This window comes from Bacillus sp. AY3-1, assembly GCF_008368785.1.
In the GTDB taxonomy this organism is placed as follows: domain Bacteria; phylum Bacillota; class Bacilli; order Bacillales; family Bacillaceae_G; genus Bacillus_A; species Bacillus_A wiedmannii.
Map to the genome: position 1 here is coordinate 1,102 of NZ_QORZ01000035.1, position 47,218 is coordinate 48,319.

Sequence of the window (47,218 nt, forward strand, 5' to 3'; positions counted from 1 at the left end):
GTTCTTCACTGAACGTTTTAAATCCTCCTGAACCTAACGTAATTCCCATATATAATAAAGAAAGAGGGAGACGTAAACGTCTCCCTCTTTCTTTATTATATATTACGCCTTATGACACTCTGGACAAACGCCATAAATTTCTAAGCGATGACTATTAATAACGAAGCCTGTCGTTTTCGCAGCTTCCTCTTCAAGCTGTTCCAAACCTCCATAAGGAAAATCAACAATCTTACCACATTTTTCGCAAATCACATGATAATGTTGACTTGTAACATAATCAAATCTACTTGAAGCGTCTCCATAAGTTAATTCCTTTACAAGTCCAACCTCTTTAAATACACGTAAGTTATTATAGACAGTTGCAACACTCATATTTGGAAACTTACCTTCTAATGCTTTATAAATGTCATCCGCTGTTGGGTGCGTCATAGATTCCACAAGGTACTCTAAAATAGCATGACGCTGTGGAGTAATGCGTACACCCGTATTTTTCAGCATTTCTAGCGCTTCTTTTAATTCTTCTTTGACCACCGTCATGCACCCCGATTCTATACGGATTATTATTTTATAATTCTTATAAAGAGTGTACTCCTTTTCTTATAAATCGTCAATATTTCTACTATAAGTATGTGGTTTATTTTTGTATATAGCCTTATTCTTATGTATCTTTCCCCATTTTCTATACATTTACATAGAAAAAAAGTGCGACATAATCGCACTTGGAATACTATCATCTGAGGAGGTATGCCCTACACTTCACTTTATGTAAGACGATAAAATATGTATAGACACTCGCCTTACTTCTATATATTTTATCTCCACAATGGATTTACTTTATATAAGAAAGAACATCTTCAGTATGTCCTTTCACTTTCACTTTACGCCACTCTTTTACAAGCTCACCGTCTTTATTAATAAGGAATGTAGAGCGCTCGATTCCCATATACTCTTTTCCAAAGTTCTTTTTCAATTTCCAAACGTCGTATAATTCCGCTACCTTATGATCTTCATCTACTAAAAGTACAAATGGAAGCTCATGCTTCTCAATGAATTTCAGATGTCTGTTCGCTGAATCAGGACTTACACCAAGAATAACTGTATCTTTCTCTTGAAATAATCCATACGCATCGCGAAAATCACATGCTTCAGTTGTACACCCTGGAGTCATATCTTTCGGATAAAAATATAGCACTACGTTTTTACCACGAAAATCAGCTAAGCGAACTTGTTCCCCGTTACTTCCCTCTAATGTAAATTCTGGAGCCATTTCTCCTACTGTGATCATTGTTATCACTCCTACTCTTTTCTTTTACTATATCAAATGCTATCTTATTTTTCATTGTCTATTACAGACCTCATTACAAAAGCAAACGGTAATGTATATCCAATTAGCGCTTCTGCAATCGCAATCCATCTCCCTATTCCAATCGGAGCTATATCACCGTACCCAACGGACAATAAAGTAACCGCGCTAAAATATAAGCAAATTTCTACAAGTTGAAAAGATTGGGCATGCAAGCTTTCTCCATCTTCTTTCAAAACTGCAAAACCCATTTCTTCTAATACAACATAACTTAACCCAAACGCAATCAATACCGTTGTATAAATTAAAAATAAGGAGGCTAAATTATAAAGCGAAAAGAAACGCCTAGAATCTGAATATGAACTCCATAACAATTGGACACTTCTCAAAATAGCAATTGCTGCAATTAATAGAATAAATCCCCATAACATGTCCTCCACCTCATTTTATATGTATGAGACGGCCATTGGATTTATCCCTTAGAAACAAACAAGCTTCTATAATTAATTCCCAGCACCACGGTACCTTTTTACCCCTTGATTCCAAAGAGTAATTGCAATCGTAAAACAGATAACACCAACGAATGGTGTTGCAAATGCATAGCTATTCCACTCTGTTTTTCTTAAAAAGTATGCTGCTGGATACACTCCGACAAACGCAAATGGTAAAACAAACGTTAAAATGAAGCGAATCACACGGTTATAAATGTTAACAGGATAGCGACCATAGTTACCTATGTTATACATTAGCGGCATAATTGAACTTTTCGCATCCGACCAAAAACCAAGGCTCGCAAGCGTAACAAATATCCCTCCGTATACAAGTGCTCCTCCTCCTACCATCAGTAAGAATAAGAAGAAATCGTACCAGTAAAAAGATAATTGCAGCTCCACTGCTGCATATCCCATTACAATTATTCCTGTAATCGCTCCAATTAAAGATTCAAGTTCCATTCTTTCTAATATAATTTGAAATAAACTATGAATCGGTCTCGTTAATATACGATCCATTTCTCCTTTAATAATGTAACGATCATTAAAGTCCCATATGTTAAAGAAAGCTGAGAATATGGCAAACGGTACTAAAAAGAAACCATAAATAAAGATTACTTCTTCTCTACTCCAGCCCTTTAATGCTTGTGTATGCCCAAACACAACGAGAATAAAGATTAAATTAACAGCCTGTAGTGCTAAATCAGAAAGTAATCCAACGATAAAATCGCCCCGATACTCCAATTTTGTTTTTATATATTGGCTTGCATATTGCAAAAATAGGTTTATATATATCATCTCATCATCCCCCTTGTACAATTAGACGTTTTCTCGCCGTTCTCCACATGAGTACAATTGGAATAATAAGTACAATTGCCCAAATTACTTGGAATAATAATGCCTCATACAATTTACTTCCTTGTATACCTTCTGAAAAAATCATACTCGGAATATAACTAATAGCCTGAAACGGTAAAAATACCATTGCTTTTTGGGCCCATAACGGATAAAAACTAATTGGTAATAATAGACCTGAAAATAAATCAATAACAACACGTTTTGCATACATAATTCCACTATTATTAAATAGGAAGAACGTGAGCATTCCCGTCATTAAATTAATTTGTGTATTAATAATAAAACTAAATATTAAAGATAAGAAGAAATATAACCACGTTTGAAAATTCGTTGTAATTTGCAATGAAAATAATAAGGTAACGATAACCATACCTGGAATTGAAAAGAAAGCAAAACGAAATATTCCTTCACCAAGACCTTGCATCACTTTCATGCCTAAATAGTTATATGGACGAATGAGTTCTACTGCTACACGTCCTTCTTGAATCTCCATCGCAATTTCCCTGTCTATATTATTAAAATAAAAGGCACGTGCCATCCACGCAATTGCGATATAAGTAGTCATTTGCGAAATAGATAAACTTTCAATATTCTCTTTTCCACTATAAATTGCTTGCCATAAAAAATAATACGCACCGATATTAATTGTATAAATTAAAATCCCGCTATAATAGTTTGTACGATACGCAAGCATCATTAAAAAGCGAATCCGAATCATTTCAATGTACTTACCCATGTTTAATACCTTCTTCATAAATGTTACGAATAATTTCCTCTGTAGACACTTCGTTAATTTTTAAATCTTTAATTTGAAAGGCTTGTACTACTTTAGAAATAAGCATTGAAATGATAACTTCTTCATTCGGTATTTTTGCAACCCACGCGTTTTCCTCTTTCGCTTTCGACCAAACGACATGACTATCTGGCATAACCATTGATAAAGCCTGATAGGAAACTGGTGCAATAAATTGAAAATGTATTTCCTTCTCTGCTCCCCACTGCGTACGAAGATTATTTAAAGAACCGTCATACATAATATTTCCTTCATCCAGCATGATAACGCGCTCACATAAAGCTTCAATATCAGTAATATCATGGGTTGTTAATAAAATTGTTGTTTTGTAACGTTCATTCATTTCTTTTAAAAATTCACGTATTTTTAATTTCACAAGAACATCCAATCCAATTGTTGGTTCATCTAAAAATAATAACGGCGGATTATGAATTAATGCTGCCGCTAATTCACAACGCATCCTTTGACCTAGAGATAACTTTCGAACTGGCTTATCTAATAAAGGACCAATATCTAACGTTTCAATCACGTGTTCCATATGCTCTTTATACTGAGCATCTGATACACCGTACACTTTTTTTAATAAACGAAAAGATTCTTGTACAGCAATATCCCACCAAAGTTGTGAGCGTTGACCGAAAACAACACCAATTGTTCTTACGAATTCTTCTCTCTGCTTATGCGGGTTCATCCCATTTACTAAAATTTCTCCTGATGTCGGAGTCAAAATCCCCGTAAGCATTTTAATAGTTGTTGATTTACCAGCACCGTTCTCACCGATATATCCAACCATTTCACCTTGTTTCACATTAAAAGATACATCATTTACTGCTGGTACTATTTTATAATTACGATTTAATAAATCGCGAAAAGCACCCTTTAATCCCGGACGACTTGAATAGGCTGTAAACTCTTTACGTAACCCTTGTACCTCAATTACCGATTTCATAATCGGACCCCCTTCCTAAATGTCACAACGAATAGTTTACCCAACTGCCTTCTCTATCACAAACAATACGTCTTTTCGAAAAACATGTTAGAATAATACATAGATTTTTGTAAGGAGATGAATTGTAGTGAAATTCACAAAATCAGAAGCATTACATAAAGAAGCTTTAGAACATATCGTTGGCGGCGTTAATAGTCCTTCTCGTTCTTTTAAAGCAGTTGGCGGCGGCGCTCCTGTTGCTATGGAACGTGGAAAAGGTGCTTATTTCTGGGATGTAGACGGAAATAAATATATCGATTATTTAGCAGCATACGGTCCTATTATTACCGGACATGCTCACCCGCACATTACAAAAGCAATTACAACAGCTGCTGAAAATGGTGTACTTTACGGAACACCAACAGCACTAGAAGTAAAATTTGCAAAAATGTTAAAAGAAGCAATGCCTGCATTAGATAAAGTCCGCTTCGTAAACTCTGGTACTGAATCAGTAATGACAACAATTCGTGTCGCTCGTGCTTACACAGGCCGCACAAAAATTATGAAATTTGCTGGTTGTTACCACGGTCATTCTGATCTAGTACTTGTAGCAGCTGGATCTGGCCCTTCTACGCTAGGAACTCCTGACTCAGCCGGTGTACCACAAAGTATCGCTCAAGAAGTTATTACCGTTCCATTTAATAATGTAGAAACCTTAAAAGAAGCTTTAGATAAATGGGGACACGAAGTAGCAGCTATCCTTGTAGAACCGATTGTTGGAAACTTCGGTATTGTAGAGCCAAAACCTGGCTTCCTTGAGAAAGTGAATGAACTTGTTCACGAAGCTGGTGCACTAGTAATTTATGATGAAGTTATTACTGCTTTCCGCTTCATGTACGGTGGTGCTCAAGACTTACTTGGCGTAACACCAGACTTAACAGCGCTTGGTAAAGTTATCGGCGGCGGACTTCCGATCGGTGCTTATGGTGGTAAGAAAGAAATTATGGAACAAGTTGCCCCGCTCGGACCTGCATATCAAGCTGGTACAATGGCAGGAAATCCTGCTTCTATGGCATCCGGTATCGCTTGTCTAGAAGTTCTTCAACAAGAAGGTCTTTATGAGAAATTAGATGAACTTGGTGCGATGCTTGAAAAGGGAATTTTAGAGCAAGCTGCAAAACATAATATCGATATTACATTAAACCGACTAAAAGGTGCTTTAACTGTATACTTCACAACAAATACAATTGAAGATTACGATGCAGCACAAGATACAGACGGTGAAATGTTCGGTAAATTCTTCAAGCTTATGCTTCAAGAAGGAGTTAACTTAGCACCTTCTAAATACGAGGCATGGTTCTTAACGACAGAACATACAAAAGAAGATATTGAATATACAATTGAAGCTGTAGGCAGAGCATTCGCTGCTTTAGCGGATAATAAATAATCCCGCCATTAAAAGGAAAAAAGAAAGCACATCTTTCTTTTTTCCTTTTTTCTATTTCATAAATCCCTCATTAATAGTATAATTATTCATAATTATCTGTTTAAATTTCTTTTATATCCTTACTACCTTTGTATACAAGGCTGCTCACGCCTTAAATAGTAAGATTATTCAAACTTCAATAAGAGGGGGGATTGACGGATGCTCAATAAAACAAATACATGGACACCGTCTTTATTTCGAGATTATAAAAATGCAGAACATGATGCGTGTGGAATCGTTTCCGTTATGGAGAAACGAAAAGTTGCCACGAAAGAAAACATTGATCTTTGCATACAATCACTTGTCAAAATGAATCATCGAGCTGGTTTCATTAATGGTGAAGGAGATGGTATCGGAATTCACATTGATGTCCCAAAAGCACTTTGGAATGAAAAGCTGAAAAATAACGGATACAATCCAACGATTGTGGATCATCCCCACTTTATCGTTGGACATTTTTTTCTAAACAAAAACGCAAATATCGTTAATTTAAAAAATCATATTCGTACGCAATTAAATAACGAAAGTTTTACTATTATTTTTGAAAGTGATGATGTAATAAATTCCGATGCACTCGGTCCACTTGGTAAACAGGAAGAACCTTTATTTTGGCAAGTTGCTCTTATCGCAGAAAATAAAGTTGAAAATGTTGAGCAAACATTATTTTCAGTAACGATAAAAATAGAGGAAAACGAAGCGATTCATGTTGCTTCATTAAGTCGTGACCATGTTGTATATAAAGTTCTAGGCGCTGGGGATACACTTGTTGCCTATTACAATGATTTACAACATCCACTTATCGCTTCAACTATGACACTAGGACATAACCGCTATTCTACTAATACATTATCTAATTTTTTTCGTGTACAACCATTTAGCATTCTCGGACATAATGGTGAAATTAACACAATTGCAAAATTACGTGATCAAGCTGACATGATTCATGTTCCACTTACTGCTGGGGGCAGTGACTCCCAAGATTTAAACCGCACCTTAGAAACTCTACTTGTTCAATACGACTACAGTTTATTTGAAGCAATGGATATACTATTCCCACCAATTATTAATGAAATGAAACTATATGAACCGCATTTACAAGATTTATATACGTATATACGTGAAGCTTGGGGCCATTTTGCGCAAGGTCCAGCTGGTATTATTTCACGTTATAAAGATGAGGCTGTTTTCAGCGTTGATTCCCTTGGACTACGACCAGTATGGAAAGTAGAGACAGCGAGTTCTTACGTTTTCTCTTCTGAACCTGGAGTTGTATCACCAACTGAATATGTAGCAGAACCAAAACCACTCGCTCCTGGAGAAAAAGTCGGTCTAAAGTGGAATGAACAAGATGAACTTGTACTCTACGAATACGATGACTACCAAACTCAAGTATATAACCGTTTTAAAAAGCGAGTTGATACTAAAGATTATCATTTAAACTTATCTATCCCTGAAACGAAAGAAATCCCAGGATTATGTGATTCTATACAAGTCGAAACGAAACAATACGTTGCTTTTGGATGGGACCGAGAACATATTCAGCTTCTTGAACAGATGGCAACAAAAGGCGTTGAGCCAATTCGCTCACTTGGGCATGACTCACCACTTGCAGCACTCGATACTGATAGACGAAATATCGCTGATTTCATTAAGGAAAGTGTAGCCGTTGTTACAAATCCAGCAATCGATCGTGATCGAGAGGTCGAGCACTTCTCCACACGAACAATACTTGGAGAGCGCCCAAGTTTATTAAGCGGAGCTAAACGGCCATTTGTAGTTGAGATGCTTTCCCCCATTATTTTAGAAGGAAGTGTAGCACAATCTATTACAGAGGAATTACACACAATTACGTACGAACAACTTATACAGCTATTCAATACTCATAGCTCTATCGCTACAATCTCTGCTACATTCAGTCCGACAGAAACTTTACAATGCGCCTTAAATCGAATTAGTTCTGAAGCGATAAAGGCCGTGAACGATGGAGCTTCCCTACTATTAATAGACGATGCCAACGCTCATCTAAATGAACAGTTATGGATTGATCCGCATTTAGTTACCGCTAAAGTACATCAAGTATTAAGCGAAAATAAATTACGCCGAAACTGCTCTCTCGTTATACGTTCTGGTGCCCTTCGCTCTTTACATGATATCGTCACACTGTATGGATTAGGAGCAGATGGTATGAATCCATATTTATTATTTGCAACCGTAAATGATGGAACAAAAACGCCAATTACGAATTTGTATAATGCTCTTAATAAAGGACTAGAAAAAGTCATTTCAACAATTGGAATTCATGAATTACGTGGTTACGGTCGCCTCTATTCTTCTATCGGATTACATGAGGAAATCGCAAATATATTACAAATTACGAATTTCTTCGGTTCAAATGATTTAGCTTTTTCGCTTGAATCACTTGCTGAAGATGCACAATTGCGAGCGGATGATTATAACAATCCTAAAGTTAGAATGCGAAAATCTTTTCATATATTCCCGCGAATTTGGAAAGCAATCGGCGATGTCGCAAAAGGAAATTCTTATGATGATTACCGTGACAAATTAAGTGAGTTAGAAGAAAATAATCCAATCGCGATTAGACATCTTGTTCAAACGAAAGAAACAAAACATGTCGTTCCGGCCGAAGAAGTATCCATCAGCATTCAAAATCATGATTTACCATTTATTATTAGTTCCATGTCATTCGGTTCTCAAAATGAAATTGCCTTTCGTGCATATGCAGAAGCGGCCGATCAGCTAAATATGATTAGCTTGAACGGTGAAGGCGGCGAAATTAAAGATATGATTGGAAAATATCCACATACACGTGGACAACAAGTTGCATCTGGGCGATTTGGTGTAAACGCCGAACTACTAAATTCATCAAACTTAATTGAAATAAAAATTGGGCAAGGCGCAAAGCCTGGTGAAGGCGGACATTTGCCTGGTTCAAAAGTAACAGCAAAAATCGCTGAAGCGCGTAATGCTACAATTGGCTCTGATTTAATTTCACCTTCTAACAACCATGATATTTATTCCATTGAAGATTTAGCTCAAATGATTACAGAAATTAAAACGGCTAATCAACTTGCGAAAGTAGCTGTAAAGGTCCCTGTTGTCCCTAACATTGGAACAATTGCTGTCGGTATCGCAAAGGCTGGTGCTGACTTTATTAACATTAGCGGATTTGATGGTGGTACAGGTGCCGCACGTATTCACGCATTGCAACATGTAGGCCTTCCTGTAGAAATTGGTGTGAAAGCCGCTCACAATGCTTTATTAGAAGCAAATATGAGACAAAAGGTAGAAATTTGGGCTGACGGTGGTATTCGAAGTGTTAATGATGCCTTGAAAATCATGCTCCTTGGGGCAAACCGTATTGGATTTGGTACATTATCCATGATTGCAATCGGCTGTACAACTTGCCGCGGATGTCATCTAGATACTTGTCACGTTGGAATTGCAACACAAATTGATTCTGAAGCTCAGGCGAAAGAACACGGATTACGCCGCTTCGTCCCGCGCGAATTAGAAAGCGCCGTTGCTGGATTATTACATTTATTCACCACTTTTGGCGTAGAACTAAAACGATTAACAGGAAATCTTGGTTATACAAATTTACAAGAAATTGTCGGACATTCCGATTTATTAGAACAAGTTCGAGGCGAAAATTTATTAGACTTATGTAATTTACTACAAACGATAGAACACCCATCTGTTACAAAAACAGAATACGTACCGGAAAAACAATTTGAAACAGTTCATTCCCCTCATTCAAAGGAATTAATAGGCGTTGGCGTAGAGCAACGCGTTATGGGTGGTCTAGAATCTTGCTATCGCGTTCGTAGTAAATTATATGAAGACACGAAGCTTGAACCACTTACATTAAAGTATACGAATGGCTCTATTCCTGGAAATGGATTAGGTGCTTATAATAGTGAGAACTTATTTATACACGTAAATGGCGGTGCACAAGATGGTATTGGTAAAACCTCCTTTGGTGGTGGTATTTATATAACGAAAGCAAAAGGAAAAGACGGCATATATTATAACGGTTCTGTCGGAAAAGGTTTTGGGTACGGTGCACAAAAAGGAGCGCTATACGTTCAAGGTAACGCTGATGCTCGCGCTGGCATTCGCCTCTCTGGAGCAGACATGATAATTGGAGGGCGAATGACAAAGCCACTCCGTGAAAAAGAGCAAGGGAATATAGGTGTATACTCTAATATTAAAGGTTTCGCTTTTGAATATATGACAAATGGGCGAGCGCTTGTTTTAGGGGATCCTGGTCCATGGATTTGTGCTGGTATGACTGGTGGTGTTGTTTATTTACGTCATGATTCAAGCTCGGGTTTAACAGAACACGCCTTAAAAAGAAGAATCGCAAAAGGGGCAAATGTTACATTACAACCAATTAGTAAAAACGGCGTGCAAGATGTGACTGAGTTATTGGTAGACTACATTCGTGTATTAAATGAACATGAGCAATACGAGGAAGTTGCTGTATTAACACCGTTACTCGATGATATGCAGCAACAGTTTTTTGAAATTATCCCGAAAAAAGAGCAGGCTGATCCATCTATCTCCACAGAGTGATATACCAACTTTTCATTTTCAAGAAAAAATTGACGAAGTACACTTCTCATAGTAATCTATAGTAACAATTTGAAACCTGCTGAAATTCAGCAGGTTTTTTCACTAAAAATTGATGTTTAAAAAGAATTAGGAAAAAGTATAAAATGAATCTTAATTTCTTATTAACGTCACTAAAATATCACTTGCTAACATATTGTAATGAATGTATAGTATCATGTTGTACATTCATTATGACAAGAGAAAGGATCTTATTAAGGGTATGAAACTTGGTGCTCGCATTTTAAAAACGGGTATTGCCATCACATTAGCTTTATTTGCTTGTATTTTACTTCAATTACCGAGTCCAGTATTCGCGGGAATCTCAGCTATATTCGCTGTTCAACCGTCTGTATACCGCTCGTATTTAACAGCTCTTGAGCAAATTCAAGCAAACGTCATTGGTGCCGTATTCGCTATCGTATTTGCTACTGCTTTTGGACATAATCCTTTTATTATTGGATTAACATGTATATTAGTAATTGCGCTTACGTTACAATTACGATTAGAAAACACAATATCAATTGCTTTAGTAACAGTTATCGCCATTATGGAGTATCAGGGCGACGATTTCTTTAGTTTTGCCTTACTTCGCTTTGCGACGATTATGATTGGAATTATTGCGGCTTCACTTGTAAATTTAGTGTTTATGCCGCCAAAATACGAAACAAAACTATATCATCGTATCGTTGATAATACAGAAGAAATTGTAAAATGGATTCGAATGAATAGCAGGCAAGCTTCTGATTTTACAACGCTAAAAACTGATATTGATCGTATGAAAGAAAAGATGATCAAACTAAACCATTACTATTTGCTGTATAAAGAAGAAAGAAGCTACACGAAAAAAGTAAAGTTCGCAAAAATTCGTAAGCTCGTTTTATTCAGACAAATGTTAGCGACGACAAGCCGTGCTCTAAGTACGTTAAAATCATTACATCGTACTGAAAATGAACTGCGCTATATGCCAGAAGAATTTCAGGAATCTATCCAAAACGAACTTGACTCATTAACCCATTACCATGAACAAGTTTTATTAAAATTTATTGGTAAAGCAAAAAAACAACAATCCGTTGAAATGCTTGATGAAGTTGAAACAGGTAAACAAGAATTAATTGATATCTTTATGGATTATCAAAACAAGGACGATGAGGAAGCGTATAAAACATGGCTACACCTTTTCCCTCTTATTTCTGCCATTATTAACTATAGTGAAGAAGTAGAGCATTTAGATTTACTTGTGGATAGCTTCTACACATACCATAAACCAGAAGCAGAACTCCAAATCGAAGATAAAAAAGAAGACGAATAAAGAAAACAGCTCCTTTTACGCTAAAGGAGCTGTTTCTGTTATATGTTGAAGTTGATATAAATTGTAATAAAACCCTCTTTTTTTCATTAACTCTTCATGAGAACCTGTTTCTTTAATTTCACCATCTTCAATGTAAATAATCGTATCCACATGTGTAATCGTCGCCAATCGATGTGCGATTACGATCGTCGTCCGATCAGCAGCTAGCGTCTGAAGCGCCTGCTGAATATACCGTTCATTTTCTAAATCTAAAGCGGAAGTCGCCTCATCTAATATAAGTAACGATGGATTCTTTAGAAACACTCTTGCAATCGCTACACGTTGCCTTTGCCCACCAGATAACTTCACACCGCGTTCCCCAACGACAGTATCATAGCCATCAGGTAACTCTATAATAAAATCATGGATTTGCGCAGCTTTAGCAGCTGCAATCACTTCTTCCTCTGTAGCTTTCGGGTTTCCATATAAAATATTTGCCCCGATTGTATCACTAAATAACAAATTATCTTGCAGTACAATTCCAATATGACTACGTAAATTTCTCATATCATACTTTCTAACATCTATCCCATCTACATAAACTGCACCTGAAGAAACATCATAGAAACGTGGGATTAAGCTAGCAAGAGATGACTTCCCTCCCCCACTTGCTCCTACAAGTGCTACCTTCTCTCCTGGCAACATAGTTAACGAAAGGTTATGTAATATCTCTTTTTCATCCGAATTGTAACGAAAAGATACATTATCAAATATCACTTCACCATTTAATTTTGTCGTTTGTACCGCACTTGGCACATTGACAATATCGTATTTTTCATCTAACAATTCAAACACTCGATCCATCGATGCGAAAGACTGTGTTAATGTTGTAGAGGAATTGACAAGGCGGCGAAGCGGACTATACAAACTATCCATATATCCAACAAAGGCAACCATAGTCCCTAATGTTAACTGCCCCTGAATTACTTCATATGCTGCAAAACCGATCACCAGTAACGGGCCTAAATCGGTTAACGTATTCACTACCGAAAATGTCCTTGCAGTCCAACTCGTATGCGTTAATGCTTTCGTCAAAAATTCATTATTTCTTTTTTCAAATTGCTTACCCTCATACTCTTCTAATGCAAAGCTACGTGTCACTTGCATCCCTTGAATACGTTCATGTAAATACCCTTGCATCGTTGCTAAAGCTTGCGAACGCTCTTTCGTTAATTTTCGAAGACGCCCGAAAAAATATTTCACTGCCACTACATAAATAGGTAAAATTAATAACGCAACAAATGTTAATTTTATATTCATAGAAAACATAACAATAATAGCAATAGCAATCGTTGCCGTATCTAGCCAAACATTCATCAAACCAGTAATTACAAAATCCTTCGTTTGTTCTACATCATGGATTACACGTGAAATAAGCTCCCCTGTTTTTGTATTCGAATAATAGCGTAAACTCAACTTTTGTAAATGACCAAAAATATGTTTTCGTAAATCATATAGTATTGTATTTGCGATACGCTGCGCGAAATATTGACGATAATATTCAATTGGCGGTCTTACTACTGCAAAAATAAAAAAAGCAATCCCAACGGCTGTTACTAATTGGGATGTTTTATCTTGAAGTGACCCTCCGCCTTGAATTACATCATCGATAATATATTTTAATAACCACGGCATAATAAGCGGGATGCCGAATTTAACTAGACCAATCATAATCGTAATAGCAATAAGCCATCGATACGGTTTAACAAATTGCAAATATCTTTTTATACCTTGCACATAATCCCCCCTCTAATAGGACAAACCTGCCGGGAAATCCCCTGCAGGTTTGTTTTAATTTCTGTACATTAAATATCTTTCATACCACATATCTACAAAATCTGGCGCGAATGGCCCTTTTCTTTGATGAATCCATTGTGTTAATTGTGCTACATTTCGTTTTAAAATAGTATCAATAACAGGTGGATACTGCATAATTTGACTATGCTTTTCATACTCATCTTCATCTAAAAGCGTATATGTCATATCTGGATATACTTTAATATCTAAATCATAATCAATGTACTTTAATGCTTCAGAATCATATGCAAAAGGTGAGCCTAAATTACAATAATAATATACTCCCTCTTCCCTTAGCATCCCAATCACATTAAACCAATAATTTGCATGAAAATAACAAATTGCTGGTTCACGAGTAATCCATGTTCGGCCATCTGATTCTGTCACTACTGTACGATCATTTGCTCCGATCACAAGGCTCTGTGTCCCTTTTAAAATTGTTGTCTCTTCCCACATTCTATGAATGGAGCCATTATGTTTATAACTATGTATTTGTACTTTTTCTCCTTCTTTGGGAAATCCCATATATGCTCCCTTCTTTCAACTGCAAATGCCCTTTGAGCTGCATTCACTTTTTTTCTATTATAACTTTTTTGTCGAAATTTTAAAACTAAAGCGACAAGACTCTATTTTTCACACTGAATACTATATCCCTAATCTTCTTAGGAGACGGGGCCTTCGCTGAATGATTTACAAACGAGGAAATAGAAATAGAAAAAGCCCTTCCTTATTTTTATCTAAAGAAGGACCTTTCACCGGAAGGTAACAACATGCCTTACCCTAAATTCGAAATCATTTTTTCAGTTTCAAAAGATTGAATCACACTATTTGTTTGCTCTTCAAATTTCTCATGTAACAGTTTTAACGCTAATTCTGTTCTATATATTTCTTGGCGGATAAAATGTAATTCCTTTTTATCGCACGTATCCTTTTCGCTCATTTCAATTTGCTGATACTTCTCTAGATGAGCTTGTAACTTTAACAACTCATCCATCGTTTCCAATTGCTCTCCTACCAACTTATCAAAATCGTTCATTACTTACCCCCTTTTGGACTTATTTATCAGTTATTATTCCTCATTACATATTTCTCATCTTTACCTTCCTTCTCCTTTGACTACATTTGTTGACTTATTAGAAGTTATGTCGTTCACTTTATTTTCATTACTATGACCCAGGCACAAAGAAAACACTTCTCCCGAATTAGAGAAGTGTTTTTCTTTCATTACTGATTTGAACTAGAAGATTGTGATTGTTTTGCAGCTGATTGTGCATTTTGTTTTTTCACAGCATGCACATCTGTTTCAGTTGCGAATTCTGTACCATAACTAGCGTTTGCACTTTGTGCACCAGAAGCTTGTGCTTTCTTTGCTTCTGATTGTGCATTTGCTTGTTTTACTGCTTGTACATTTGTTTCAGTCGCGAACTCTGTACCATAACTAGCATTTGTACTTTGAATGCTAGCACCAGAAGTTGCCTTGTTATAACTTTGTTGTTTTTTACTCATCTTTCTCACCTCCACAACCAATAATGTAACCAATTCACTTAGAAGTTATCCGTGATTTTCTTTTTTTAATCTCCGTATATATCTCTTATCACTCATTCAAACTATAGGAAATGGAGGTGGAAATATGTATATAGGACGCGACATGACTGAACTAACGATGGTTTCAAAAAATGAGTGGAAAGAAGATGAATTAGCTTATTTTCATCACTCATTACAACAGATTTTGCCGTATTTAAATGCAGAAGGTCAAAGTATCTATAAAGAAATTGTAGTAGAAATTGAATCAAGAGGTGGTTTACAACAAGGTGAAGCTAATTGGACTCATGGGACAAAAATTTCTTACGATTAAAAAAGTGTTCCCAATCTAGGGAACACTTTTTTAATTTATTGCATTGTAATTTTCTCAACGCAATTCTCATAAATCGTACGATGCGATTTCGAGAATGGTAACTGCTCAAATGCTTCTTTCGATACAAATTTCAATGTATCTGTTTCAACAATATCACCAGTTACTTTTCCGTAAAATACGAATATATCCCAAGTGCGATGTGTAAATGTATGTTGTACATTCATTGCGTATTCTTCAATAGAAATCGAGAGCTCAAATTTTTCTTTCATATAATCTGTAAGCTGCTCTTTCTGATTCCGAATCCCTTCCCCAAGTTCAGCATTTGGAAACTCCCACATGTTAGCTAATAACCCGGTACTTGGACGTTTATTAATGACGTAACGACCATCTTCTGTTTGAAGTACCCCTGCAACAATCGGTACCATTGTAGGAGCCTTCGCTTTACTTTTTACTGGTAACTCCTTTTGAACACCTTCAGCATATCCTCGGCAATGTTCACGTACAGGACAAAGTAAGCAAGATGGATTTTTTGGAATACAAATTAGTGCACCTAATTCCATCAAACCTTGATTAAAATAAGATGGATTTTCAGCCGAAATAATTTCACGTACAATCTCTTCAAACACTTTTCTAGTTTTCGGTTTTGCAATGTCATCCCATACTGATAAAATGCGAGATAATACACGCATAACATTTCCGTCAACTGCCGGCTCTGGTATACCATATGCGATACTTAAAATAGCACCTTTTGTATAGGGGCCAACTCCTTTTAATTTTTCAATTTTCTTTACATCACTTGGTACTATCCCGCCGTATACTTCTTTCACTTCTTTTACAGCCGCATGTAAATTTCGTGCTCTAGAATAATATCCTAAACCTTCCCATGCTTTTAACACTTCTTCATCACCAGCATTTGCCAAAGCTTCTAGAGTAGGAAACTTCCCCATAAAATTCGCGTAATATGGTTTTACAGCTTCTACCCTTGTTTGCTGCAACATAATTTCCGAAACCCAGACGCGGTATGGATCTTTATTTTTACGCCACGGTAAGTCGCGTTGCTCTTTTTCAAACCAACCAATTAAATCATTTTGAAACTGCTCTATGTTAAAATTATTTAATATTTCAAGTGTCAAACTTGATCCCCCTCATTTTTTTGCATATAAGTACTATTATAAAGATTTTAGGAAAAAATTTAAGTAAGATGACATAGGCAATAGAAGGCAAAGGACTTGAGGTATCGAATAAAAAGAGTTACATTAATAAAAAACGGAGGTGGATTTCTATGGACACAGCCACTCACCTTGTTATGGGCGTTACTCTAGGCAGTTTGGCAACGTTAGATCCAGCCATAGCACAAAGTGATATTGGGCCACAAGCAGTTATGCTTGCTACAATTGCCGGTTCCAATATTCCTGACATCGATACAGTTTTAAAATTGCGTAATAACGCTAAATATATAAGAAATCATCGCGGGATTACTCATTCCATTCCTGCAGTGATTCTTTGGTCATTCCTTATAAGTGGCATCTCTTTCGCCTTCTTTTCACACGCTCCATATTTGCATCTACTACTTTGGTCATTTATTGCCGTCTTTCTTCATGTCTTTGTAGATATTTTCAACGCCTACGGTACCCAGGCATTACGGCCCTTCACAAAAAAATGGGTAGCGCTCGGCATCATTAATACATTTGATACCGTCATTTTCTTTATCCACCTACTCGCGATTGCTTGTATGCTTGTAGGTTCCCATAAAGGGTATACTGCCTTAGCAGCGTATATATTGATGATTATTTACTATATCGGACGGATTATGATGCATAGAAACATACGTAGCGTCGTATATAAACGTTTCAATCATGTGGAGAAAATAATCATTTCCCCTTCTTACAGATTTTATCATTACCATTTAGCAATCGTTACAACTGATTATTACTACGTTGCTAGATGGCATCGTGGTAACATCATGATATATGATAAGTTCGACCGGGTACCGTTCCCAGATAATGCTATTATGCGCGCAGCTAAACAAGATGAAAACATCTCAGCATTTCTATCTTTCTCCCCTGTGTATCGCTGGGACATTTTCGATTATGATCATTATTACGAAGTTCGCTTCATTGATTTGCGCTATCGCAGTAAAGATTATTATCCATTCGTTGCAATCGTTCAACTCGACCACAATTTAAATATTATTAGTTCCTATACAGGATGGATTTTTAGTGAAGAAAAACTTCGAAAAAAACTGGAATTACTTCCACATTAAAAAAAGCGACTTAAGTCGCTTTTTTTAATGTTTCAAATGATCTTCTTGATTGATTAAATGGCTATATTTCGGATTATTTGTACGCATTTCATGAAGGCGACCTCCATGATTATTAATCCATGTTCGTACCACTTGTTCAGTCATTTCATCACCTTGATAACGACCTGATTTAGCATAAGTTGTTTGAAAGTCTTCCCACAATAATTCAACCCACGCACGAGCTTGTGCGTAAGAAAGTTTGTCATTTTTGTCTAACAATTCTTTTGTTAATGTTTCGTGAATATCATTCATGTTCTATTCTCCTTTTACCTATTTATTCCCTTAATTTCTAAAGGATAGTTTCCTCTATTTTGCACATTCTATAAGTGATACTTCTTAAAGAGGTATCAACTGATGATGAGGAGGGCGTTCGCAATGGGTAAACAAGCCGAATTTTGGTCTGAGTCAAAAAACAACAGCAAAATCGATGGTCAGCCGAAAGCGAAATCACGCTTCGCTTCGAAACGACCTAACGGCACAATTAACACGCACCCACAAGAACGTATGCGTGCTGCAAATCAGCAGGAAGAATAGTTCAGGTACAACCTAAAAAATTAACTTCCTACACGAGGTGATAAAGATGAGCTACCGTGATCGCTTAGATAGTCGTTCTGAATTATTTAACCATACGTGGACTCGTCCGAAACATGCAAAGGCGCAAGTTAACGGACAGACGCAACAAACCCAGTCTCTCATTATACTGGCGAATGAATGTAAAAAACGCCAATTTTAGAATCTCCTATCTCCTGTAACGCCTACCAAAGATGAAAACCAGAGAGATATTCGCTCTCTGGTTTTCATTTTTCTTGCAATAAAGAAATCGGTATTCCAATCTCTTCATTATCATTTTGCTTATGTCCCCAAGCAAATACCCCGTTGAAATACGTAATTTCAAATAATATACCAGGTTCTTCTACTAATTCATATGTCTCACCAATATGAAATTTGTTTATATCAGTCATATAAGCACGAGCCATTGCCATCTTTCGCATTAATACATCGAACTCATTTACAATACCAAGCTGCTCTGCCTTTATTGCTTGCTCTTTCAAAACCCCAATTTCTTCCCTTAGCTCATGTGGTGTCATTTCACTGTAGCGCTTTGGCATATTCATCTTATTCCCCTCATCCCTCTTCACGTTTCATCTGCAAAAATATCTCTATCTCATCAATAGAGAACCCTTTGCGATATAACGCTTGTTTCATCTTATTTTCGAATGTCCATCCATCATACTTCTTATATTTCTCATAATATTTATTCCCATGATAGTGTAACGCTTCTTGTTGCTGTTCGTCATCTTTTTCGTCTTTCAATTCTTCCAAACAAATTTGAATCACATCTCTAGAATATCCTTTACGAACAAGCATTTCGTCTAACTTTAGCTTCATTTGTAAAAAGGAATGCTTTTGATAAGACCTTTTCTTTTTTTCTATAAGAAGTAAAGCATTCTCAATTTGCTTTTCCTTCGGATATTCTTGTAAACTATGTGTAATGATTAGATCCTGAACACCTTTATTTAATAACTCTCTTTTAATAACAGTCGGACCCTTTCGATTCACATTACTTTGCGTTCGCGTATATAAAACAGCGTACTCTTTATCATTAATATATCGATCATGTAATAATTTCGAAACGACTTCAGAGATGACGGCCTGCCCCACTTCTTTTTTTCGTAAATAGTCTTCTACTTCTTTTTTTGTTCTCATTTGATAGGATAGATAGGAAATTGCTTGTAAATATGCTTTTTGTACCTCTTCATTGTATAAAATATTCCCTAACGCTATTTCATCAATTTCTAACCCTTTTTGTAATCCATGTTTCATTAAGATTACTTGATCCACACTAAATCCGTATTCTTCACCTTGACCTTTATCAATATAAATATTAAATCGTTCTTTCGATCGTTTTTGCACTTCTATTTTTGTAATGACAGCCATACTCTCACCTCTCTATTATTTTAACATAGTCAAGGAACGTTTTTGCTTTTCAAGAATATATATAATGAGGAGGAAATAATTGTGAGAATCGCAATTTCTGGTGGTACCGGCTTTATCGGTAAATACCTTTCTACTTTTTTTATTCAAAAAGGATATAATGTTTACATTCTTACTCGAAACAAAACTACTGAAACTTCCCACCCTAACCTTCAGTATGTACAATGGACACCAGATTTACAAACCTTCCCCCTCTCTTCTATCGATGTAGTTATTAATCTAGCTGGAGAGTCTATTAATAGTAGATGGACAAAGAAACAAAAGGAATCCATTTTAAACAGTCGAATTCAAACAACAAAAGGACTCATTAAACAATTGCAAACACTTGGTACAAAGCCAAATACATTTATTAACGCAAGTGCTATTGGATACTATGGAACGTCTGAAACTGAGTCTTTTACAGAACAGCATGAGATTCCTGGAAATGACTTTTTAGCAAATACAGTATATTCATGGGAACAAGAAGCATCTAAAGCACGTTCTCTTGGAATGCGAACAATCTACGTAAGACTTGGAGTTGTATTAGGCGCAGACGGAGGAGCTCTTCCCAAAATGCTACTCCCCTATCAATTCTATATTGGAGGTACAATTGGATCTGGAAACCAATGGTTATCATGGATTCATATAGACGATGTCGTTCGCCTAATTGATTTCATCATACACAAAGAAGAAATTGATGGCCCTTTTAACATTACAGCTCCCCTACCTATAAGAATGAAGGAATTTGGAGAAACCATTGCAACTATAATGAAAAAACCTCATTGGTTACCTGTCCCTTCATTTATGCTTCACACTTTATTAGGTGAGATGAGTATACTTGTACTCGAAGGACAACATGTATTACCTAGTAAAGCAATTGAACATGGGTATCAATACACATTTCCGGCAATAGACCATGCATTACAAAATATACTTTCGCATACAATGTAGTACTTCTAAAACACAGTTTTACAGGGTCCCCTTTCAAAACTTTCATTTTCTAGAATCCGGAGCATTATTACACAAATAACCTTTCAGTTACTTTCCCTTAAATTCCATTAACATTGTAAAGTAACAGAAATGAGGTACCTATGAAAATATTGCTCAAACAAGCCATTGTCTATCCTATTACATCCCAAAAATTTCAAGGGGATGTACTCGTTATAGGAGAAAGAATTGCCGAGGTCAAGCCTTCCATTCAACCTACTCAAGATATGACAGTTATAGACGCTCGTGCTCTTCATCTTTTACCTGGATTTATTGATGTCCATACTCATCTTGGTCTCTATGATGAAGGTACTGGTTGGGCTGGCAATGATGCAAATGAAACATCTGAAGTTTCAACACCACATATCCGTTCTTTGGACGGAATCCACCCTTTTGATATTGCATTTCAAGATGCTGTACAAAACGGAATCACAACTGTTCACGTTATGCCAGGAAGTCAAAACATTATCGGTGGTACGACTTGTGTAATAAAAACAGCTGGAACTTGTATTGATCATATGATTATTCAAGAACCTGCCGGCTTAAAGATTGCCTTTGGAGAAAACCCTAAAAAGGTCCATAGTAATGGAACAAAAGAATCCATAACACGTATGGGAATTATGGGATTACTTCGGGAATCATTCTATGAAGCACAGCACTACGGGCATGAAGCTGATTTTCGAATGCTTCCTATCTTAAAAGCATTACGCCGCGAAATACCCGTACGTATCCACGCTCACCGAGCAGATGATATTAGTTCTGCTCTACGCTTTGCAACAGAGTTCAATCTCGATTTACGTATTGAACATTGTACAGAAGGACACTTCATTGTTGAAGAGCTTTCGAAACACAATTTGAAGGTTTCAGTTGGCCCCACTCTTACACGCCGTTCTAAAATCGAACTTAAAAACAAAACATGGGATACTTACCATATATTATCGAAAAATGGAGTGGAAGTTTCTATAACAACAGATCACCCTTATACACCAATTCAATATTTAAATATTTGTGCTGCTGTCGCAGTAAGAGAAGGATTAGACGAAAAAACTGCACTAGAAGGAATCACCATATTTCCAGCACGAAATTTACGTTTAGAGGATAGAATTGGAAGCATTGAGGTTGGAAAAGACGCTGATCTCGTGTTATGGACTCATCATCCTTTCCATTATTTAGCCAAGCCTGTACTAACCATGATTGATGGAAAAATAATTTACAAAAAAAATAAAAAAAACTAGTTTATTTTTTTGACTAGATAAAGTATTATACGATTATAAACTGAATGAAACCATAATCAATTTGTGTCGTGATTATCATTTTCAAATTGATGAATGGGGAAGGCAAATGGTGCGCCACCAGCGTTAGAAACTGGTTCTAGTGGGTTCGATTCCCACCCCGAAATTTTTTAAAGATTGATATAAAAATTTCGAGGGTGGGGTGTTTTTTCGTCATGCTACCCTCGTGTGAGGAGGAGTTAGTATGTTGAAAAAACGCGACTTACACGACAGCCACGTTCTATACGAGTTAATGGTGGACCCAGCTGTCTTCCCTTTTGTGCGTCAAAAGGCTTATTCTTATGAAGAGTATTTATTTTTAACGAAACAAACGATTGAAGCTGAAGAGCGTGGGGAATTAATTTCACGCACAATTTTAGATGAATGGGGTAACCCTATCGGAACAATTACTTTATTTGATGTGCAAGAAAAAGCCGGATTTCTCGGAACATGGCTTGGCAAATCCTATCATGGAAAAGGCTATAATAAATTGGCGAAAGATTCATTTTTTAGTGAACTTTTCTATGAATTAGATATTGAAACAATCTTTATGCGTATTCGTAAAATAAATATTCGTTCTATTAAAGCTGCCGAAAAACTACAATATGTAAATCTAGCAAACGAAACAAGAAAAGCCGTTTATGATGAAATTAACGCAAATGAAGAAGTATATAACTTATATGAAATCCCAAAAGATCAATATACACTTGCTACAATGCGAGATACAACGTTCCAAGATGCTCACCAATTAAAAGAAGCATAATCTAAATTTTTAGAAAAAATAATTAATCATTAACATTTTGCCATATACGTATATCACCCTATGTCTTTGGAAACGATAGATAGTGACTTTAGGACACGAGGTGATTTGTAATGGATAAAAAGAAACGTGACAAAACAAAAAACACATTATCTAGTACACAAGAAGTTCTTTACCAACGAGAATTTCGCAAAGCAGATCGCGCAGCGGGTTATCGCTCGAAAAGTATTTAAAGTGAGAATGAATAATTAGACGTTTTCCCCCCTAATTATTCATTCTCATTACATATTTTTTCTACGTGATAGAATAGACAAAAAGGTTCCTTATAAATAAGGAACCTTTTTTGTGTGGATAAAGTTATCCACACAATTTATAGAATTGTGAATAAATTCAACGAATCCTTCACAAGTTTATATGTTGTAACGCATAGTAAATGTTAGAATTGTGGATAGTTTTCTAAAAATTGTGGACAATGTGGATATAGTTGTTAATATTTCGACTTTACTGTTTAATGAAAGCGTAATCTTCATGTGGATAAGTTACTACTTTATCTTATAAAACAATAAAAAACCCTCTTTAAACATATAAAAGAGGGTTTCATATTAAGTAAATAATTGTGCAAGAGCAGGTGATTTAATAGGTATATGATTCGGTTCTACATGATTTTCTGCCAAAATTGTATCCACAATATGACCAGCTGGCTCCGGACGATAAATGCTTTTCATCGCTTCTTTCATTTGAAGAAGCTTCATATCATCTTGTAATAACGCCTCTGTCTTTGCAAAAACCTCACTATCATCACGAATGACAACTGCAGCTCCTTTTCTTTCAAAGTACATCGCATTTTCATTTTCTTGTCCTGGAACAGGCTTATATAAAATGACAGGTACTTGCAATGCTGCCGCTTCACTTAACGTAATACCGCCCGGCTTCGTAATCATACAAGAAGTAACACGGAATAATTCATCGATATTTTCAACATAACCAAATACTTTTAATGCATCAGGATTTTTTTCCTGAATCCCTAATAAATCCTGTTTTAACGCTTCATTTTTTCCACAAACGACAACTACTTGTAAATCAGGTACTGACATAAATGATTGGCATAGTTCTTTTACACTTCCTAATACCCCATGAGCACCTGCTACAATTAGTAAAATCTTTTTATTCTTACATAACTGATATTTATTATATATAATGTCTGGATTGATCTTCAGCTCAAAACTACTACGAATCGGAATTCCAGTTTCAACAATTTGCTCCGCGGGCACACCAATATCAATCATAATTTTTTTTACGTGATCAGTTGCTACAAAATAACGATCTACTTCCCGATGAATCCATATTTTGTGCACACAAAAATCCGTTAATACGTTATAAACAGGAATTGAAATACCTGTTTGCTTTTTTAACTCTGGTACAGCTATGATCGGAAAAGTATTAATAACAATATCCGGTTTCTCTGCTTGTAAAAGTAATTTCAAACGTTTTCTTCCAAAGTTCGCATACCAAGATGCTATTTTTTTATCATAAATTTTTTCTACGCCATAATAAAACAAGCGATATAATTCTTTTCCTATTGTATAACTTTTTAAATATAAATATTTTGTAATATCGGTTATAACTGGATGTGATTCTCCGAACAAATCGCATACAATTACATCTTTAATTCCTTTTTGGCGAAATGTTTGTTCTAATGTTTTCGCTACTTGCACATGACCATTACCGTAATGTGCAGTTAATATTAAAACCTTGGGGTTTTTTATCAAACAAATCCACTCCTAGCTTATTGTTTCTCCATATTGCATATACGACAATAGGAAAAACATTTTCCTTAAAAATTACATAAACAGATTCTAATACTTCTCTTTCAGCTATGTACCTGTCGTGGATATGCAAAGCATATAAGATTGACCCCTTAATCCTATCTGTGCTCATATCTTTACATTATACTTTCCTATAAGAGCTTTCGCAATAACTTACAAATGTTCTCTATTCCATGATACTCACTCTTTTACTTCTTAATTCTTTTTACTATTTTGATTTCCCTTTACAATTATGTAAATTTCTCCACTTATTCCTTACAAAAATATGGATATTCTATTTTTAGTATACTCTTTTCTATATACATACTCTAGGTTTTATTGTAAAGAAAGTAAAAAGCCTAATCCAATATTTGGATTAGACTGCTTGTAAAATATGTCTTGCTTGCTCTACATTTTTTTCAGTAGGTGGTTCTACATTCGCGAGTGGATACTTATGCCCAAGTGCCTCCCATTTATATACCCCAAGCTTATGATATGGTAGCACTTCAACCTTCTGAACATTAGACAGGCTTTGAATAAAGCTAGATAATTTTTGTAGATCCTCTTCATTATCCGTAACACCAGGAACTAATACGTGTCTTACCCAAATTGGTTTATTTTTATCCGATAAATAACGAGCAAATTGTAAAATATGTTCATTTGGTTTCCCTGTTAATTTACGGTGTTTCTTTGAATCAATATGTTTCAAATCCAATAAAACTAAATCTGTGTAATCCATTAAAATATCTAGCTTATTTTGGAATTCTGGTTCTTCAGAATAACAACCACCCGAAGAATCAATTGTTGTATGGATTCCAACTTCCTTACATTTCTTAAATAATTCAATTAAGAAATCTAGCTGTAATAATGGTTCACCACCACTAACTGTTATACCGCCTCCAGAAGCTTCAATAAAAGGAAGGTAACATGTCACATCCTGCATTACTTCTTCAACTGTTATTTCTTTTCCTTTACCGATCTCCCACGTATCAGCATTATGACAGTATTGACAACGTAATAAACACCCTTGTGTAAATATGACATAACGAATTCCTGGGCCATCAACAGTACCACAAGACTCTACAGAATGAATTCTTCCTTTTATCATGTTACTTCCTCCTTTATTGAAGCAGCCCCCCTCTGCTATTTATAAAAAGCAGAGGGACACTTTTTCACTTACATACTTTCATGCATTGTACGATTAATTACATCGATTTGTTGTTCACGAGTTAATTTAATAAAGTTTACAGCGTAACCAGATACGCGAATTGTTAATTGTGGATATTTCTCAGGATGTTCCATCGCATCCATTAATGTTTCACGATTAAATACGTTAATATTTAAGTGATGGCCTTCTTTTACTGCATAACCATCAAGCATTGATACTAAGTTACGTACTTGTACATCATCTTCTTTACCAAGTGCTTTTGGAATAATAGAGAATGTATTAGAAATACCATCTTGTGCATCTTCATATGGTAATTTAGCTACAGATAATAATGAAGCTAATGCACCTTTTGTATCACGACCATGCATTGGGTTCGCACCTGGTGCAAATGGTTCTCCAGTACGGCGACCATCTGGAGTGTTACCAGTTTTCTTACCGTATACAACGTTAGATGTGATTGTTAAGATCGACATTGTATGAACAGAATTTCTGTATGTTTTATGTTTACGAAGTTTATTCATAAATGTTTTTACAAGATTTACAGCGATTTCATCTACACGGTCATCATTGTTACCGTATTTAGGGAAATCTCCTTCGATTTCAAAGTCAACTGCAATACCGTTTTCATCACGAATTGGTTTTACTTTTGCGTGTTTAATTGCACTTAAAGAGTCTGCTACTACAGATAGACCCGCGATACCTGTTGCCATTGTACGAAGAACATTTGTATCATGAAGTGCCATTTCAATACGTTCGTAGCTATATTTATCATGCATGTAATGAATAACATTTAATGTGTTTAAATATAGACCTGCTAACCATTCCATTGTCATATCAAACTTACGCATAACTTCTTCATAATCTAATACTTCAGAAGTAATCGGTGCGTACTCAGGACCAACTTGTGCTTTAGATTTTTCATCTTTACCACCGTTAATCGCATATAGTAATGCTTTTGCTAAGTTTGCACGTGCGCCGAAGAACTGCATTTGTTTACCAATTCTCATTGCAGATACACAACAAGCAATTCCGTAGTCATCACCGTAGTCAGCACGCATAATGTCATCATTTTCATATTGAATTGCTGATGTTTTAATAGACATTTTCGCACAGTAGTTTTTAAAGTTCTGCGGTAATTGTTTAGACCAAAGAACTGTTAAGTTTGGTTCTGGAGCTGGTCCTAAATTATCTAATGTATGCAAGAAACGGAATGAGTTCTTTGTTACTAATGGACGACCATCTAATGCTATACCACCGATAGACTCAGTTACCCAAGTTGGGTCACCAGAGAATAATTCATTATAATCAGGTGTTCTTGCAAATTTCACAAGACGTAATTTCATAATGAAGTGATCCACAATTTCTTGTACTTCTTCTTCTGTTAAAGTACCATTTGCTAAATCTCTTTCAATATAAATATCTAAGAATGTAGAAGTACGTCCAAGACTCATTGCAGCTCCATTTTGCTCTTTAATTGCTGCTAGATATGCGAAGTATAACCATTGGAATGCTTCTTGTGTATTTGTTGCAGGCTTAGAAATATCAAAGCCATGAGAAGCAGCCATTTGTTTTAACTCTTGAAGTGCACGCATTTGCTCAGATAACTCTTCGCGTAAACGCATTGTATCTTCGCTCATTACACCGCCAGTTAAATTCAAATCAGCTTTTTTCGCTTCAATTAAATGATCAATACCATATAATGCTACGCGTCGGTAGTCACCGATAATACGTCCACGTCCGTATGCATCTGGAAGGCCAGTAATTACACCTGATTTACGAGCCGCTTTCATTTCTGGTGTGTATGCATCAAATACACCTTGATTATGCGTTTTTCTCCAGTCTCTGAAAATACGACTAAGTTCTTTATCCATTTCGTATCCATAAGATTCACAAGCTTGTTCCGCCATACGAATACCACCATATGGTTGTAAAGAACGTTTAAATGGTTTTTCAGTTTGGAAACCGACTACTTTTTCAATATCTTTATTTAAATATCCTGGTTCATGTGATGTAATAGAAGAAACAATTTTTGTATCCATATCAAGAACGCCACCGTTTTCACGTTCTTTCGTTGTTAAATCCATTACTTGATCCCAAAGTTGTTTCGTTGCTTCAGTTGCTCCCGCTAAGAAAGATTCGTCTCCTTCGAAAACGTTTACATTATTTAAAATGAAATCGCGAACATCAATCTCTGCTTTCCATTTTTCACCTTTAAAGTTTTCCCATGCGTTTTTAACATTTTCTAATACTTGAGTCATCCTAATCTCCTCCATTTTTGATTAGTACAGGACTAAGATTTTTTATATAACAGCTTACACACTTAGAATACTACTTTTTTGTTAAAGTGAACGAAATAGTTGTGACATGTTTGTGAAATGTTGAGCAAACTACTATATGCATAGTGTTAACTTCACTTAAAAGTCTTTATAATTAACCCTTTCCTTAATTGTATTTTTTTGGTATCCTTATATACGAGTCCTATTTTGTAATATAAGAACAATACCCATTGTAGAGCTGTAATACTCTTATCTCCTAGTCTGTTATAGTTTTTATAACAGAACAAAAAAAGTGTACATATGTTGTACACTTTTTTTGTTACTACTCTAAAACATCTCTTTTTCTATTCCCATCATAGAATCCACCACGGCTACCTTCTAATACAATTAATTGCTCTAATCCTTCTATATGATCACCTATAATTCGCAAGACAGCTGGAGGATGACCTATTTTTGCAAAATGTTCACTGGGACGAATGCGGTTCATCTTATCGACCTCTACACGACTTACACACGCAATTTCGAATCCTGAAAGAATAGCTTTCACTTGCGCTACGCAAGGTGACAATAAAGACCTATACCCAATTGATTTCAAACACTTCTGGCTAAACGCATTAGGTACAGCGATAAGAGATCCTACTCCTAAATCTTTTCTATCACAAGCTAAATTTAATACATATTTAAATGCAGTTACAAGATGAAGCGGTACTCTTAAATCTAAATAATGATTTAGATCATTTAATGCGACATCCATTCCATCTGCAATAGCTTTTGCAAATGGATATAGCTCACTAGCTGGAATAACAAAATCACCGTCTATAAATAATACAATTTCTCCTTTGGCGAAATAAGTCCCAAGTGAACGTCCCACATCGTTGCCAAGTGCTTCTTTATATACAATTGTTGTTGCTCCCTTGTCTTTTGCAATCGTTGCTGTTTTATCAGACGAACCATTTACAACAACGATAATTTCAAAAGGTTCAATTTTGCGGAGCTCTTCTATAACGTTTCCAATCGTCTTCTCTTCATTTTGTACAGGAATGACGACCGATAATTGCTTTCCTTTATACAATTTAGATGTAACGCCCCATCCTTGATAAAAATCTTCGAAATCTAAAGTATGATAGACACTATCTCTTTTCCTATTTCCATCACAATACCCTCCGCGCTCATCGCTACCTACTATTCGCTCCGCTACAGCTTCTATATGATCACCTATCATCCGTTTTTCAGATTGCGAAAGACCCGTGCCGTACGCAGCATGCTCGGTCGGCCGAAATTTATTTGGCGTAATAACGTCAATTGCACAATGCCGACTAATTCTCCATTCACTTTGAACGAGGCGTAAATGAGCCAAAATAGGATTAACAAAACATTCATATCCGATGCTTTGAACGACCTCTTTCGTCAGCGCATGAGGTGCATCTAATAAGGAATCAATTTTTAATTCTTCACGCTCTAACATTGCATTTAATATTTGGCGCCATACTGTCACGGCGTGCGGTTTTTGTTTCTTTAAAAATAATGCGTCCAAATTATTTAAAACGATGTCGGCCTGATCATGTAAAATCGGATTAAGGAATAATTGTAATTTTGAAGTTTGAATAGCAAAATCTCCATCTATAAATAGTAATACATCACCTATCGCGTGTTTTGCGCCAATCGCGCGGCCAACATCGTTCCCTAGTAGCTCTATATACTTGATTACTTTACACCCTAAACGATCAGCAACCTCTTCTGTACCATCGTTACAACCGTTTGCTACTACAATAATCTCTATTGGATTTAATCCTTTTGCCGATTGGATAACATCTGAAATCGTTTCAGCTTCATTACATACAGGTATAATGACCGATAGTGACTTAGCCATTATTTTCTTCACGGAACCACTTAATAGTTTCTTTCAATCCTTCTTCCCATGTTACTTCTGCTTGAAACTGAACAAGTTCTCTTAATTTCGCAACATCTGGTCTTCTATTTGGAATTTCTTCAAAGCCATGTGGGTACACCTCTTCAAAAGGAACTTGAACAATCTTTGAAGAGGATTTCGTTAGCTTTTTAATTACTTCTGCCACTTCTTTTATACTCTTTTCATTGTCAGAACCTATGTTAATAATTTCACCATTTACCTTCTCATCCATCGCTCGAATCGTTGCCTCTACCGCATCACTTACATACGTAAAACAACGTGTCTGCTCTCCATCTCCATATACGAGAATGTCTTCTCCTTGCAAAGCCGCACTAATAAATCGTGGGATTACCCCTGCATACGGACCATCTTTCGCTCTTGGACCATAAATATTAAAATAACGAACAATCGTTACCGGTAAACCTTCTAATGCGTATCCTAAACATAATGTTTCTTCTAATGTTTTACACACTGCATAACTCCAGCGTATTTTAGAAGTTGCCCCGTATAATCGATCTCCCTCTTCAGAGAAGGGTGGCTTTGCCTTACCATATACTTCTGAAGTAGAAGCAAAGACCACTTTCTTCTTTTCTTTTAGCGCTGCTTGTAAAATGTTTCTCGTTCCATCAAAATTCGTTTCAATAAGCTCTATACTCTTTTCCATTGTCGTTTTCACGCCTAAAATTGCTGCTAAATGAAACACTACATCATGTTGGTTTACTAATTCATAAATAGAATTTTTATCTAAAACACTTATTGGAATAACTCGAATTTCTTTCATTAACTCATCATGATATTTATTTTTCCCTTTATAGAAGTTATCAACGATCGTAACCCCATACCCTCTTTTCACCAGCTCTTCAGCTAAATGTGAACCAATAAATCCTGCTCCACCTGTAATTAAACATTTCTTACTCATACACTCACCTTCTTTATAATTCCACGTGTATCTATTACTCGCTTCATACCTTTAAAAAGCTTCCAATCGATATTAGAGTGATCAGTTAAAATTAATATACAACCCGCTTGTTTAACGGCATGTTCATCCAAAGAAACAGATTGGTACACCTTGCCTTCAAACTTTGCAGAAGAAATATATGGATCGTGATATTCGATTTCATATCCTTCTTTTAGTAACAATTCAATAATTGGTAAAGCCGGTGATTCTCTCAAATCATTTACATCTTTCTTATATGCAATTCCTATAATTAAAACTGATGCAGGTGATTGCACCATGCCTTTTACTTTCCGGACTATTTTCTCTGGCATTTCTTCATTAATCACATGTGCAGCCTCAATTAATTGACTAATTTCCCCATTCCTTTTTATTCTCCATTGGAAATATAAAGGATCTACTGGAATACAATGTCCTCCTATTCCTGGTCCTGGCCAATATGGGGTAAATCCAAACGGTTTTGTAGATGCGGCTTCAATCGCCTCATAAAAATCAATTCCTAAACTTTCACATAGTGTGTTTAACTCATTTACTAATGAAATATTGACTAGGCGCTGAATATTTTCAAATAACTTACACATTTCCGCTACTTTCGGAGAACTAACTGGAACAACGACATCAAATGTAGTGCTATACAACTCCTGAACTTTTTGTTTACACTTTTCTGTTTGTCCACTAATAACTTTTGGAATCGTTTGAACAGAATAGTGACTATTAGCCGGATCAATTCTCTCAGGGGAATATCCGATATAGAAATCTTCTCCTACCTTTTTACCTGTTTGAGAAATAATAGGAATGATAACTTCCTCGAGTGTACCTGGATATGTGGAGCTTTCAAAAATGAAGGTTTGTCCTTTTTGAAGGTTTTGTTGTATATAATGTGAGGCTGAAATGAGGGCACTTAAGTCTGGTTCTCTTTGTTCATTAATCGGCGTCGGGACAGTAACAATAACATAATCACTATTTTGAAAATCAGCAATGCCTTGATCCGGTGTGTTCACTATTAATTTTTTTTTCACCAATAAACTTTGTAACTCTTTAGAAGAAACATCCGGAATATAGCTTTCTCCTTTTATAATTGATTCTATTTTTCTAATATCTTTATCTAACCCAAGTACTGTATGCCCTCTCTCTGCAAAATGGACTGCTAAAGGAAGGCCAACATACCCTAAGCCAATAATAGCTACTTTACTACTATTCATTTGTATTCTCTTCTTCCCTTCTCAATTGTTGAATGATATCTCTATCTCTATCTCCATCCGTAAAGCCACCGCGTTCGTCTGTACATTGTAATAAATACGCAATCGCCTCAATTTGATCACCGAAAATACGATCAAATGCTGAAATACGCCCATTTACAAATTCGTGTTGCTCTGGACGTACTCGATTTGTTTTTATAACATCTACTAACTCTACTGCTGTAATAGAGAATCCTTCTAAAATAGCTTTCACCTGAGCTAATGGAGGAATCACAAGAGAATCATAACCAATTTTCTCTATTACTTTTTTATGCATAGCGTGTGGTACTGCTGTTAATGAGTTATTCCATAAATCTGGTCGCTTCGCTATCAAATTCACAAAATATTTTCCCATGCTAATTGGATCTGCTGGATGAAACATATCTAATAAACACTGTAAATCATTTAATGCCACATCACTTCCATCTTCAATAGCACGCAAAAATAGAATTAAATTTGTTGCTGGAATAATAAAATCACTATCAACAAATAAACAAATATCTGCCGTAGCATACATGGCCCCTATCGCCCGTGCTACATTATGCCCAAGCACTTCATCCAACTCAACAACAATAACATTCTCTAGCTTTACTTGTTTAATGGTCTTTACGGCAGCTCCATTCACAACAACTATAATTTCATCTACACCTGCTTTTTTCACTTCTTGTATAACAGACCTTATAGTTGTTTTCTCTTCTGATACTGGGATAATGGCACTATATTTCGCTTTTTTCTTTTGTAATAAAACTGGTTTATACTTTCCTACAAACTCCCTATCTTTATTGCCCTCTGAAAAACCACCGCGATTACCGTATGTTTCGATTACGTATTGTAAAGCTCGCAAATGATCACCCATAATACGACTAGTCGCTTTCGGATAAGGAGAGCCAGGTGATGTGCCCGTATGGACAGGACGAACTTTATTTGTGTAAATGACATCAACTGAAGCCATATCAGAAATATCTACTCCTCTAGACATCGCCATCGCTTGAAATAGTGCTGGATTCGCTAAATTCCACCACCCTAGTTCTTCAATCACTTCACGACTTATCGCATGTGGTATCGCAATTAAAGACCCTACAACAAATTCTTTTTTGTTCAAATAACGGTTTAACATATATTTTCCAACCGTCGTATAATGCGGTCTCATCTTCAAATAAACGGACCATGTTAAATTATTTAAAACAATCTCATGTCCTTGCTGTATTCCTTTAATAAAATTGTATAATTCTTCACTTTTCATGACGATATCGCCATCTAAAAATAAAACAATTTCACCTTTTGCTTCTCTAGCACCAATTGCCCGTCCCACATCATTACCAAGAGAATATCTATAATAAATCACACGGCAATTATGCTGTAACGCTATTTCTTTCGTACCATCTGTCGATCCATTATCTACTATGATAATTTCATATGGTTCCAACTTCCTTACTTCTACTAAAACTTTTGATAAAGTACTTGCTTCATTATGCACTGGAATAACAACTGACACTCTCATACTTGTATCACGCTTACCCTTCCAAGCGAACATAAGCAATAATCGGAATACGTACAACTACATCTTCTGGTGGTCCATAAGAAGGAGAAGTACGAACAATTACTACCCCATCCGTCACAGATAAAAGAACGCCTGCAATGATTTCTACAGCTGTCACAACTTGCACTAGTTCACCAACATGGTTACGTAATTCATCAGTAAATAACATATATAACTCTCCTTTCTTACGCTTCTTTAATTGATATAATACTTGTAAATGGTAATAAAACTTCTGTTCCTATTCCTTCTTGCAGTGTTAAGAAATCATCACCAACTGCTACAATCACACCCGTTAACTGTCCAACTGTCACAGTAATCTCTACGTTTTTACCCAAATACTGCTCTGCAATTTCTTTAAAAGGTGATGTATTACATTCTTTTAAAATGTTACAAATAATAGATTGAAATCTACTTGATTCAATAACTTCTTCCGTAGCTTGCTTAGAGTTTCTTTGAATAAATCTCGCGAAGTTTTGTGAAAATAAAAGTCTCTCCACAGCAGGCAATAACTTATTATCTAAAAAATAATCTAATTGTCTATTAAACAATCTCGATAGCTTTTTCCAATACTTACCGAACAAACACATACACTTCTCCTCCTATTATTTTTAAAGTATAAAAACACATCCATACATCTTAATGTATACAGAGCAGGCTTTTTTTGTGATAGGTAAGGCATACATTTTTCAAAGAAACCATCTTTTCTAGTCACACAAAAAAGATAGATGGTATCCCATCTATCTTTATGTATATTTTAATTTTTAATTGTAACAATGGCAGCTGCACTATAATAAACCGCTCGTGGTAATTCTGCCTGTTCACTTATAGAAGCTGTAACAAGTGAACCACCACTTGCCGAGAAATACTTAACAGCTTCTAAAGGAATACCATCTTCTTTTACATCAATATGCGTTCCATCTCGCCAATCTATTTTCTGCATTGTTGCTGAGAAATCGCCAGCCACTTTACCAATTTCTTCACCATCTATCCCTAAAAAGGTCCATTCCCACTTTGTTAAACTTAGTACTTGTTTCAACTCTCCAATTTTCTTTCCATCTATATTAGAAAAAGTATAGAAGTTTCGTACTCCCATCTCCTTTTGAACACGCAACAATCTTTCTCCCGAGCGATTATATAAATAAAATTGTTGCTTATGTAGTCCCTTTAAAAGAAAAGAAAGTACAACTTGCCATACACGTTGAATAACAAAATCATACTCTTCTTTTAAAAAACCTAATGCACTGCCATCTAATCCAAAGTACGTTATTACTTGAAATATCCCTACCTCTTTACGAACAACAAATTTTTGTTGCTCAAATAATTCGGAATTCTCTATATTATAAATTTCCTTTTTAAGTATTTTTGATCTTCGTTTTTCCATAAAGCTATATATGAATAATCCAAATGCCGGTATTACAACACTTATTAATTTCAAATTTTCTTTCTCCGAAGTGAATAGCGTCCCTTTTTTATATTCCATCACTAATACAATTGTGACAATAACCCATACAATAATAGATACAAAAAAAATGCGTTTTGCATTACGTGCGTGATGCCTATCTATACTCATACTCCTCCTCCTTTTCCATTTATCCCGCTATTCGCCGGGCAGTAAGACCCCCACTTCAAAATTCAGCGAAAGCAAAGAAGTTAGGTGGGGGATCGACTGCCCGTAAAAGCCCGATTGGTGAGGGCTAATAATCAGTGAGGGATGAAGAATCCCCCACTGATTAAAGTTTCACTTTATTTCATTATCCCATTGCCCCTACACTTCCTCAATAAAAAAAGACTATCCAATAGGATAGCCTCTTACACTTCAATATTTCGCAACATCGTATAAATGTCGTTATTCACTTTACCAAACGATTTAATATTATTTTGAATGTTAGATAATAAAACGACATACACACTTCCGTTTTTGCTAAATCCATTTAAACAATTCCATCCTGGCATTACACCGTGATTCGAATAACTTCCCGGGTCTACATACCAACCAAATCCGTAATCCTTTTTCACAGCCGTAAACATTTGATTATAACTCTCTTTTGAAATCAGCTTTCCAGAGAAGAGTGCTTCATTAAATAAATATAAATCATGTGCACTTGTATATATATCACCACAACCATATAGTTGTGACATACTTGGAATATTAGGTGTTGTCATATTGTTATTTACTATTTTATAACCTGTTGATGGGAACCTTGTTTGCTCTAACGCTTTACCGAAACCAGAATGTTTCATACCCGCAGTAGCAAAAATATGTTGTTTAATATAGTCTTCTAACGGTTGTCCACTTACCTTCTCAGCGATATAGGCGAGTATCGAATAGTTCGAATCGGAATATTTCCATTTCTCTCCTGGGCTCCCAACACGCTTTTGCTTTCCTATTCGTTTTATCAGTTCTTCATGAGAAATATCCTCTGTTCCTTGCTCATACTCTGGAATTCCTGATGTATGTGTTAGTAAATGCTTTAACTGAATCCCATTACCTTGAGGGAAATCTGGAATATACTTTGCAACCGTATCCTCTACATTTAATTTATTTTGATCCTTTAATTGCATAATAGCAGTCGCTACAAATGCCTTTGAAATAGAACCAATATAAAAAGTTGTCTCTGAATTATTCGGTACTTGTTTCTCTTTGTTCGCCATACCGTATCCTTTATTCAAAAGAACTTTTCCGTTCTTCACAATAACAGCTGTCCCGCTAAATCCTGCGTTTTGTAAATATTGATCTAATTGAGCGTTTTCATTAATTTCTTGAGGTGGTCCCTCAGCAGGCTTTTCCACAGCTTGTGCTTGCTTCACTTGTTCTTCTTGTTCTTCCTGCTCTTTTTGTTTTTGTGCTTCTTGTTTCTTTTTTTCTTCTTCTTTCTTTTTCAGCTCTTCTTGTTTCTTCATTTCTGCCGCTGCTTTTAAAGTTTCTTCTTTCTTATTATGCGCAACAATTTTTGTATACATGAAATATACAAGTGAAAATAGTAAGACGAGAATGATTGTTCTTTTTATGTATACAATCGGCCGACGTGCTTTCCCATTCGCATTATTTTTTTCCTGATCCATGATTGCTTTTTTCCCCTTACTCACCAATAATTTACTTCCTCTACTAAAGATTTATTTTAGCAGATTATGGATACTCTATTCTATATCATCCCTACTTTATCACGCACTGCACATATTACCAACCTATATGTATAAAAAAGAAAAAGAAAATTTACAAAAGTAAGATTCCCGTTAAATTGTTAACATAAAAAAGAGAATATCCTCTAAAAAAATTGATGTTATCAATCTTTTGGGATATCCTCTTATCTCATTATTTATACGTGTTTTTTCATATCATCGGCAACAGATTCAACATTTGTACCTACGATAACTTGGACACTCGTGTTACTTAATTTCATAACACCTTTTGCACCAGCACGTTTTAATGCTGCTTCGTTTACTTGACCAGCATCTTTCACTTGTAAGCGTAGACGTGTTGCACAGTTATCAATAACTGTTAAGTTTTCTTTTCCACCTAAAGCTGCTACGTAAGTTTCACCAATTGAACCTGCAACTGGAGCTTCTTCACCTTCAGCTAGTTCCTCTTCGTCTTCACGACCAGGAGTTTTTAGGTCGAACTTCTTAATTAAGAAGTAGAATACTACAAAGTAAATTGCTGCGTAAATTAAACCGATTCCTGCTAGTAACAATGGTTTTGTTGCAATACCGAAATTTAAGAAGTAATCGATTGCTCCGGCACTAAATGAGAAACCATCGTGAATGCCGAGTGTTGTTGTAATGAATAGAGACAGACCTGTTAATACAGCATGAATTCCATATAATACTGGTGATAAGAACATGAATGAGAATTCAATTGGTTCTGTAATACCAGTTAAGAATGAAGTTAATGCTAGACCACCTAACATACCTGTAACCATTTTACGTTTTTCTGGTTTAGCAGCTGCAATCATTGCGAAACATGCTGCTGGTAAACCGAACATCATGATTGGGAAGAAACCAGTCATAAACATACCTGCTGATGGATCTTTTGCAAAGAAGCGTGCAATATCACCATGAACGATATCGCCAGCTGCATTTGTAAAGTCACCAAGTACGAACCAGAAGTATGTGTTCATTACGTGGTGTAAACCGATTGGAATTAATAAACGGTTTAATAATCCGAATAAACCAGCACCAATTGAACCTAAGTTCACGATGCCATGTGCTACTGAATCAATACCACTTTGAATCGTTGGCCAAATTTGACCGAATACTAATCCTAAAAGAAGCATTACGATTGAAGTAATGATTGGTACGAAACGTTTTCCTGCAAAGAATCCTAACCATTCTGGTAGTTTAATCTTATGGAATTTGTTGTATAGTAATCCCGCAACAACCCCTGCAATAATACCACCGAGTATGGCCATATTAATTTTCGGTGTTAACGCCGCTGCTTTTGAAACCTTTGTCATTGTATCTGCTAATTTAGTTGGATCTACTGAACCTACTAAATCTTGAACACTTTTTAATTTATCATTTAACTCTGCTGCTGAATATGTCTTACTTAGAGCATTCGTTGTATTTTGTAAAACAAGATATCCGATTGCTCCGGCAAGTCCAGCTGCTCCACTACCATCAATAGACAAACCGATTGCAACACCAATTGCAAAAATAAGTGCTAAATTATCAAAAATTGCTGCACCGGCCTGTGCCATAACAGGAATGTTAAATACGTCTTCTTGTCCTAAACGAAGCAATAATCCTGCTGCTGGTAGTACGGCGATTGGAAGCATTAATGCTTTACCAATACGTTGTAGAAACTGCAACATTTTAATTCCCCCTATCAAATTTATGAAATCGTTATCATTATAAGTACGCCTTAGAAAACGCTTTCTATTTACATAACCATAATAACATATAGTTGTATAGATGTGTAGTTTTTATTTTTGAATTTTTTATGGATAAATCTCCTATTTCCAAACTGTTATATAAAAGGAAAATTCTCCTTTTTTAATATAGAATACTCGAAACGAAATACCTACTATAGAACATGTAACTTTCGTTTTATCATTCCACCTTTTCATGTTATTATTTATTTCCGAGCATATCGGGAAAAGTAAACGTAGTTAATTCGAAATAGGAGCGTTGGTACTATGCAGTGCATTGAAACAAACAACTTACAACAGTTGTTAGAACAAGTAAAACCATATACGAAAAAAGGAAAGCTTGCTACTTATATCCCCGAACTAGGAAATGCAAATCCAGACGATTTAGGGATTGCCATTTTCCATAAAGAAACCGAATATATCCATGCTGGCAACTCACAAACACTATTTACTCTTCAAAGTATTTCAAAAGTAATTACACTTGCACTTGCCCTTTTAGATCGTGGTGAAGAATATGTATTTTCTAAAGTTGGAATGGAACCAACTGGTGATCCATTCAACTCTATTATTAAGTTAGAAACAACAAGTCCATCCAAACCACTTAATCCAATGATTAATGCGGGAGCACTAGCTATTACAAGCATGTTAACAGGAAAAGATAATGAAAAAAAAATGGAGCGCATCCTTCATTTTGTACGTGAAATAACAGATAATCCTACCATTAATTATTCTTCTAAAGTTGCCAATTCAGAATTAGAGACAGCTTACTTAAACCGTTCACTTTGTTACTACATGAAACAAAACGGAATTATCGATTGTGACATCGAAGAACTTATGGATTTATACACTCGACAATGTGCAGTTGAAGTAAACTGTATCGATTTAGCACGTATCGGCTTAATTTTTGCGATGGATGGATATGATCCATATAAGAAAAAACAAATTATCCCTAAACATATTACAAAAATCTGTAAAACATTTATGGTTACATGTGGTATGTATAACGAGTCTGGTGAATTTGCGATCCGCGTTGGTATCCCCGCAAAAAGCGGCGTAGCTGGTGGCATTTTCGGCTGCGTAAAAGGAGAAATGGGAATTGGCATTTTCGGACCGGCTTTAGATGCAAACGGAAATAGTATCGCTGGTTTTAAAATTCTTGAACTTCTTTCTGCTCAAGAAGGTTGGAGCATTTTTTAATTCAGAGTTATCCTGCTATACTAGCAGGATTTTTTTCATTTCATAAAAACCTCAACTTTATCCGCTATCCATCCCCTTACAAAACAGTACTAAAAGTTTCTCTATATCATGCATATTTGCTCCCCCCTCCTGAATAATATAGTACAACCTAGCGCTATATGTGGAGGTGTGAAAGATGAAACTAATATTTCAAATGGAAAAACAGCCTGTTCTTGAAAAAACAATTCTTCTTTTTATATTGAGTATTGTAGAAAGCTTGAAGTTAAAAGTGGTTTCACTCGATGAAGCTCACCGATACATATTCAATTTAGAAGTACTTGAACTACTAATGGATCGGAACATCGATGATCAAGTACTTGAACTTATTCATTTCGGAATGGGACTTGAAGACATTCATCATGTGCTTCCTGAAGAACTTGAACATACTATCGAAGAATTAAAGTGGCTTTGCATTCAAGTTTTAAGTGAGTACAGTATGCATGAAGAATCGGAACAACTAATTGAAGATATACGTTGAAAAAGCACCTATGTAGGTGCTTTTAATGTTTTTTTAAACTATTTTTATACGCCTCAATATTTACTGGTAGCTCTTCCTCTTCTAAAGTATGTTCATTTACATCTTTATGAATAAACGCACCTTTAGGCGGTTGATGGTCATGCCCTTTTTTCTTATGATCAAATGCTTTTCCGCGTCCCATACGGATCACCCTTTCTTTAAAAGAAATCCGTATTAGTATGGAGAAAAGTACGTCGATATATGCAATCCTTTGCCATATTTCCAAGGAAATACTCGAACATTGTTTTCTATTCTCCTCACAATAACTGATCTATCCCAATAAGAATTAATAGCACGCCCGCAATAACAGTAGCCCATTTCCCTAAGTATTCTGCTAAAAATCGTTTTCCTACATAAGCAAAACCACTAATACAAATAAAACTAAACACCCCAGAAATAGTTGCTGTAAGCCACAGATTCAAGTTTGTGACCCCAGCGTCAAATCCACCTGCAATATTATTAATAGACAACGCAACCCCTAAAACAATTGCTTCTGAAAAACTAATTGTTTTAGAACCATCAAAATCTGCTTTTTCTGGATCACGTAAAATGCCCATAAGTACATTACCATCTTTAGAACCTACAGTATTTCTTTGCCCCAAGAAAGGCTGGCACAAAATAAACACACCGATTATACCTAAAACGATTGCTCCAATTAGGTTTGCAGTAAACTCTGAAATAAATAACGCTATCCAGTTCCCAAAAAAGCCAGCTAATAAAGTAAATAAAAAACCAAAAAATGCGATGATAAAATTGTTAAGCCACGAAATTCGAATTTTACGAATGCCATATGCAATCCCAACACCTGCATTATCTAAATTAGAAGCAATACCGATTAAAAAAATTGAAAATAGACCTGCCGTACTCATAAACAGCCACCCCTTTTTCTCACTTTTCAATGCATATTATGAAAATGTTGAGCAACTGTGCCTGTCTGTTTCATATACATGTAAGAAATGCTCAACATTTTTTCAACAATAAAAAAGGAGTGCCTTCACTATGCCTAAAGAAAACCCAAATGAGCGGCTTAGTACATTAATAAAAAAACTTTTAAAAGAACGTGCCTTATCCATGCGTCAATTAGGAATGCATACAAATATTGATCCCGCAACAATCTCAAGAATTATGAATGGTAAACAACCGCCAAAACAAAAACATCTACAAAAATTTGCAGAATGTTTGCAAGTTCCACCCCAATTGTTATTTGATGAAATGTATCCTGATTCTCCTCACATTAATAAAGAAAAGACGGATATGTACACATCTCTTGATACAATTCAGCAAACGCTGCAATCCTCTAACTTATTCGATTTTGACTATACAACAACTCGCGTAAAACAAGAACTTGAAAACTATGAACGCTATGCTCAGACAACAGAAGGTGAAAAACGTATTCATGAAAGTTTCGCGAGTAAATTAGAACAAATTGATAGCGCTGGTCCTTTTATTGAACAATTAACCGATATGTATCAACAATTTTGCAATGAAACTATCTCAAAAGAAGAGCGTGCAGTTCTTGGAGGCGCATTACTGTATTTCATTTTATCGACAGATATTATTCCCGACTATCTCTTTCCAATTGGCTATTTAGATGATGCAATTGCTGTTGAATTAGCGAAAGAAAAATTAATCGAACTAAAACGAAAAACATAGAAAAATAAAGAACTATTTCAGTTGTTTCTGTTCAACTCTGAAATAGTTCACTAAAAAATCGTACAAGTATACATACCTGTACGATTTCAACACACTAATCTATTTTTTCGTGTGACACCATTCATATATAAATGCTGTTATTACTTTTGTAAATTTAATTAACTGTTCTACTTCAACTTTCTCATTTATTGAATGAGCTTCTTCTAATGTACCTGGTCCGTAAATAACAGCTGGAATATGAAATTCACTAAACCAACCACCATCCGTTACCGTTGCAGACATATCTAAAATTGCATTTTTAGATAGAATTGATTCGTGTACTGAGCTAAGAGTTTTTACTGCTTCATGTTCACTATCTACTTCTAAAGAAGGGAAAATTTCGCCACGATCCACAATCATTGATTCTCCGCCCCACTTAAATTGTGGTGGATTTTCACTTAACCATGGATCGGCAGCCGCTACTTTCTCAATATACTCTTCAATTTCTTTTATTATTTGTTCATGTGTTTCATTCGGATAGAAGTGCACCGTTATCCATAACCGGCACTCATCCGCAATAAATGCTGCATGCCGTCCGCCTTCAATAACAGCTGGGTTAATTGTTGTTGTTCCAGATGGATAACCTTCATATGTTTTCATAACTGCCCAATGACGCTCTAATTCTTGTAAACTTTGCACAATTTTCATCATTTTTTCAATCGCACTCGCTCCGAATAAACGTCCTCCAGCATGAATCATTTGCCTGCGTGTTGCATCATGAAACGTCTGGGGGCTTTTCACAGTAATCCATCCAGTAATTACGCCGCCCTGTCCTTGCATATGTAAATCACTTGTATCCACTACGACTGCAAAATCAGCATCATAACCTCTTTTGCAGCATTGAAGTGTACCTGCTTCTCCAACTTCTTCCCCAATTACTGATTGAAAGATTAAATCTCCAGGTAATTCAATTCCAGCTTCTTGTAACAGTTGAATAGCAAATAGTGCTCCAGCCAGTCCTCCTTTCATATCCGCCGCACCACGTCCAACTAACCAACCATCTTTTATAAATGGCTCAAACGGATTGGTTTCCCACGCTTCATCTACCGATACTTCTGCTACATCCACATGTCCATTAATAATAAGACTTTTATGTGTGTCACTTTCTAGCCCTTTTCTCACCCCAACAACGTTCGGGTCATTCGGATATACATCCCATTTATCAACACTAAAATTTCGTTTTTTTAGAAAATCTGCAACAAATTCTTGCGCCTCATTTGTGTTTCTCGCCGGCGGTGCTGGTGTTTCAAAACGAATTAAAATCTTTGTAAGCTCTAGTAACTCATCTTTTCGTAAATCAATCTGTTCTAATAGCTGTGAAACTTCTTGATTCATCGCTAGTTCCCCTTTGCATACATAGTATGTTTCCAGCTTTATTGTCACAAAAAAAGAGACTGTTTACAATTTTACAGTCTCTTTTTTTAGCATAAGTTTCTAATATATTTACAAACTTTCTGCCTCTGTTGTATTTGTTTTTTCAATATGTTCTACCTTACGTGCCTTATTTCTTGTCGCACGGTAAAACAGTAAACAAACAATCATAAATGGAATACCACAATATAATGCCATTCTTTGTTCTGGAATAAAAGCCATACCAACAATTACTGTTACATTTAATACTAACGCAAGCAGTGGTACGAATGGATACAGCGGTGTTTTAAATTTCAAGTCCTTCACATCCCCGCCCTGCTTAATGTATGACCTTCTAGCCAACAAGTTAGATAGAGCAATAGATGCCCAAACTAATATCGCCCCGAACCCGGCAATAGAAAGTAGCCATAAATAAACTGTATCTTCCGCATAAATACCTGATAGTAATGAAAGGCAACCTACAATTGTACTTACAATCAATGCATAAATAGGAACACCATTTTTAGATAACCTACCGAAAATTGGACTAATCATTCCTTGATTAGACATAGACCATAGCATACGAGAAGTTGCATATAATCCTGAATTCGCAACGGATAGAACCGCTGTAATAATAACGAAATTTATAATATCGGCTGCATAAGGAATACCAATTTTATCAAATACAACTACGAATGGACTTTCTATCACTCCCGCTTGCTGCCAAGGGAATAAGCCTGCAAGAATGAAAATAGATAATACAAAGAACACAAGTATACGCCAAACTGTATTATTAATTGCCTTCGGAATCGTTTTCTCTGGATTTTCACTCTCTCCAGCTGCAATACCAACTAGTTCCGTTCCTTGGAAGGAAAAATTAACTGCAATCATCGTAATTAAAATGGCTGATAATCCATTTGGAAACAACCCACCATAATCAGTAAAGCTAGAGAACATTGGTGCTGGTTCATTTCCTTTCATATCTAGAAAACCAAACATTGCTGCCCCGCCTAAAATAATAAATGCAATGATTGTAATTACTTTAATACTTGCAAACCAAAATTCAACTTCTGCAAAACTTCTTGAAGATAACGCATTGATAGCAAAGAGAAGCACCGCAAACGCTACACACCAAATCCATGACGGTACATCAGGAAACCATCGTTTCATTAAAATACTAACTGCAATCAGTTCAATACCTATCGTAGCAGACCAGTTTAGCCATGACATCCAGCCGACTACATAACCCGCTACAGGGGAAATGTGCTTTGTAGCATACGTTTGATAAGATCCTGCGTCAGGCATCGTAACAGCTAACTCTCCAAGACAGAGCATCGTTAAATACATAACAAATCCTCCAACAAGATACGCTACAATCGCTCCTCCAGGCCCAGCTTCATGAATTGTATACCCAGATCCCAAAAAAAGACCGGTACCAATAACTCCTCCAAGTGCAATCATAAATATGTGCCTGCTTTTCAATTCCCGTTTTAACCCTTGGTTTTGATCCATCATATAAATCCCCCCTTTTCCCTTTGGAAACCCACTCCATGTAAGCGTCTTTAAAATCAGTCATATTAAAAATAATTATTGAAAAGAGCAAACTACATAGATTAATCACTACCTGTTATTAAAAGATCATCCCTCACTGTTATTAATAACTTTTTATCAGCGATAGCTTGTCCTTCTACTACTTCTAATGATTCGATATACCCACTGATTCCTACCTTGATTTCTACTTTCTGTTTATCTATTGTTTCAATTAACGCTAATTTCTCCCACTCGTATACGTAAGAACTTTCCGTAACAAATAACTTCTCTACTTTCCCGTAACAAGGACTATACACGCCTTCTATAACCATCTTCACTTTATAAACTCCTCCTTCTTATTAATCGGTACTGAAACGTTGCATATCCCTCCTTTAGAGATTTCAACTATTATTTATGCAAAATGCGTACCAATCTCCAATTCCTATTTAAAATGAAGGTTTCTCAAAAAAAAATCTTCATAACCGCAAAATTTTTCTATCATTTGAGAAGTTTTAAAGGGAAAATAGCAAAAAAATTTTGCGATTTTATAAGAATTTTAATAAAATTATAAAAAGTCAGTCTTCATAGGGTGAAATGAGGAGAAAATAATCTATGCTTACAGAAGAAATTAATTTTAAACAGATCATTGAAATGAATATGCTATATGAAACTTTACTCAATGAGCTCGATATCGGGATTCATATTATTAATGAGGAAAGTAAAACGATTATCTATAACCGCAAAATGATGGAAATTGAATCAATGGAACGCTCAGATGTGCTATATAAAAGTCCTTTAGAAGTATTCGCATTTGAAGAAAATAAAAATAGTACTCTAATAGAGGCATTAAAATTAGGAAAAACAAACAAAAATATAAAACAAACGTATTTTAACAATAAAGGGCAAGAAATTACAACAATTAACAATACTTTCCCTATAATAGAAAACGGAAAAATTAAAGGCGCTATTGAAATTTCAACAGAGATTAGCCATTTCAAACAAACAATGAAAACGAACCTTTCTCGAAAACAAAATAATAAGTTTACCTTTGATCACATAATCGGTGATTCTAATGCTATTCAATCTGTCATTACAGAAGCAAAGAGAGTAATTCGTACATCCTCATCCATACTTCTCGTAGGAGAAACAGGGACCGGTAAAGAACTATTTGCACAAAGTATCCATAATGAAAGTCAACGTTCAACAAAACCATTTATTTCACAAAACTGTGCCGCTATACCTGATACACTCATGGAAAGCTTATTATTTGGTACGAACCGAGGTGCATTTACAGGAGCTATCGATAAAGCTGGTTTATTTGAAGAAGCAAATGGAGGAACTTTGTTATTAGATGAGATCAACTCATTAAGTCCAGCACTTCAAGCGAAGTTACTACGAGCTATACAAGAAAAAACAATACGAAGAATCGGAGGCACACAAGAAAAAGAAATTGATGTTCGTATTATAGCAACTATTAATGAAGATCCTCTTGAAGCTATTACACATAATCGATTACGGGAAGACTTATATTACCGATTAAGCGTCGTTACTTTATGTCTCCCGCCTTTACGTGAACGAAAAGAAGATATTCCTGATCTTGTGCAGCACTTTATCGAAAAGTACAACATTCAATTTGGACTTGGCGTAACGGATCTAGATGTACATGTAAGAGAATTCTTGTATGCATATGATTGGCCTGGAAACGTACGGGAATTGGAACATATCATTGAAGGTTCGATGAATTTAGTTGAAGATGAAAATATCATTACAGCGTTTCATCTTCCCACTCGCTTTCGTGAACAAATAAAAAAAGAATTCAATATGCAACCTTCCCTAACTAATAACGAGGATGATGCACCTAAAACGTTAAAGCACACAATAGAGACAATGGAGAAGAACTACATCAATCAAATTCTGACAGAGTATCACGGTAATATCTCACAGGCTGCAAAGTTTTTAGGATTAAGTAGGCAAAACTTACAATATCGAATTAAAAAATTGCATTTACACATATGAAATGAAACTTTAATCAAATGTAGGATGAATCCGCTTCCAAGTGCAAATGAAAACTTGGAAAAATATGCTACAATAAACATATAACATACTAGAAAGGAACGATATATATGAGTAATGATAACAAATTAAAGTTATTACAATACTTAGCCTTCTTCCCTACCCTTGTATGTATGATGTTACTAGTTGATATGAATGCTTATCCTTATGCAAAACTATTAGCAACAATTAGCGGCTCCTTTGCAGCTATTATGCTTGCTGCTTTTTGGAATTTGAAGATACGTATGAAGAAAGAAAAATCTTCTTAATGCCAAAACAATAACAAAATCGAGC

At 35.7% G+C, this 47,218-nt stretch carries 48 protein-coding genes; 16 read left to right on the plus strand and 32 right to left on the minus strand.

Annotated elements, in window-relative coordinates; all coding sequences use genetic code 11:
- Positions 1-102: 102 nt before the first annotated feature.
- From perR to DN389_RS27055, 6 genes are all read right to left on the minus strand, one after another.
- A complete protein-coding gene (perR, locus tag DN389_RS27030) occupies positions 103-531 on the minus strand; it encodes a peroxide-responsive transcriptional repressor PerR (protein WP_000237831.1) in 429 nt (142 codons plus the stop codon).
- Between the two features lie 298 nt (positions 532-829).
- Positions 830-1,285 carry a thioredoxin-dependent thiol peroxidase gene (gene bcp / locus DN389_RS27035; RefSeq protein WP_088121230.1) on the minus strand — a complete coding sequence of 152 codons (456 nt, stop codon included), beginning with the start codon at positions 1,283-1,285 and terminating at the stop codon, positions 830-832.
- Positions 1,286-1,329: 44 nt separating this feature from the next.
- Positions 1,330-1,734 carry a potassium channel family protein gene (locus DN389_RS27040; RefSeq protein ID WP_000964347.1) on the minus strand — a complete coding sequence of 135 codons (405 nt, stop codon included), beginning with the start codon at positions 1,732-1,734 and terminating at the stop codon, positions 1,330-1,332.
- Positions 1,735-1,806: 72 nt separating this feature from the next.
- Positions 1,807-2,592: an ABC transporter permease gene (locus DN389_RS27045; protein ID WP_000639385.1), complete on the minus strand. Its 786-nt coding sequence runs from the start codon at positions 2,590-2,592 to the stop codon at positions 1,807-1,809.
- A 4-nt stretch (positions 2,593-2,596) separates the two neighbouring features.
- Positions 2,597-3,388, minus strand: coding sequence for an ABC transporter permease (locus DN389_RS27050; protein WP_000521523.1), 792 nt, complete (start codon positions 3,386-3,388; stop codon positions 2,597-2,599).
- Positions 3,381-4,394 carry an ABC transporter ATP-binding protein gene (locus DN389_RS27055; protein WP_000843640.1) on the minus strand — a complete coding sequence of 338 codons (1,014 nt, stop codon included), beginning with the start codon at positions 4,392-4,394 and terminating at the stop codon, positions 3,381-3,383. Before DN389_RS27055 ends, DN389_RS27050 begins: the two co-directional genes overlap by 8 nt.
- Before the next feature lie 127 nt (positions 4,395-4,521).
- Here DN389_RS27055 and hemL point away from each other — a divergent pair, with 127 nt between their 5' ends.
- From hemL to DN389_RS27070, 3 genes are all read left to right on the plus strand, one after another.
- A complete protein-coding gene (hemL, locus tag DN389_RS27060; RefSeq protein WP_000673249.1) occupies positions 4,522-5,820 on the plus strand; it encodes a glutamate-1-semialdehyde-2,1-aminomutase in 1,299 nt (432 codons plus the stop codon).
- A 198-nt stretch (positions 5,821-6,018) separates the two neighbouring features.
- On the plus strand, positions 6,019-10,455 hold the full coding sequence (locus tag DN389_RS27065) for a glutamate synthase-related protein (protein ID WP_149237776.1): 4,437 nt from the start codon (positions 6,019-6,021) through the stop codon (positions 10,453-10,455).
- A 259-nt stretch (positions 10,456-10,714) separates the two neighbouring features.
- A complete protein-coding gene (locus DN389_RS27070; RefSeq protein ID WP_000765792.1) occupies positions 10,715-11,803 on the plus strand; it encodes an aromatic acid exporter family protein in 1,089 nt (362 codons plus the stop codon).
- 15 nt (positions 11,804-11,818) lie between these two features.
- On the opposite strand, the gene DN389_RS27075 is transcribed toward DN389_RS27070, so the two are convergent.
- The 4 genes from DN389_RS27075 to DN389_RS27090 form a co-directional block, all read right to left on the minus strand.
- Positions 11,819-13,579, minus strand: coding sequence for an ABC transporter ATP-binding protein (locus DN389_RS27075; protein ID WP_149237777.1), 1,761 nt, complete (start codon positions 13,577-13,579; stop codon positions 11,819-11,821).
- A 54-nt stretch (positions 13,580-13,633) separates the two neighbouring features.
- Positions 13,634-14,164, minus strand: a complete 531-nt coding sequence (ntdP, locus tag DN389_RS27080) for a nucleoside tri-diphosphate phosphatase (protein WP_000506626.1) — start codon at positions 14,162-14,164, stop codon at positions 13,634-13,636.
- Positions 14,165-14,414: 250 nt separating this feature from the next.
- On the minus strand, positions 14,415-14,675 hold the full coding sequence (locus tag DN389_RS27085; protein ID WP_000997582.1) for a YgaB family protein: 261 nt from the start codon (positions 14,673-14,675) through the stop codon (positions 14,415-14,417).
- A 188-nt stretch (positions 14,676-14,863) separates the two neighbouring features.
- Positions 14,864-15,145: a gamma-type small acid-soluble spore protein gene (locus tag DN389_RS27090; protein WP_149237778.1), complete on the minus strand. Its 282-nt coding sequence runs from the start codon at positions 15,143-15,145 to the stop codon at positions 14,864-14,866.
- 124 nt (positions 15,146-15,269) lie between these two features.
- On the opposite strand from DN389_RS27090, the gene DN389_RS27095 reads away from it, so the two are divergent.
- Positions 15,270-15,494 carry a hypothetical protein gene (locus DN389_RS27095; protein WP_048542097.1) on the plus strand — a complete coding sequence of 75 codons (225 nt, stop codon included), beginning with the start codon at positions 15,270-15,272 and terminating at the stop codon, positions 15,492-15,494.
- Positions 15,495-15,529: 35 nt separating this feature from the next.
- On the opposite strand, the gene mutY is transcribed toward DN389_RS27095, so the two are convergent.
- Positions 15,530-16,627, minus strand: coding sequence for an A/G-specific adenine glycosylase (gene mutY / locus DN389_RS27100; RefSeq protein WP_046953679.1), 1,098 nt, complete (start codon positions 16,625-16,627; stop codon positions 15,530-15,532).
- A gap of 149 nt (positions 16,628-16,776) precedes the next feature.
- Between mutY and DN389_RS27105 the strand changes: the two genes are divergently transcribed.
- Positions 16,777-17,757, plus strand: coding sequence for a metal-dependent hydrolase (locus tag DN389_RS27105; protein ID WP_060486949.1), 981 nt, complete (start codon positions 16,777-16,779; stop codon positions 17,755-17,757).
- Positions 17,758-17,781: 24 nt separating this feature from the next.
- Here the strand turns inward: DN389_RS27105 and DN389_RS27110 are convergent, their stop codons facing one another.
- Positions 17,782-18,048, minus strand: coding sequence for a YfhJ family protein (locus DN389_RS27110; RefSeq protein WP_000997857.1), 267 nt, complete (start codon positions 18,046-18,048; stop codon positions 17,782-17,784).
- Positions 18,049-18,171: 123 nt separating this feature from the next.
- On the opposite strand from DN389_RS27110, the gene DN389_RS27115 reads away from it, so the two are divergent.
- Complete coding sequence (locus DN389_RS27115) at positions 18,172-18,330, plus strand: small, acid-soluble spore protein K (RefSeq protein WP_000517891.1); 159 nt, start codon at positions 18,172-18,174, stop codon at positions 18,328-18,330.
- Positions 18,331-18,376: 46 nt separating this feature from the next.
- Complete coding sequence (locus DN389_RS27120; protein ID WP_000122093.1) at positions 18,377-18,529, plus strand: YpzG family protein; 153 nt, start codon at positions 18,377-18,379, stop codon at positions 18,527-18,529.
- A 64-nt stretch (positions 18,530-18,593) separates the two neighbouring features.
- On the opposite strand, the gene DN389_RS27125 is transcribed toward DN389_RS27120, so the two are convergent.
- Complete coding sequence (locus DN389_RS27125; protein ID WP_001057030.1) at positions 18,594-18,911, minus strand: YfhH family protein; 318 nt, start codon at positions 18,909-18,911, stop codon at positions 18,594-18,596.
- Between the two features lie 10 nt (positions 18,912-18,921).
- Complete coding sequence (gene recX / locus DN389_RS27130) at positions 18,922-19,734, minus strand: recombination regulator RecX (RefSeq protein WP_000268506.1); 813 nt, start codon at positions 19,732-19,734, stop codon at positions 18,922-18,924.
- An 81-nt stretch (positions 19,735-19,815) separates the two neighbouring features.
- Between recX and DN389_RS27135 the strand changes: the two genes are divergently transcribed.
- The 4 genes from DN389_RS27135 to DN389_RS27150 all read left to right on the plus strand — a co-directional run bounded on the left by DN389_RS27135 (position 19,816) and on the right by DN389_RS27150 (position 23,021).
- Complete coding sequence (locus DN389_RS27135) at positions 19,816-20,721, plus strand: TIGR01777 family oxidoreductase (protein WP_149237779.1); 906 nt, start codon at positions 19,816-19,818, stop codon at positions 20,719-20,721.
- A gap of 140 nt (positions 20,722-20,861) precedes the next feature.
- Positions 20,862-21,992 carry an amidohydrolase gene (locus DN389_RS27140; RefSeq protein ID WP_000698306.1) on the plus strand — a complete coding sequence of 377 codons (1,131 nt, stop codon included), beginning with the start codon at positions 20,862-20,864 and terminating at the stop codon, positions 21,990-21,992.
- A gap of 241 nt (positions 21,993-22,233) precedes the next feature.
- Complete coding sequence (locus DN389_RS27145; RefSeq protein WP_088121224.1) at positions 22,234-22,791, plus strand: GNAT family N-acetyltransferase; 558 nt, start codon at positions 22,234-22,236, stop codon at positions 22,789-22,791.
- Between the two features lie 110 nt (positions 22,792-22,901).
- The gene (locus DN389_RS27150) at positions 22,902-23,021 is read left to right on the plus strand and encodes a YfhE family protein (protein WP_000358487.1); all 120 of its coding nucleotides are present in this window, start codon (positions 22,902-22,904) and stop codon (positions 23,019-23,021) included.
- A 369-nt stretch (positions 23,022-23,390) separates the two neighbouring features.
- On the opposite strand, the gene DN389_RS27155 is transcribed toward DN389_RS27150, so the two are convergent.
- From DN389_RS27155 to DN389_RS29280, 13 genes are all read right to left on the minus strand, one after another.
- The gene (locus DN389_RS27155) at positions 23,391-24,557 is read right to left on the minus strand and encodes a diglucosyl diacylglycerol synthase (protein WP_060486945.1); all 1,167 of its coding nucleotides are present in this window, start codon (positions 24,555-24,557) and stop codon (positions 23,391-23,393) included.
- A gap of 412 nt (positions 24,558-24,969) precedes the next feature.
- Positions 24,970-25,701 carry a pyruvate formate-lyase-activating protein gene (gene pflA / locus DN389_RS27160; protein WP_000589742.1) on the minus strand — a complete coding sequence of 244 codons (732 nt, stop codon included), beginning with the start codon at positions 25,699-25,701 and terminating at the stop codon, positions 24,970-24,972.
- Between the two features lie 68 nt (positions 25,702-25,769).
- Positions 25,770-28,019 carry a formate C-acetyltransferase gene (pflB, locus tag DN389_RS27165; protein WP_098190899.1) on the minus strand — a complete coding sequence of 750 codons (2,250 nt, stop codon included), beginning with the start codon at positions 28,017-28,019 and terminating at the stop codon, positions 25,770-25,772.
- Between the two features lie 340 nt (positions 28,020-28,359).
- Complete coding sequence (locus DN389_RS27170) at positions 28,360-29,907, minus strand: glycosyltransferase family 2 protein (protein WP_149237782.1); 1,548 nt, start codon at positions 29,905-29,907, stop codon at positions 28,360-28,362.
- Complete coding sequence (locus tag DN389_RS27175; RefSeq protein ID WP_060486943.1) at positions 29,900-30,865, minus strand: NAD-dependent epimerase/dehydratase family protein; 966 nt, start codon at positions 30,863-30,865, stop codon at positions 29,900-29,902. Before DN389_RS27175 ends, DN389_RS27170 begins: the two co-directional genes overlap by 8 nt.
- Positions 30,862-32,103, minus strand: a complete 1,242-nt coding sequence (locus tag DN389_RS27180; protein ID WP_098190897.1) for a nucleotide sugar dehydrogenase — start codon at positions 32,101-32,103, stop codon at positions 30,862-30,864. The genes DN389_RS27175 and DN389_RS27180 overlap by 4 nt, the downstream gene beginning before the upstream one ends.
- Positions 32,096-33,640, minus strand: coding sequence for a glycosyltransferase family 2 protein (locus DN389_RS27185; RefSeq protein WP_149237780.1), 1,545 nt, complete (start codon positions 33,638-33,640; stop codon positions 32,096-32,098). Before DN389_RS27185 ends, DN389_RS27180 begins: the two co-directional genes overlap by 8 nt.
- 13 nt (positions 33,641-33,653) lie before the next feature.
- Positions 33,654-33,848, minus strand: coding sequence for an LSm family protein (locus DN389_RS27190; protein WP_098190895.1), 195 nt, complete (start codon positions 33,846-33,848; stop codon positions 33,654-33,656).
- Between the two features lie 16 nt (positions 33,849-33,864).
- Positions 33,865-34,266: an LSm family protein gene (locus DN389_RS27195; RefSeq protein WP_046953685.1), complete on the minus strand. Its 402-nt coding sequence runs from the start codon at positions 34,264-34,266 to the stop codon at positions 33,865-33,867.
- Between the two features lie 167 nt (positions 34,267-34,433).
- A complete protein-coding gene (locus DN389_RS27200; protein ID WP_098190894.1) occupies positions 34,434-35,249 on the minus strand; it encodes a sugar ABC transporter ATP-binding protein in 816 nt (271 codons plus the stop codon).
- A 239-nt stretch (positions 35,250-35,488) separates the two neighbouring features.
- On the minus strand, positions 35,489-36,742 hold the full coding sequence (locus DN389_RS27205; RefSeq protein ID WP_088061664.1) for a serine hydrolase domain-containing protein: 1,254 nt from the start codon (positions 36,740-36,742) through the stop codon (positions 35,489-35,491).
- A gap of 254 nt (positions 36,743-36,996) precedes the next feature.
- Positions 36,997-38,490, minus strand: coding sequence for an N-acetylglucosamine-specific PTS transporter subunit IIBC (gene nagE, locus DN389_RS27210; RefSeq protein WP_000938876.1), 1,494 nt, complete (start codon positions 38,488-38,490; stop codon positions 36,997-36,999).
- A gap of 141 nt (positions 38,491-38,631) precedes the next feature.
- Positions 38,632-38,745 (minus strand): transcriptional regulator, encoded by a 114-nt coding sequence (locus DN389_RS29280; RefSeq protein WP_074651593.1) that lies wholly within the window; start codon positions 38,743-38,745, stop codon positions 38,632-38,634.
- 69 nt (positions 38,746-38,814) lie between these two features.
- Here DN389_RS29280 and glsA point away from each other — a divergent pair, with 69 nt between their 5' ends.
- Both glsA and DN389_RS27225 read left to right on the plus strand, forming a co-directional pair.
- Positions 38,815-39,744, plus strand: coding sequence for a glutaminase A (gene glsA / locus DN389_RS27220; RefSeq protein ID WP_001149862.1), 930 nt, complete (start codon positions 38,815-38,817; stop codon positions 39,742-39,744).
- Between the two features lie 175 nt (positions 39,745-39,919).
- The gene (locus DN389_RS27225; RefSeq protein WP_000766602.1) at positions 39,920-40,261 is read left to right on the plus strand and encodes a DUF3969 family protein; all 342 of its coding nucleotides are present in this window, start codon (positions 39,920-39,922) and stop codon (positions 40,259-40,261) included.
- A 22-nt stretch (positions 40,262-40,283) separates the two neighbouring features.
- On the opposite strand, the gene DN389_RS28570 is transcribed toward DN389_RS27225, so the two are convergent.
- Positions 40,284-40,442, minus strand: a complete 159-nt coding sequence (locus DN389_RS28570) for a hypothetical protein (RefSeq protein ID WP_000532409.1) — start codon at positions 40,440-40,442, stop codon at positions 40,284-40,286.
- Between the two features lie 115 nt (positions 40,443-40,557).
- Positions 40,558-41,169 (minus strand): manganese efflux pump, encoded by a 612-nt coding sequence (locus tag DN389_RS27230; protein ID WP_000100745.1) that lies wholly within the window; start codon positions 41,167-41,169, stop codon positions 40,558-40,560.
- Positions 41,170-41,299: 130 nt separating this feature from the next.
- Between DN389_RS27230 and DN389_RS27235 the strand changes: the two genes are divergently transcribed.
- A complete protein-coding gene (locus tag DN389_RS27235; protein ID WP_001123723.1) occupies positions 41,300-41,953 on the plus strand; it encodes a DUF1232 domain-containing protein in 654 nt (217 codons plus the stop codon).
- 99 nt (positions 41,954-42,052) lie between these two features.
- Here the strand turns inward: DN389_RS27235 and DN389_RS27240 are convergent, their stop codons facing one another.
- From DN389_RS27240 to DN389_RS27250, 3 genes are all read right to left on the minus strand, one after another.
- On the minus strand, positions 42,053-43,375 hold the full coding sequence (locus DN389_RS27240; protein WP_142343587.1) for an acetylornithine deacetylase: 1,323 nt from the start codon (positions 43,373-43,375) through the stop codon (positions 42,053-42,055).
- A gap of 60 nt (positions 43,376-43,435) precedes the next feature.
- Positions 43,436-44,857 carry an amino acid permease gene (locus tag DN389_RS27245; RefSeq protein ID WP_149237781.1) on the minus strand — a complete coding sequence of 474 codons (1,422 nt, stop codon included), beginning with the start codon at positions 44,855-44,857 and terminating at the stop codon, positions 43,436-43,438.
- 98 nt (positions 44,858-44,955) lie between these two features.
- On the minus strand, positions 44,956-45,210 hold the full coding sequence (locus DN389_RS27250) for a biotin/lipoyl-containing protein (protein ID WP_000784766.1): 255 nt from the start codon (positions 45,208-45,210) through the stop codon (positions 44,956-44,958).
- 274 nt (positions 45,211-45,484) lie between these two features.
- Here DN389_RS27250 and DN389_RS27255 point away from each other — a divergent pair, with 274 nt between their 5' ends.
- Together DN389_RS27255 and DN389_RS27260 are read left to right on the plus strand one after the other, a co-directional pair.
- A complete protein-coding gene (locus tag DN389_RS27255; RefSeq protein ID WP_098190891.1) occupies positions 45,485-46,888 on the plus strand; it encodes a sigma-54 interaction domain-containing protein in 1,404 nt (467 codons plus the stop codon).
- 107 nt (positions 46,889-46,995) lie between these two features.
- Positions 46,996-47,193, plus strand: a complete 198-nt coding sequence (locus tag DN389_RS27260) for a hypothetical protein (RefSeq protein ID WP_000063921.1) — start codon at positions 46,996-46,998, stop codon at positions 47,191-47,193.
- Positions 47,194-47,218 lie beyond the last annotated feature (25 nt).

Bases quoted from the DNA above. Each gene is read 5' to 3' on its own strand.
- DN389_RS27185 (WP_149237780.1), bottom strand. From the start codon at position 33,640: ATGAGAGTGTCAGTTGTTATTCCAGTGCATAATGAAGCAAGTACTTTA.
- pflB (WP_098190899.1), bottom strand. From the start codon at position 28,019: ATGACTCAAGTATTAGAAAATGTTAAAAACGCATGGGAAAACTTTAAA.
- pflA (WP_000589742.1), bottom strand. From the start codon at position 25,701: ATGATAAAAGGAAGAATTCATTCTGTAGAGTCTTGTGGTACTGTTGAT.
- DN389_RS27115 (WP_000517891.1), top strand. From the start codon at position 18,172: ATGGGTAAACAAGCCGAATTTTGGTCTGAGTCAAAAAACAACAGCAAA.
- DN389_RS27175 (WP_060486943.1), bottom strand. From the start codon at position 30,865: ATGAGTAAGAAATGTTTAATTACAGGTGGAGCAGGATTTATTGGTTCA.
- DN389_RS27195 (WP_046953685.1), bottom strand. From the start codon at position 34,266: ATGTGTTTGTTCGGTAAGTATTGGAAAAAGCTATCGAGATTGTTTAAT.
- DN389_RS27150 (WP_000358487.1), top strand. From the start codon at position 22,902: ATGGATAAAAAGAAACGTGACAAAACAAAAAACACATTATCTAGTACA.
- recX (WP_000268506.1), bottom strand. From the start codon at position 19,734: ATGGCTGTCATTACAAAAATAGAAGTGCAAAAACGATCGAAAGAACGA.
- bcp (WP_088121230.1), bottom strand. From the start codon at position 1,285: ATGATCACAGTAGGAGAAATGGCTCCAGAATTTACATTAGAGGGAAGT.
- DN389_RS27055 (WP_000843640.1), bottom strand. From the start codon at position 4,394: ATGAAATCGGTAATTGAGGTACAAGGGTTACGTAAAGAGTTTACAGCC.
- DN389_RS27095 (WP_048542097.1), top strand. From the start codon at position 15,270: ATGTATATAGGACGCGACATGACTGAACTAACGATGGTTTCAAAAAAT.
- ntdP (WP_000506626.1), bottom strand. From the start codon at position 14,164: ATGGGATTTCCCAAAGAAGGAGAAAAAGTACAAATACATAGTTATAAA.
- DN389_RS27205 (WP_088061664.1), bottom strand. From the start codon at position 36,742: ATGGATCAGGAAAAAAATAATGCGAATGGGAAAGCACGTCGGCCGATT.
- DN389_RS27260 (WP_000063921.1), top strand. From the start codon at position 46,996: ATGAGTAATGATAACAAATTAAAGTTATTACAATACTTAGCCTTCTTC.
- DN389_RS29280 (WP_074651593.1), bottom strand. From the start codon at position 38,745: ATGAAAAGGTGGAATGATAAAACGAAAGTTACATGTTCTATAGTAGGT.
- DN389_RS27225 (WP_000766602.1), top strand. From the start codon at position 39,920: ATGAAACTAATATTTCAAATGGAAAAACAGCCTGTTCTTGAAAAAACA.
- DN389_RS27090 (WP_149237778.1), bottom strand. From the start codon at position 15,145: ATGAGTAAAAAACAACAAAGTTATAACAAGGCAACTTCTGGTGCTAGC.
- DN389_RS27255 (WP_098190891.1), top strand. From the start codon at position 45,485: ATGCTTACAGAAGAAATTAATTTTAAACAGATCATTGAAATGAATATG.
- DN389_RS27245 (WP_149237781.1), bottom strand. From the start codon at position 44,857: ATGATGGATCAAAACCAAGGGTTAAAACGGGAATTGAAAAGCAGGCAC.
- DN389_RS28570 (WP_000532409.1), bottom strand. From the start codon at position 40,442: ATGGGACGCGGAAAAGCATTTGATCATAAGAAAAAAGGGCATGACCAT.
- DN389_RS27200 (WP_098190894.1), bottom strand. From the start codon at position 35,249: ATGAGTATAGATAGGCATCACGCACGTAATGCAAAACGCATTTTTTTT.
- DN389_RS27110 (WP_000997857.1), bottom strand. From the start codon at position 18,048: ATGAATGATATTCACGAAACATTAACAAAAGAATTGTTAGACAAAAAT.
- DN389_RS27045 (WP_000639385.1), bottom strand. From the start codon at position 2,592: ATGATATATATAAACCTATTTTTGCAATATGCAAGCCAATATATAAAA.
- DN389_RS27230 (WP_000100745.1), bottom strand. From the start codon at position 41,169: ATGAGTACGGCAGGTCTATTTTCAATTTTTTTAATCGGTATTGCTTCT.
- DN389_RS27180 (WP_098190897.1), bottom strand. From the start codon at position 32,103: ATGAATAGTAGTAAAGTAGCTATTATTGGCTTAGGGTATGTTGGCCTT.
- DN389_RS27190 (WP_098190895.1), bottom strand. From the start codon at position 33,848: ATGTTATTTACTGATGAATTACGTAACCATGTTGGTGAACTAGTGCAA.
- DN389_RS27145 (WP_088121224.1), top strand. From the start codon at position 22,234: ATGTTGAAAAAACGCGACTTACACGACAGCCACGTTCTATACGAGTTA.
- DN389_RS27070 (WP_000765792.1), top strand. From the start codon at position 10,715: ATGAAACTTGGTGCTCGCATTTTAAAAACGGGTATTGCCATCACATTA.
- DN389_RS27085 (WP_000997582.1), bottom strand. From the start codon at position 14,675: ATGAACGATTTTGATAAGTTGGTAGGAGAGCAATTGGAAACGATGGAT.
- DN389_RS27040 (WP_000964347.1), bottom strand. From the start codon at position 1,734: ATGTTATGGGGATTTATTCTATTAATTGCAGCAATTGCTATTTTGAGA.
- DN389_RS27235 (WP_001123723.1), top strand. From the start codon at position 41,300: ATGCCTAAAGAAAACCCAAATGAGCGGCTTAGTACATTAATAAAAAAA.
- DN389_RS27050 (WP_000521523.1), bottom strand. From the start codon at position 3,388: ATGGGTAAGTACATTGAAATGATTCGGATTCGCTTTTTAATGATGCTT.
- DN389_RS27170 (WP_149237782.1), bottom strand. From the start codon at position 29,907: ATGGCTAAGTCACTATCGGTCATTATACCTGTATGTAATGAAGCTGAA.
- DN389_RS27125 (WP_001057030.1), bottom strand. From the start codon at position 18,911: ATGAATATGCCAAAGCGCTACAGTGAAATGACACCACATGAGCTAAGG.
- DN389_RS27120 (WP_000122093.1), top strand. From the start codon at position 18,377: ATGAGCTACCGTGATCGCTTAGATAGTCGTTCTGAATTATTTAACCAT.
- DN389_RS27065 (WP_149237776.1), top strand. From the start codon at position 6,019: ATGCTCAATAAAACAAATACATGGACACCGTCTTTATTTCGAGATTAT.
- nagE (WP_000938876.1), bottom strand. From the start codon at position 38,490: ATGTTGCAGTTTCTACAACGTATTGGTAAAGCATTAATGCTTCCAATC.
- DN389_RS27140 (WP_000698306.1), top strand. From the start codon at position 20,862: ATGAAAATATTGCTCAAACAAGCCATTGTCTATCCTATTACATCCCAA.
- DN389_RS27105 (WP_060486949.1), top strand. From the start codon at position 16,777: ATGGACACAGCCACTCACCTTGTTATGGGCGTTACTCTAGGCAGTTTG.
- glsA (WP_001149862.1), top strand. From the start codon at position 38,815: ATGCAGTGCATTGAAACAAACAACTTACAACAGTTGTTAGAACAAGTA.